The organism is Plantactinospora sp. CNZ320, assembly GCF_002846275.1.
The window spans coordinates 2,355,771-2,413,441 of the sequence record NZ_PJMP01000001.1 but is presented as its reverse complement, the minus strand read 5'-3'; the positions used below and the strand labels follow the sequence as shown (position 1 = coordinate 2,413,441).

Annotated in this window: 48 protein-coding genes (2 of these 48 cut by a window edge); 29 read left to right on the top strand and 19 right to left on the bottom strand. The window is 71.7% G+C overall.

Going from position 1 to position 57,671, the window contains the following annotated elements:
- Positions 1-209 carry the 5' end (the start) of a response regulator transcription factor gene (locus tag CLT71_RS10475; RefSeq protein ID WP_101366946.1) on the bottom strand. It extends 457 nt beyond the left edge of the window, so the window shows 209 of its 666 coding nt (coding positions 1-209); the start codon lies at positions 207-209; its stop codon lies off the left edge, out of view.
- The gene (locus CLT71_RS10470; protein WP_101366945.1) at positions 206-1,507 is read right to left on the bottom strand and encodes a sensor histidine kinase; all 1,302 of its coding nucleotides are present in this window, start codon (positions 1,505-1,507) and stop codon (positions 206-208) included. Before CLT71_RS10470 ends, CLT71_RS10475 begins: the two co-directional genes overlap by 4 nt.
- A 158-nt stretch (positions 1,508-1,665) precedes the next feature.
- Between CLT71_RS10470 and fabG the strand changes: the two genes are divergently transcribed.
- From fabG to CLT71_RS10450, 4 genes are all read left to right on the top strand, one after another.
- Complete coding sequence (gene fabG / locus CLT71_RS10465) at positions 1,666-2,370, top strand: 3-oxoacyl-ACP reductase FabG (protein WP_101366944.1); 705 nt, start codon at positions 1,666-1,668, stop codon at positions 2,368-2,370.
- A gap of 115 nt (positions 2,371-2,485) precedes the next feature.
- Positions 2,486-3,259 carry an enoyl-ACP reductase FabI gene (gene fabI, locus CLT71_RS10460; protein ID WP_101366943.1) on the top strand — a complete coding sequence of 258 codons (774 nt, stop codon included), beginning with the start codon at positions 2,486-2,488 and terminating at the stop codon, positions 3,257-3,259.
- A gap of 106 nt (positions 3,260-3,365) precedes the next feature.
- Positions 3,366-4,394: a ferrochelatase gene (locus tag CLT71_RS10455; RefSeq protein WP_101366942.1), complete on the top strand. Its 1,029-nt coding sequence runs from the start codon at positions 3,366-3,368 to the stop codon at positions 4,392-4,394.
- A gap of 64 nt (positions 4,395-4,458) precedes the next feature.
- Positions 4,459-5,238, top strand: coding sequence for an HAD-IIA family hydrolase (locus CLT71_RS10450; protein ID WP_101366941.1), 780 nt, complete (start codon positions 4,459-4,461; stop codon positions 5,236-5,238).
- Positions 5,239-5,313: 75 nt separating this feature from the next.
- On the opposite strand, the gene CLT71_RS10445 is transcribed toward CLT71_RS10450, so the two are convergent.
- Both CLT71_RS10445 and CLT71_RS10440 read right to left on the bottom strand, forming a co-directional pair.
- On the bottom strand, positions 5,314-6,594 hold the full coding sequence (locus CLT71_RS10445; RefSeq protein ID WP_143743429.1) for a glycosyltransferase family protein: 1,281 nt from the start codon (positions 6,592-6,594) through the stop codon (positions 5,314-5,316).
- A gap of 333 nt (positions 6,595-6,927) precedes the next feature.
- Complete coding sequence (locus CLT71_RS10440) at positions 6,928-7,719, bottom strand: hypothetical protein (protein WP_101366939.1); 792 nt, start codon at positions 7,717-7,719, stop codon at positions 6,928-6,930.
- A gap of 99 nt (positions 7,720-7,818) precedes the next feature.
- Here CLT71_RS10440 and CLT71_RS10435 point away from each other — a divergent pair, with 99 nt between their 5' ends.
- The gene (locus CLT71_RS10435) at positions 7,819-8,637 is read left to right on the top strand and encodes a DUF3097 domain-containing protein (RefSeq protein ID WP_101366938.1); all 819 of its coding nucleotides are present in this window, start codon (positions 7,819-7,821) and stop codon (positions 8,635-8,637) included.
- A 62-nt stretch (positions 8,638-8,699) separates the two neighbouring features.
- On the opposite strand, the gene CLT71_RS10430 is transcribed toward CLT71_RS10435, so the two are convergent.
- Positions 8,700-10,067 (bottom strand): serine hydrolase domain-containing protein, encoded by a 1,368-nt coding sequence (locus tag CLT71_RS10430; RefSeq protein ID WP_101366937.1) that lies wholly within the window; start codon positions 10,065-10,067, stop codon positions 8,700-8,702.
- 181 nt (positions 10,068-10,248) lie between these two features.
- On the opposite strand from CLT71_RS10430, the gene CLT71_RS10425 reads away from it, so the two are divergent.
- The 3 genes from CLT71_RS10425 to CLT71_RS36425 all read left to right on the top strand — a co-directional run bounded on the left by CLT71_RS10425 (position 10,249) and on the right by CLT71_RS36425 (position 12,939).
- A complete protein-coding gene (locus CLT71_RS10425) occupies positions 10,249-10,710 on the top strand; it encodes an NfeD family protein (RefSeq protein ID WP_101366936.1) in 462 nt (153 codons plus the stop codon).
- 16 nt (positions 10,711-10,726) lie between these two features.
- On the top strand, positions 10,727-11,833 hold the full coding sequence (locus CLT71_RS10420) for an SPFH domain-containing protein (RefSeq protein WP_101366935.1): 1,107 nt from the start codon (positions 10,727-10,729) through the stop codon (positions 11,831-11,833).
- A gap of 251 nt (positions 11,834-12,084) precedes the next feature.
- Entirely contained in the window at positions 12,085-12,939 is an 855-nt protein-coding gene (locus CLT71_RS36425) for a hypothetical protein (RefSeq protein ID WP_143743428.1), read from the top strand.
- Positions 12,940-13,033: 94 nt separating this feature from the next.
- Here CLT71_RS36425 and CLT71_RS10415 read toward each other — a convergent pair whose 3' ends face one another.
- On the bottom strand, positions 13,034-13,492 hold the full coding sequence (locus CLT71_RS10415; RefSeq protein ID WP_101366934.1) for an SRPBCC family protein: 459 nt from the start codon (positions 13,490-13,492) through the stop codon (positions 13,034-13,036).
- Positions 13,489-13,893, bottom strand: coding sequence for a metalloregulator ArsR/SmtB family transcription factor (locus CLT71_RS10410; protein ID WP_199187570.1), 405 nt, complete (start codon positions 13,891-13,893; stop codon positions 13,489-13,491). Before CLT71_RS10410 ends, CLT71_RS10415 begins: the two co-directional genes overlap by 4 nt.
- Before the next feature lie 67 nt (positions 13,894-13,960).
- Here CLT71_RS10410 and CLT71_RS10405 point away from each other — a divergent pair, with 67 nt between their 5' ends.
- Together CLT71_RS10405 and CLT71_RS10400 are read left to right on the top strand one after the other, a co-directional pair.
- Positions 13,961-14,851 (top strand): TrmH family RNA methyltransferase, encoded by an 891-nt coding sequence (locus CLT71_RS10405; RefSeq protein ID WP_486483664.1) that lies wholly within the window; start codon positions 13,961-13,963, stop codon positions 14,849-14,851.
- A gap of 98 nt (positions 14,852-14,949) precedes the next feature.
- Positions 14,950-16,683 carry a PucR family transcriptional regulator ligand-binding domain-containing protein gene (locus CLT71_RS10400; protein ID WP_101366932.1) on the top strand — a complete coding sequence of 578 codons (1,734 nt, stop codon included), beginning with the start codon at positions 14,950-14,952 and terminating at the stop codon, positions 16,681-16,683.
- 24 nt (positions 16,684-16,707) lie between these two features.
- On the opposite strand, the gene CLT71_RS10395 is transcribed toward CLT71_RS10400, so the two are convergent.
- The gene (locus CLT71_RS10395; RefSeq protein ID WP_101366931.1) at positions 16,708-18,057 is read right to left on the bottom strand and encodes a MurL-like N-terminal domain-containing; all 1,350 of its coding nucleotides are present in this window, start codon (positions 18,055-18,057) and stop codon (positions 16,708-16,710) included.
- Between the two features lie 136 nt (positions 18,058-18,193).
- Complete coding sequence (locus CLT71_RS10390) at positions 18,194-19,561, bottom strand: acyltransferase family protein (RefSeq protein WP_101366930.1); 1,368 nt, start codon at positions 19,559-19,561, stop codon at positions 18,194-18,196.
- A 318-nt stretch (positions 19,562-19,879) separates the two neighbouring features.
- On the opposite strand from CLT71_RS10390, the gene ngcE (CLT71_RS10385) reads away from it, so the two are divergent.
- The 3 genes from ngcE (CLT71_RS10385) (at position 19,880) to CLT71_RS10375 (ending at position 23,218) form a co-directional block, all read left to right on the top strand.
- The gene (gene ngcE, locus CLT71_RS10385; RefSeq protein WP_101366929.1) at positions 19,880-21,292 is read left to right on the top strand and encodes an N-acetylglucosamine/diacetylchitobiose ABC transporter substrate-binding protein; all 1,413 of its coding nucleotides are present in this window, start codon (positions 19,880-19,882) and stop codon (positions 21,290-21,292) included.
- A gap of 106 nt (positions 21,293-21,398) precedes the next feature.
- The gene (locus CLT71_RS10380; RefSeq protein ID WP_101366928.1) at positions 21,399-22,307 is read left to right on the top strand and encodes a carbohydrate ABC transporter permease; all 909 of its coding nucleotides are present in this window, start codon (positions 21,399-21,401) and stop codon (positions 22,305-22,307) included.
- Entirely contained in the window at positions 22,304-23,218 is a 915-nt protein-coding gene (locus tag CLT71_RS10375) for a carbohydrate ABC transporter permease (protein WP_101366927.1), read from the top strand. Before CLT71_RS10380 ends, CLT71_RS10375 begins: the two co-directional genes overlap by 4 nt.
- A 216-nt stretch (positions 23,219-23,434) precedes the next feature.
- On the opposite strand, the gene CLT71_RS10370 is transcribed toward CLT71_RS10375, so the two are convergent.
- Positions 23,435-24,427, bottom strand: coding sequence for a BadF/BadG/BcrA/BcrD ATPase family protein (locus CLT71_RS10370; RefSeq protein ID WP_101371321.1), 993 nt, complete (start codon positions 24,425-24,427; stop codon positions 23,435-23,437).
- 201 nt (positions 24,428-24,628) lie between these two features.
- On the opposite strand from CLT71_RS10370, the gene CLT71_RS10365 reads away from it, so the two are divergent.
- The 4 genes from CLT71_RS10365 (at position 24,629) to CLT71_RS10350 (ending at position 29,114) form a co-directional block, all read left to right on the top strand.
- Complete coding sequence (locus CLT71_RS10365; RefSeq protein WP_101366926.1) at positions 24,629-25,591, top strand: MurR/RpiR family transcriptional regulator; 963 nt, start codon at positions 24,629-24,631, stop codon at positions 25,589-25,591.
- 157 nt (positions 25,592-25,748) lie between these two features.
- Complete coding sequence (ngcE, locus tag CLT71_RS10360; protein WP_486483187.1) at positions 25,749-27,251, top strand: type 2 periplasmic-binding domain-containing protein; 1,503 nt, start codon at positions 25,749-25,751, stop codon at positions 27,249-27,251.
- A 20-nt stretch (positions 27,252-27,271) separates the two neighbouring features.
- A complete protein-coding gene (locus CLT71_RS10355; protein WP_101371320.1) occupies positions 27,272-28,180 on the top strand; it encodes a carbohydrate ABC transporter permease in 909 nt (302 codons plus the stop codon).
- A 13-nt stretch (positions 28,181-28,193) separates the two neighbouring features.
- Positions 28,194-29,114 carry a carbohydrate ABC transporter permease gene (locus CLT71_RS10350; RefSeq protein WP_101371319.1) on the top strand — a complete coding sequence of 307 codons (921 nt, stop codon included), beginning with the start codon at positions 28,194-28,196 and terminating at the stop codon, positions 29,112-29,114.
- Between the two features lie 66 nt (positions 29,115-29,180).
- On the opposite strand, the gene CLT71_RS10345 is transcribed toward CLT71_RS10350, so the two are convergent.
- On the bottom strand, positions 29,181-29,849 hold the full coding sequence (locus CLT71_RS10345) for a suppressor of fused domain protein (RefSeq protein ID WP_101366924.1): 669 nt from the start codon (positions 29,847-29,849) through the stop codon (positions 29,181-29,183).
- Positions 29,850-29,958: 109 nt separating this feature from the next.
- Here CLT71_RS10345 and CLT71_RS10340 point away from each other — a divergent pair, with 109 nt between their 5' ends.
- The 7 genes from CLT71_RS10340 (at position 29,959) to fxsT (ending at position 40,012) form a co-directional block, all read left to right on the top strand.
- Complete coding sequence (locus CLT71_RS10340) at positions 29,959-30,465, top strand: DUF2199 domain-containing protein (RefSeq protein ID WP_486483186.1); 507 nt, start codon at positions 29,959-29,961, stop codon at positions 30,463-30,465.
- A gap of 192 nt (positions 30,466-30,657) precedes the next feature.
- Positions 30,658-30,834, top strand: a complete 177-nt coding sequence (locus CLT71_RS36935; RefSeq protein ID WP_158242207.1) for a hypothetical protein — start codon at positions 30,658-30,660, stop codon at positions 30,832-30,834.
- Between the two features lie 34 nt (positions 30,835-30,868).
- A complete protein-coding gene (locus CLT71_RS10335) occupies positions 30,869-33,274 on the top strand; it encodes an FxsB family cyclophane-forming radical SAM/SPASM peptide maturase (RefSeq protein WP_101371318.1) in 2,406 nt (801 codons plus the stop codon).
- On the top strand, positions 33,264-34,145 hold the full coding sequence (locus CLT71_RS10330) for an AAC(3) family N-acetyltransferase (protein WP_101366922.1): 882 nt from the start codon (positions 33,264-33,266) through the stop codon (positions 34,143-34,145). The genes CLT71_RS10335 and CLT71_RS10330 overlap by 11 nt, the downstream gene beginning before the upstream one ends.
- 83 nt (positions 34,146-34,228) lie before the next feature.
- Positions 34,229-34,885 carry a TIR-like protein FxsC gene (locus tag CLT71_RS10325; protein ID WP_101366921.1) on the top strand — a complete coding sequence of 219 codons (657 nt, stop codon included), beginning with the start codon at positions 34,229-34,231 and terminating at the stop codon, positions 34,883-34,885.
- Positions 34,882-36,123 (top strand): TIR-like protein FxsC, encoded by a 1,242-nt coding sequence (locus tag CLT71_RS10320; RefSeq protein WP_101366920.1) that lies wholly within the window; start codon positions 34,882-34,884, stop codon positions 36,121-36,123. Before CLT71_RS10325 ends, CLT71_RS10320 begins: the two co-directional genes overlap by 4 nt.
- Positions 36,116-40,012, top strand: coding sequence for an FxSxx-COOH system tetratricopeptide repeat protein (fxsT, locus tag CLT71_RS10315; protein ID WP_101366919.1), 3,897 nt, complete (start codon positions 36,116-36,118; stop codon positions 40,010-40,012). The genes CLT71_RS10320 and fxsT overlap by 8 nt, the downstream gene beginning before the upstream one ends.
- Positions 40,013-40,183: 171 nt before the next feature.
- Here the strand turns inward: fxsT and CLT71_RS10310 are convergent, their stop codons facing one another.
- The 3 genes from CLT71_RS10310 to CLT71_RS10300 all read right to left on the bottom strand — a co-directional run bounded on the left by CLT71_RS10310 (position 40,184) and on the right by CLT71_RS10300 (position 42,777).
- Positions 40,184-41,110, bottom strand: coding sequence for an alpha/beta fold hydrolase (locus CLT71_RS10310; protein ID WP_486483185.1), 927 nt, complete (start codon positions 41,108-41,110; stop codon positions 40,184-40,186).
- A gap of 450 nt (positions 41,111-41,560) precedes the next feature.
- Positions 41,561-41,977: a MerR family transcriptional regulator gene (locus tag CLT71_RS10305; RefSeq protein ID WP_486483184.1), complete on the bottom strand. Its 417-nt coding sequence runs from the start codon at positions 41,975-41,977 to the stop codon at positions 41,561-41,563.
- The gene (locus CLT71_RS10300) at positions 41,974-42,777 is read right to left on the bottom strand and encodes an SDR family oxidoreductase (protein ID WP_101366918.1); all 804 of its coding nucleotides are present in this window, start codon (positions 42,775-42,777) and stop codon (positions 41,974-41,976) included. Before CLT71_RS10300 ends, CLT71_RS10305 begins: the two co-directional genes overlap by 4 nt.
- Before the next feature lie 130 nt (positions 42,778-42,907).
- Here CLT71_RS10300 and CLT71_RS10295 point away from each other — a divergent pair, with 130 nt between their 5' ends.
- A complete protein-coding gene (locus CLT71_RS10295; protein WP_101366917.1) occupies positions 42,908-43,537 on the top strand; it encodes a GNAT family N-acetyltransferase in 630 nt (209 codons plus the stop codon).
- Here the strand turns inward: CLT71_RS10295 and CLT71_RS10290 are convergent.
- Positions 43,523-44,191, bottom strand: coding sequence for a hypothetical protein (locus tag CLT71_RS10290; RefSeq protein ID WP_486483183.1), 669 nt, complete (start codon positions 44,189-44,191; stop codon positions 43,523-43,525). The two genes, CLT71_RS10295 and CLT71_RS10290, sit on opposite strands and share 15 nt — an antisense overlap.
- A 322-nt stretch (positions 44,192-44,513) precedes the next feature.
- On the opposite strand from CLT71_RS10290, the gene CLT71_RS10285 reads away from it, so the two are divergent.
- Together CLT71_RS10285 and CLT71_RS10280 are read left to right on the top strand one after the other, a co-directional pair.
- Entirely contained in the window at positions 44,514-46,256 is a 1,743-nt protein-coding gene (locus tag CLT71_RS10285; RefSeq protein ID WP_101366916.1) for a bifunctional 3'-5' exonuclease/DNA polymerase, read from the top strand.
- A gap of 119 nt (positions 46,257-46,375) precedes the next feature.
- Positions 46,376-46,975 (top strand): NTP transferase domain-containing protein, encoded by a 600-nt coding sequence (locus CLT71_RS10280; RefSeq protein ID WP_101366915.1) that lies wholly within the window; start codon positions 46,376-46,378, stop codon positions 46,973-46,975.
- Between the two features lie 68 nt (positions 46,976-47,043).
- On the opposite strand, the gene CLT71_RS10275 is transcribed toward CLT71_RS10280, so the two are convergent.
- The 4 genes from CLT71_RS10275 to CLT71_RS10260 all read right to left on the bottom strand — a co-directional run bounded on the left by CLT71_RS10275 (position 47,044) and on the right by CLT71_RS10260 (position 53,642).
- Positions 47,044-47,853, bottom strand: coding sequence for a metal-dependent hydrolase (locus CLT71_RS10275; protein ID WP_101366914.1), 810 nt, complete (start codon positions 47,851-47,853; stop codon positions 47,044-47,046).
- Positions 47,854-48,187: 334 nt separating this feature from the next.
- On the bottom strand, positions 48,188-50,125 hold the full coding sequence (locus tag CLT71_RS10270; protein WP_486483182.1) for a serine/threonine-protein kinase: 1,938 nt from the start codon (positions 50,123-50,125) through the stop codon (positions 48,188-48,190).
- A 118-nt stretch (positions 50,126-50,243) separates the two neighbouring features.
- Positions 50,244-51,560, bottom strand: coding sequence for a glycosyltransferase family 4 protein (locus tag CLT71_RS10265; protein ID WP_101366912.1), 1,317 nt, complete (start codon positions 51,558-51,560; stop codon positions 50,244-50,246).
- Between the two features lie 147 nt (positions 51,561-51,707).
- Positions 51,708-53,642 (bottom strand): glycogen debranching enzyme family protein, encoded by a 1,935-nt coding sequence (locus CLT71_RS10260; protein WP_101371314.1) that lies wholly within the window; start codon positions 53,640-53,642, stop codon positions 51,708-51,710.
- A 125-nt stretch (positions 53,643-53,767) separates the two neighbouring features.
- Here CLT71_RS10260 and CLT71_RS10255 point away from each other — a divergent pair, with 125 nt between their 5' ends.
- Positions 53,768-56,446: a trehalase domain-containing protein gene (locus CLT71_RS10255; RefSeq protein WP_486483181.1), complete on the top strand. Its 2,679-nt coding sequence runs from the start codon at positions 53,768-53,770 to the stop codon at positions 56,444-56,446.
- A gap of 177 nt (positions 56,447-56,623) precedes the next feature.
- On the top strand, positions 56,624-57,671 hold the 5' portion of the coding sequence (locus CLT71_RS10250) for a S8 family serine peptidase (RefSeq protein ID WP_101371312.1). 1,211 nt of this gene lie beyond the right edge of the window; 1,048 of the gene's 2,259 nt are visible here — the first part of the coding sequence; the start codon lies at positions 56,624-56,626; the stop codon falls past the right edge of the window.

Genomic DNA, 57,671 nt, shown 5'->3' with positions numbered 1-57,671 from the left:
AGCAGTTGCCGGGTCGCGGCCAGACCGTCCAGCACCGGCATCCGGACGTCCATCAGCACTACGTCCGGGTCGAGCCGGCGGGTCGCGGTGACCGCCTCGGCGCCGTTCGCCGCGTCGCCGACCACCAGCAGGTCGGGCTGGGCCGCCAGCAGCGCCCCGAAACCCTGCCGGACCATCGCCTGGTCGTCGGCGATCAGTACCCGGATCATCGGGTGGTACCTCCGTCGTGCTCCGCGGCCGACTCCGGAGCGTAGGGCAGGTGCGCGGTGACGGCGTACCCCTGATCGTCGGTCGGTCCGGCCCGCAGCCGGCCGCCGAGCAGCCGGGCCCGCTCCCGCATCCCGGTCAGCCCGTGCCCGGCGGGGGCGGCGGCGTTTCCCGGCCGGCCGGCGCCGGGTCCGGCCGGGTCGTTCCAGACGCCGATGACCAGCGCGGTGTCGTCCGCGTCCACCGAGACCCGCACGGCCGTCCCGGGCGCGTGCCGGGCCGCGTTCGCCAGGGCCTCCTGGATGATCCGGTACCCGGCCAGCCCGACCGCCTCCGGTACCGCCCGGTGCTGCTCCGGCTCGGGACCGTTGGCGACCGTGACCGACATCCCGGCCCGGCGGGCCGCCTCGACCAGCTCCGGTACGTCGGCCAGCCCCGGCTGCGGCGCGGTCTCCGGTGCCGCCGACTCGCTGCGGAGTACCCCGAGCAGCCGGCGCATGTCGGTCAGCGCCTCCCGGGCCGACCCGGCGATCGCGGTGAACTCGGCCCGGGCCGGCTCGGGCAGCCCGGCCAGCCGGTACGGCGCGGTCTCCGCCTGTACCGCGATCATCGACATGTGGTGCGCGACGACGTCGTGCATCTCCCGGGCGATCCGGGTCCGTTCCTCCAGCACCGCCCGCCTGGCCTGCTCCAGCTCGCTGCGTTCGGCCTGCTCGGCCAGGGCCCGCTGACTCTGCCGGCGCCGCCGCACCTGGTCGCCGACGAGCAGGATCGCCAGGAAGAGGATCGTCACCCCGTGTGCGTTGGCCCGGGTCGGCACGAACAGGTACGCCGGCAGCACGCTGAGCAGCCCCGCCCAGGCGGCGACCCCCAGGCTGGTCCGGGCGGCCAGCAGCAGCAGGACGAAGAGGAAGGCGATGATCTGCACCGGGTTCCACGGCCACGTCTCGCCGGGCAGCGCGTCGATCACGCCGAGGTAGAGCACGGGATAGCCGATCCGCCAGCCGAGCAGCGGGCGGAACGGGGCCAGCACCGCGGGCAGGGTCCCGGCGGCGGCGAAGAGCAGCGCCAGCCCGTCCGGCATGCCCCGGGTGTCGCTCAGGTGCTGCGCGCCGGCGATGGTCAGGCCGACCAGGGCGAAGACGAGTACCGGGGTCAGGAAGGGCCGGAGGCGGTGCCAGCGTTGCCGCCACCTGCCGGGCGGCCCGGTCGGTGGGGTCAGCGGATAGTCCGCCCCGACGAGCAGTCGGCGCAGGTCGTCCCAGCCGGCGCGCAGCGCCCCGGCGGTGCCGTTCTCCATCAACCGCAGGGTACGGGTGTCCGAAGCTCACCGTCGTCACCCCGTGGCACGATCCCGCCGGTAGTACCCGGGTAGCACCCCACCCGGGTTACGACTTACCTGCCGGTAGCGCCTAGTCTCCAACCCGCACGTCCGTACCGTCCGTGAGGAGGACACCCGTGGCCCGAACCGTGCTGGTGACCGGAGGAAACCGGGGGATCGGCCTGGCCATCGCGCAGGCCTTCGCCAAGCAGGGGGACCGGGTGGCGGTCACCCACCGCGGCAGCAACCCGCCGGCCGACCTCTTCGGCGTGCGTTGCGACGTCACCGACAGCGCCCAGGTCGACGAGGCCTTCTCGGCCGTCGAGGCGGAGCTGGGGCCGGTCGAGGTGCTGGTCTGCAACGCCGGGATCACCGACGACACGCTGCTGCTGCGGATGTCCGAGGAGCAGTTCACCCGGGTCGTCGACGCCAACCTGACCGGCGCGTTCCGGTGCGCCAAGCGGGCCTCGACGAAGATGCTCCGGGCCCGGTGGGGGCGGATGGTCTTCGTCTCCTCGGTGGTCGGCCTCTCCGGCGGCGCGGGTCAGGTGAACTACGCGGCGAGCAAGGCCGGGCTGGTCGGGGTGGCCCGGTCGATCACCCGTGAGCTGGGCGGCCGGAACATCACCGCGAACGTCGTCGCGCCCGGCTTCATCGACACCGACATGACGGCGGGGCTCTCCGACGAGCGCAAGGCGGAGATCCGCAAGTCGATCCCGGCCGGCCGGATGGCCAGCCCGGACGAGGTGGCCGGGGTGGTGGCCTGGCTCGCCTCCGACGCCGCCGGCTATGTCTCCGGGGCGGTCATCCCGGTCGACGGCGGCCTCGGCATGGGGCACTGACCGGCCCGGACCCGGGGCAATCACTGGCACAATCGCCCAGGCGCCGTGATCGGCCGGGACCGACCCGGACCGGCCACGGGACGCGGGGGACCACGACGGTTTGGAGGATCTTCACGTGTCTGGACTGCTGGCCGGCAAGCGGCTGCTCGTCACCGGTGTCATCACCGACCAGTCGATCGCGTTCTCGGTGGCGAAGCTCGCCCAGGAGAACGGGGCGCAGGTGGTGCTCACCGGATTCGGCCGGATGTCCCTGGTCGAGCGGATCGCGAAGCGGCTGCCCGAGCCGGCACCGGTGATCGAGCTGGACGTCACCGACGCCGAGCAGTTGGCCAGCCTGGCCGACCGGGTCCGCGAGCACGTCGACGGGCTCGACGGGGTGGTGCACTCGATCGGCTTCGCGCCGCAGAGCTGCCTCGGCGGCGGTTTCCTGGACGCGCCGTGGGAAGACGTGGCGACCGCGGTGCACGTCTCGACGTACTCCTACAAGGCGCTCGCGGTGGCCGCGCTGCCGCTGATGAGCCCGGGCGGCGCTGTGGTCGGGCTCACCTTCGACGCCACCAAGGCCTGGCCGGTGTACGACTGGATGGGCGTGGCCAAGGCCGGGCTGGAGTCCGCCTCCCGCTATCTGGCACTGCACCTCGGCCCGAAGGGGATCCGCAGCAACCTGGTCTCGGCCGGCCCGCTGCGCACCATGGCCGCGAAGTCGATCCCGGGTTTCGAGCAGTTCGAGCAGGCCTGGGCCGATCGGGCCCCGCTGGGCTGGGCGCTCACCGACCAGGAGCCGGCCGCCCGGGCCTGCCTGGCCCTGCTCTCCGACTGGTTCCCGGCCACCACGGGCGAGATCGTGCACGTCGACGGCGGTTACCACGCGCTCGGCGCCGCCATGTGAGCGCCGCTACGTGAGCGTCGCTGTGTGAGCAAGGTCCCGCCGGTCTGACCCGGCGGACGGGCCGCCCCGGCCCGGTCCACCCGGCCGGGGCGGGAACAATGGTGGCATGTCGTACGACGCCGTTGTGCTGATCTCGTTCGGTGGCCCGGAACGGCCGGAGGACGTCCTGCCGTTCCTGACCAACGTCACCCGGGGGCGGAACGTGCCACCGGACCGGCTGGCCGAGGTCGCCGAGCACTACCAGCACTTCGGCGGCGTGTCGCCGATCAACCAGCAGTGCCGGGACCTGCTCGCCGCGATCCGGGCCGACTTCGCCGCGCACGGGCTCGACCTGCCGGTCTACTGGGGCAACCGCAACTGGCACCCGATGCTCGCCGACACCGTGTCCGAGCTGCACCGCGACGGGATCCGTTCCGCGCTGGGCTTCGTGACCAGCGCCTACGGCGGCTACTCCTCCTGCCGGCAATACCTGGAGGACATCGCGGCGGCCCGGGCGGCGGTGGGACCGGACGCGCCGAGGATCGACAAGCTGCGGCAGTACTGGGACCATCCCGGATTCGTCGAGCCGCACGCCGACGCGGTGGCCACCGCGCTGGCCACCCTCGACCCGGCGCGCCGGGAGAGCACCCGGCTGGTCTTCACCGCCCACTCGATCCCGGTCTCGATGGCCGCCTCCGCCGGCCCGCAGGGCGGCCGGTACGAGGCGCAGCTGCGCGAGACCGCCGCGCTGGTGGCCGAGCGGGCCGCCCCCGGCCTGGCGTACGACCTGGTCTGGCAGAGCCGCTCCGGGCCGCCCCAGGTGCCGTGGCTGGAGCCGGACGTCAACGACCATCTGCGGGCGCTGGCGGCCGAGGGCGTCACCTCGGTGGTGGTCAGCCCGATCGGTTTCGTCTCCGACCATCTGGAGGTGGTCTGGGACCTGGACACCGAGGCGGCGGCGACCGCCAAGCAGCTCGGCCTCGACTTCGTCCGGGCCGCCACCCCGGGCACCGACCAGCGGTTCGTGGCGATGGTCCGGGAGTTGGTGACCGAGCGGCTTAACCCGGCCGACACGGCGGCGCGACGCCGGCTGGGTACGCTGCCCGCCTGGGACACCTGCCCGGCCGGTTGCTGCCAGCCGGCCCGGCGCCCGTGACCCCGCCCCATAGGAGAGTCATGAAAGAGCAGAGCCTGCCCGCCTTCCCCTGCCGGGTGCCGGCATGATCGATCGCAAGCCGGTGGAGTGCTGGCTCACCGACATGGACGGTGTGCTGGTGCACGAGGGGCAGCCGGTGCCCGGTGCGCCGGAGTTCGTCCGGGCGCTGCGTGCCTCCGGCAAGCCGTTCCTGATCCTCACCAACAATTCGATCTACACCGCCCGGGACCTCCAGGCCCGGCTGAACCGGATGGGCTTCGAGGTACCCGAGCACGCCATCTGGACCGCCGCGCTGGCCACCGCGCAGTTCCTGGCCGACCAGCGCCCGGGCGGTACGGCGTACGTGATCGGGGAGGCCGGGCTGACCACCGCGATGCACGCCGTCGGGTACGTGTTGACCGACTTCGCGCCCGACTACGTGGTGCTGGGCGAGACCCGGACGTACAGCTTCGAGGCAATCACCAAGGCGGTCCGGTTGATCGACGGCGGGGCGAGGTTCATCTGCACCAACCCGGATCCGACCGGCCCGTCCACCGAGGGCGCTCTGCCGGCAGCCGGATCGGTGGCGGCGATGATCTCGAAGGCGACCGGGGTGGAGCCGTACTTCGTCGGCAAGCCGAACCCGATGATGATGCGGTCGGCGCTGAACACCATCGACGCGCACTCCGAGACGACCGCGATGATCGGTGACCGGATGGACACCGACATCCTCTGCGGGCTGGAGGCCGGGTTGCAGACCGTACTTGTGCTGACCGGGATCAGCACCCGGGCCGAGGCCGAACGCTATCCGTACCTGCCGTCCCGGATCGTCTCCTCGGTCGCGGACCTGATCGACGAGATCTGAGCCGCTCCGGTTGCCCTGACGAACAACCGGCACCGACCGCCGAGTGGCGGTCGGTGCCGGTGAACCAAACCGTGCTCAGCCGGCCGCGCCGACCCCGGCACTGGTGCGGGTGGTGGGCGGCGCGTCGCTTGCTCCGCCGGCAGTTCCGCCGCCGGAGGTGGCTGACCCGTCTCCGGCCGGTGAACCGTCTCCGGCCGGGCGAGCGGAGCCGTCCGTCCGCGGCGGGGGCGGCGCGGGGCGCTCGCTAGGCACCGCCGCACCCTCGGCCGCCGGCCGGCCGGACCAGCGGGCCGGAAGCGCCGCCACGATGGCGTACCCGAGCGCGGCGGCGACCAGGAACCAGACCGGGAGCATCAGCCGCTCGTACTCGGTGTCGACCGGCTTCGCGGCCAGCATGGCCAGCCCGGTCAGCCCGGTACCCAGCCACAGGAAGGTGAGGTGCCGGGTCCGGGTGGCGAAGATCAGGGTGGCCAGCACCACCGCGATCACCGGGAACGGCGAGACCATCCAGTGCTGGAGGGTGCCCGGCCACCATTCGAGGTTCTTCTCCCACAGCCAGGTGTACGGCTCCGGGGTGTCCGGCCTGGTGAAGTGGGTGGTGGCGTAGTCCTGGATCGCCTCGGTCAGCGACGGCAGCTTGAGGGCCGCGCTGACCGCGAACCAGCCGAACAGGGTGGCCAGGCCGAGCCCGCCGGTGAACAGCGCGCCGCGCCGGTTCGGGTATTTCGTCACCAGTGCACAGACGCTCGCGGCGATCAGCACCAGGGCCATCGCCACCCCGTTCGCCGACTTGGTGACGAAGGTCCAGCCGAAGCCGGCGAGCGCGATCGGCAATCCGCTGAACCGGTTGCGCCAGAGCAGCATCGCGCCGATCAGCACGGCGAGGCAGCCGGCCAGCATGGCGCCGTCGGCGAGCATCCGGGTTATCCAGTACCCGGTGGGCAGCAGGTAGACCAGGGCAGCCGCGGCGACGCCCACCAGGCGTATTCCAAAGGCGAGCCAGACGGCCAGATATGTGAGCAGGCCGACACCGACGGCTATGAGGAGCGTCGCCATTGCCATACCGGGCCAGACACCGAAGACCTTCACGAAAGGCGCCGCGAACAGCGGATATCCGGGGCGGCTGTCGAAAATTGCGATGTACCGGGGAGAAATGCCCTGCTGGGGATAGCCGTTGCGGCAGGCCGGGCGCATGTTCTGGTCTCTGGCCGCACGGTTGATGTCGCGACACACCTGAGCGGACGCTCGGGCGGAGGCGGTCGCCGGATCGGTGCCAGCAAAAATCTGCGCCTGCCGCATGTACCAGTAACTGTCGCCGGAGGAGGCGATCCGGCGCGGATCCTCGTAGCGGCCCATGCAGAGAGCCCCGGCAATGGCTATCACCAACAGAACCCAGCTCAGCTCGGTCAGGGTTCGACGGTTGAACCACTGGCGCCGAGATGTGGGGGGACTCGCGGGAGAGGTGTTCGCGAGATCAGTCGTATTCGGGGTACCGCCCATGAAACGAGCACCCTACCGTACCTTTGTGACCGGAATTTTTCCCCTGCCGTCCGGCGGCCGGACCGCCTGACGCATTGGTCACGCCGATTCCATGATCAGGCCTGTTACCAGCGCATTCGCCGACCTGCGGGTCGCCTCACCGGGCGACGCGTGGTGTCCGGAGCAGCGCCAGCGGCGCGGTGGCGCGGGTCAGGCGGAGAGCGGCGCGTTGCAGGCGGCCACGACCGCCCGTCGGCAGGCGGCAGTGAGCGGGCGGAGCGCGGCGTCGCGCTGCTGGGCCTCGTAACCGTTCACCGAACCGCCCGGAGCGGCGTGCTCGGCCAGCGCGAGCACCTGGTCCAGCACACTGGCCCGGGCGAAGAGTCGGCGCGAGCGTGGATCGAAGCCGGGCGGCAGGTCCATCCCGTTGTCGGGGCGGCGCAGCGCGGCGAGCGCACCGGCCAGCTCGGGGCGCCACTGCGCGACGTCGAGCCTGGTCAGAGCGGCGGTCGCCTCGGCGAGGGTCACCGCCAGTTCGGCCTCGGCCTCGGCCGCGCCGGGACTGCCCAGCGAGGCGGCCGGCGCGGTCTCCGGCAGCGGATAGACCCGCCACAACACCGTCTCGAACGTCACTCCGGACCCGCTGGTGTGGGTGCGCACCTCGGGAATCACCCCCAGGCCCCGGGCCACCACCGCCTCGCCGGCCAGCAGGGCCGCCGAGGCGAACGGGCCGGGACCGGGCAGCCCGCGCGGATCGCCCGGGGCGGGCAGCACCAGCCGGATCTCGTCGGGCGAGAGCTTGGAGAAGGCGCAGAGCCCGTCGCGCAGTGGTATGTCGGTCCAGGCGCCGGGGGCGTCGGCGACGAGATGCTCCTCGCCACCGGCGATCTCGTCGGCGATCTCGTCGTAGGGCACCAGCCCGGCACGCCATGCGCGCACCCAGGCCACGAAGCGGCTGGACCGGCGCGCCACGAGAGTCGCCGCGCCCGTTGCGGGGGACATGCGGCTAGGGTACGTGCTTTCCGCGCCGGCTGTCTCGGGTGCCGGCCCGGCGGCGCGTCAACGCCGATCGGCGGCCGGCGGCGGCTAGCGTCGCCTCCCATGGGGAGGATGTACGGCGACGACGTGCTCGCCGGGGACTGGCGGCGGCGCAAGGTGACACCAGAGGTGCCGGCCGAGGTCGATCTGGTGGTGGAAGACGCCGATTCGGGGTTCTGTGGCGCCGTGGTGGGTTTCGAGTCCGGTGCGGTGGTGTTGGAGGACCGGCACGGCCGGCGCCGGAACTTCCCGTTGCTGCCGGCGGCGTTCCTGCTCGACGGTAAGCCGGTGACGCTGCGCCGCCCGGCACCGTCGGCCGCACCGGCCCCGCGCAGCCGGACCGCATCCGGGTCGGTGGCGGTGGCCGGGGTACGCGCCCAGGTGGCCAAGGCCAGCCGGATCTGGGTGGAGGGCGTGCACGACGCGGCACTTGTGGAGCGGATCTGGGGCGACGACCTGCGCATCGAGGGCGTGGTGGTGGAGCCGCTGGACGGCATCGACGCGCTCGCGGAGCGGGTCCGCGAGTTCGGTCCGGGGCCGGGACGGCGGTTGGGCGTACTCGTCGACCATCTGGTGCCCGGCTCCAAGGAGAGCCGGATCGTCGCGGCGGTCACCTCGCCGGACGTGCTGGTCACCGGTCACCCGTACGTCGACGTGTGGCAGGCGGTGAAGCCGTCGGCGCTCGGCATCCGGGCGTGGCCGGTGGTGCCGCCGGGACGGCCGTGGAAGGAGGGCGTCTGTGCCGCCCTCGGGGTCGCCGAGCCGGCCGAGATGTGGCGGCGCATCCTGGCCCGGGTCGACAGTTTCCACGACGTGGAGACGCCCCTGATCAACGCGATGGAACGACTCATCGACTTCGTCACGGTCCCGTCCGAGCCCTGACCCCCCGTCCTGGTTTTGTCGTTGCCCCCAACCGGGACAGCCGGCCAGACCGGGAGAGCCGGTCAGCCGAGGTCGTCGGGGTCGCGGGTGAAGACGAAGGTGGCGATGTCCAGGGCCGTGGCGGCGCCGGTCGGGTCGCGCCGGACGGTGAGGATCTCCCCGTCGTTCATGCCGGAACGGCCCCGCCAGCGGCCTGTCGCGTCCCGGCCGAACCGCCATCGCGGGGTGGCGCCGGCCGGCATCTGGGTGACAAGCAGTTCCTCGGTGCCCGGGTCCCAGGCCACCTCGAACTCGCGCCCCATCCACCACCACCGGCCGGTCAACTCGGCGATCGGCGCCTCCGGCAGCGCGGTTGCCGGCCGCCAGGGCCGAACCGGCACGGGTACGGCGTCGAGCACCGTACCGAGCACCTGCCGGCCGAGCATCGGCAGCGAACCGGCGCGCAGCCCGTACGCGTTGGCGAAGCCGACCACGCCGATGCCGGACGGCCGGTGTACCGAGAGCGTGGCGACGTAGCCGGGCATCGAACCGCCGTGCCCGGCGTACACCCGGTCGCCGGCCCGGTGCAGTTCCAGGCCGAGCCCGTAGCCGGCGGTCCAGGAGTCCGGGTCGGCGATCGCCACCGGTACGCACATCTCGGCAAGGGTGTCCGGGGCGAGGATCTCCGGATCCGGGGCGGCGAGGAAGCCCGCCCAGCGGGCCAGGTCCGCCAGGCTGGCCCAGAGCTGCCCGGCCGGTGCCATCGCGCCGGTGTCGGTACGCGGCTCCTCGCGCAGCGTGTCGTGCCAGGGATGTACGACGTAGCCGCGGGCGTACGGCTCGACCGGCTGGTACGAGGTGCGGACCATCCCCAGTGGATCGAGCAGCCGGGACCGGACGAGTTTCCACCACGACTGGCTGGTGACCCGTTCCAGCACCGCCCCGAGCAGCCCGTATGCGAGGTTGGAGTAGTGGAAGGTGCGATGTGCCGGAAAGGCTAGTTTGTCGGGGGTCAGCCCGGCCAGCAGGGTGTCCAGGCCGGCACCGGCGGTGCGCTCCCACCACTCGCCGTCCGGTTCGCGTTGCAGCCCGGCGGCGTGGCCGAGGAGTTGACGCAGCCGGACGGTGCCGAGCGGAGTGCCGGGCAGGTGCCGGTCCAGTGGATCGTCCAGGTCGAGCAGTCCGTCGTCGCGTTGGCGCAGCAGCAGTACCGCGGTCATCGTCTTGGTGATCGAGCCGATCCGGTACTGGATGTCAGGATCCGGCGACGGGGTCTCCCCGGTCGTGGCGACGTGCACCAGCCCGCCTGGGGCGGTGCCGGCGGCGACCGGTGCCCGGAGCACCCCGACGATCAGCGAGGGCGCCCGGCCGGTGGCCTGGGTCTGGGCGACGAGCGCGTCGATCCGGCGGGCGGTCTCCGGCGGCAGGCCGGTCTCCGGCAGGGTGGCCATGGGCTGCCTCCTCGGCTCAGGAATGGGGAGCGGACTGAAATTATCCGAACCGGACGCCAGAGGTGAAACCAGGCCGGATTGGCGCGCCGTGGTGGCGGATTCGCCGGTTCTCGGCCGGCAAGATCTTATGCCCGTCGATCGTGGGTCGCCGTTACGTCCCTGCTCGTGCCAGGATCGATAGGTGGAGCCGCTCCTGTGGATCGTATTGGGCGTCGTGCTGGTGGTCGCGGAGATCTTTACGACGACGCTCTTCCTCGTCATGTTCGGGGTCGGGGCGTTCGCCGCGGCCGGTGCGGCAGCTTTTGGTGCCCCGTTCGCGGTTCAGGCGGTGATCTTCGCCGCCGTCTCGGCGCTTACCGTCGCCGTGGCCCGTCCCATCATCCAGCGGCACCGCGCGCAGGACCTGGCCGGCGAGGAGCAGTCGTTCGGCGTACGGGCGATCACCGGAAGCAGCGCGCTGGTGCTGGAGCAGGTGGACGCGAACGGTGGCGTGGTCAAGATCGACGGGGAGATCTGGACCGCCCGGTCCTACGACGCCACCCAGGTGATAGACGCCGGGACCCGGGTGCGGGTCATCGAGGTCAAGGGCGTGACCGCCCTGGTCTGGCGGGATGAGTTCACAATTGATGAGAAACCGGAATAAATGAGGTGAGCACAACGTGGATACGGTTATCGGCCTGTTGTTGGCCGCCGTGGCACTTATCACGGTGGTGACCCTGATCCGGGCGGTACGGATCGTGCCGCAACAGCGCGAGGACGTGGTCGAGCGGCTGGGCCGGTACAAGCGCACGCTCCACCCCGGCCTGAACCTGCTGGTCCCCTTCGTCGACGCGGTGCGCACCAAGGTCGACATGCGGGAGCAGGTGGTCAGCTTCCCGCCCCAGCCCGTGATCACGTCGGACAACCTGGTCGTCTCGATCGACACCGTGCTCTACTTCAAGGTCGTCGACTCGGTGAAGGCCACCTACGAGATCTCGAACTTCCTCCAGGCCATCGAGCAGTTGACGGTGACCACCCTGCGTAACGTCATCGGCTCGCTCGACCTCGAGCGGGCGCTCACCAGCCGCGAGGAGATCAACAGGCACCTCTCCGGCGTACTGGACGAGACGACCGGACGGTGGGGCATCAAGGTGACCCGGGTGGAGATCAAGGCCATCGAGCCGCCGCCGAGCATCCGTGACTCGATGGAGAAGCAGATGCGCGCCGAGCGGGACCGCCGGGCCGCGATCCTCAACGCCGAGGGGCACAAGCAGTCGCAGATCCTCTCCGCCGAGGGTGAGAAGCAGGCCGCGGTGCTCCGCGCCGACGGTGACCGGCAGGCCCGGATCCTCCAGGCGGAGGGGCAGGCCAAGGCGATCCGTACCGTCTTCGACGCGATCCACCAGGCCAACCCGAGCCAGAAGGTGCTGGCGTACCAGTACCTCCAGGCGCTGCCGCAGATCGCCAACGGCACGGCCAACAAGGTCTGGATCGTGCCCGCCGAGTTGAACAAGGCGCTCGAGGGGCTCGGCGGCGCGCTGGGCGGACTCGGCCAGATGGTCGGCGACGAGCCCCGGGCGAACGTCGACGCGGGTGCGGTCGAGCGCGAGGCCGCGGCGGCGGCCCAGGCCGCAGCGGCGGCGGCCCAGCAGGTGGACGCCGAGGTACGTGCCGCGGAGGCGCAGGTGACCTCCCGGCCCACGCAGGGGCTGCCGGCGCCGGAGCCGGTCCCGCCGGCCAGCCTGCTCGGCGACTCCGATGTGGACAAGCAGCCCGAACGCGGCTGACCCGACCGCCGCCGGGCACCTGCCCGGCGGCGGCCCGGCCTATTCCAGCAAAGCGTCCGCGCGGCGCCCCGGCACCTGACACGATCGGTCTAACGACGGGCGGTGTGTAGCAGCGGGGGGCGTCGAGCGGATCCCCCCGCGCCCGCCCGCCGGCACGTGGAGCGAGGTGACGGCGCGTGATCCACCCCTCGAAACCGGAAAACCACCCCTCGAACCCCAAGCGTGATCCCGCGCCCCGCGAAGCCCCGACCGTGCCTAAGCGGACGGCGGGCACCGGACCGGGCACCGGCGGCGGCGCGGTGGATCCGGCATCCGGGCGCTGGCCGTACGGCGGCCTCAGCTTCCTGCCCTTCGTTGCCGAACGCGGTACCGGCGAACCGGCCAGCGACGCGAGCTGGGCCTGGTCGTTGCGCCGGCTGGCCCGGTTCGCCGTCTGGTCCCTGCCCGGATACGCCATTGTGTACGGTTCGGTGACCCTGGTCGGCGCCGGTGACGCGCCGTTCCTCACCCAGCAGCGTCCGGCCCATCTGCTCGGCTGGATCGGTGCGCTCTGGCTCGGCCTGCTCGCGCTGATGGCGCTGGCCAGCCTGCTGGTGAGCACCCGGACCCGGGGCCTCGGCATCGCGGGCCTGCTGGTCGCGGTCGCCGGCACGATGCTGGTACTCCCGTTCGGTGGGCTGCCGGACTCCACGGCGGCGTTCGGCAGGGCGGGCCAGGTCATCGCGGTCTGCGGCGGGGTGCTCTACTCCCTCGGCTGGTGGCTGACCGGCCTGGCGCTGTACCGCTCCGGGGTGTTCAGCCAGTCCGACGGCGTACTGCTGATGATCGCGGCGCCACTGCTCGGTGTCGGCGGGATGCTGGCCTCGGCCCTGCACGCCCTCGGCGCGATGTTGGTGCTGGCCGCCGGGATCGGGGTCGCCTGGCGGGCCCGGCGGCTGGTACCGGCGGTGGGCCGGGCGGCGCTGACCCGCCCGGGTACGGCCGGCGCGGTGGCGGCGCGGGTCTCCGGCGGCGGTCTCGGCGTCACACCGGCCGGCGGTGGTCTCGGCGTCACACCGGCCGGCGGTGGGCTCGGCCCCGCCACGACCGGCCCCGCGCCGTCCTGACCGACCCATCCGCCCCGGTGCCCGGGCCGGGTTCGCTCCGGTGCCGATCGTCGGTCCGGTCCCTGGTCGACTGTCCGCTATGTCCTAGCTGGAGTTACCGGGCCGGCTCGCCTTCCGGGGTGCCGTCCGGCTCGGCCAGCAGGTCCGTCAGGCGGCGGAAGACCATGCCGCGCCAACCACCGTCCATGATGGTGAAGGCGCGCTGCTGGATCGGGTCGTCCGGATCGAACCCGGCGTGTTCGACGAGAAGCCGGGTGCCCCGCCCCTCGGCGGCCAGCGTCCAGGTGACGGTGGTGTCCAGGTGTCCGCCGGTCCAGGAGAACCGGAGCAGCGACTCCGGCTCGACATCCAGCACCTCGCAGTGCACCACCCCGTCGAAGTCCTGGTCCGGCCGGGCCATGGTCTGGAATGTGAACCGGTGTCCCGGCACCGCCTTGAAGTCGCCGGGCATGAACCACCGGGCCAGCAGTTCGGGTTCGGTGAGCGCGCGCCAGACCCGGCCGGGTGGATGCGCGAGGTACTGGTCGGCCCGGATCACGCCGAGTTCGGTCATGGTCGTTTCCCCTCCTGCTCGCCGGAAGCCCGGCTCTGTTCGGATGTGCCGGCCCCGGCCGGTCGTCGGTCGTCGGCGCCCTCGTCGACGCCCATCGCGTCGAGGAGATCACGCAGCCCGGTGAGCCTCTCCCGCCAGAACCGCTCGTACGGGGTCAGCCACTCGGCCACGTCCCGCAGCGGCTCCGGCCGGAGCGAGTAGAGCCGTTGCCGGCCCGCCCGACGCTCGACCACCAGGCCGGCGTCCCTGAGCACCCGCAGGTGCTCCGACAGGCTCGGCCGGCGCATGTCGAAGTGGTCGGCCAGCTCCTGCACCGGCCGCTCGCCCCGGTCCAGCAACAGGCCGAGCAGTTGCCGCCGGGTCGGGTTGGCGACCGCGGTGAAGACGTCGACCTCAGCCACGGTGGACCTGCCTGACACTCATACGGAAACAATAGGTAGGCAATGTCCTACCAGTCAAGGGTAGGAAATCTCCTACCTGTCGGGGTCGGCCGAACGGCGGCCCGGGGACGGGGGAAGAATCGGCGCCGTGTCCGACGCGCCGACGACCGTGCCTGCCGAAGTGATCACCGATCCGGAGGATCCCCGGATCGCCGACTACCGGGCGCTCACCGACGTCGAGCTGCGTACCCGGTGGGAGCCGCCGAACGGGCTCTTCATCGCCGAGGGTGAACTCGTACTCCGCCGGGCGCTCCGGGCCGGCTACCGGGCGCGTTCCTTCCTGGTCGACGCGAAACGGGTCGACCAGCTCGACGACCTGGGCACCGGCGACGCGCCCGTCTACGGGGCCAGCCCGGCCGTGCTGGAACGGGCCACCGGCTTCCACGTGCACCGGGGCGTACTCGGCTCGTTCCACCGCCGCGAGCTGCCGACCGTGCCGGAGGTGCTCCGGGACGCCCGCCGGGTGGTGGTGCTGGAGGACGTCAACAACCACACGAACGTCGGGGCGATCTTCCGGGGTGCCGCCGCGCTCGGCATCGACGCGGTGCTCCTCTCGCCCACCTGCGCCGACCCGCTCTACCGGCGCAGCGTACGGGTCAGCATGGGTGAGGTCTTCGCGGTGCCGTACGCGAAGTTCGACAGCTGGCCGGACGGGCTCGCCGAGGTGCGGGCGGCGGGCTTCGCCGTACTCGCCATGACCCCGGCCCCGGACGCGGTGCCGATCCAGCGGCTCACCCCGGCCCAGCGGCGCCGGGCCGCGCTGCTGCTCGGCGCCGAGGGTGCCGGCCTCACCCCGGCGGCCCAGGCCGGCAGCGACGCCCGGGTGGTCATCCCGATGCGCCGCGGCGTGGACTCGCTCAACGTCGCGGCCGCCGCAGCCGTCGCCTTCTGGGAACTCGGCCGGGACGACCTGCCGTAGCCGCTGGCCCGCCGGCTACGGCAGGTCAGCGCAGCCGGCCGGCGGACCGGGCCGGCGCGGGCGACGGGCGGACACCCGCCGACGGTACCGTCGAGCCCGTGTTTCCTACCGTGCGTGAGGTGCTGGCCCTGGACCCGGTCCGGCACGGCGGCCCCCGGGTGGTCGCCGGCACGGCCGGGCTGGACCGGCCGGTACGGTGGGTGCACGCCGCCGAGGTGCCGGACATCGCCGCCCTGCTCAGTGGCGGGGAACTCGTGCTCACCACCGGCATCGGCCTGCCCGCCGACGACCCCGGCCTGCGCGCCTTCATCGGCGAACTGGCCGACGTCGGGGTCTCCGGACTCGTGGTCGAACTCGGCCGGCGCTATCCGGCGGCGGTACCCCGGGTGATGGTCTCCGCCGCCGAGCGCCGCAACCTGCCACTTGTCGAACTGCGCCGGGTGACGCCGTTCGTCCGGATCACCGAGGCGGTACACGGGTTGATCGTCGACGCCCAGCTCACCGAGTTGCGGGCAGCCGAGGAGATCCACCAGCGCTTCACCGAGCTCTCCGTCGAGGGCGCCGAGCCGGCCGAGGTGCTCCGGCAGGCCGCCGTACTGTCCGGCTGTCCGGTGATCCTGGAGAACCTCTCCCGGCAGGTGCTGGCGTACGACCCGGCGGGGGAGAGCGCCGAACTGCTGCTGCGGGGCTGGGAACAGCACTCCCGGCGGATCCGCCCGACCGGCCGTACCGGCTACGACCCGGACGCCGGCTGGCTCTGCACCACAGTCGGCGCCCGGGGGCAGGACTGGGGGCGGCTGCTGCTGCGCTGGCCGAGCGGCGAACTGCCGGCCGCCGCGCCGAGCGGTGAACCGCCCGCCGCGCCGGGCGACGAACCACTTGCCACGCCGACCGCTCCGCCGACCCGGTTGACGATCCTGATCGAGCGGGCCGCCTCCACCCTGGCGCTGGGCCGGCTGATCCGGCGGGACGCCGAGGGACTGGAACGGCAGATCCACCGCACCCTGATCACCGCGCTGCTCGACCACACCCGGACGGTCGACGAGGTGGCGCTGCGGGCGCGCGCCCTCGGGGTACCCCTGGACCGGCGGCACCTGGTCGGGGTCGTCGTCAGGTACCGCGTCGACGAGGGGACGGGCACGGCGGCGGCCGGCCAGGCCGGCCAGGCCCGGCTGCGGGACCTGGCCGAGGCGGTCAGCCAGGCGCTGCGGGACGCCGAACTGAGCGGGCTGGCCAGCACCCTGGACGACCAGGCGGTCGGAGCCGTGCTGGCACTGCGGGACGCCGGGGACGAGGAGCCCGCCCTGGCCGCCTTCGCGGCGGCGCTGGAGCGGGTACGCCTGGACGCCGCCCCGGCCGCCGGGCGGGCTTCCGGGACGCCGGGCACGGTGATCGTGGCGGCCGGCTCCGGTGTCGGCACCCTGCGGGAGGCCCGGCGCTCGCTGATCGAGGCCCGTCAGGTGGCCGACGCCGCCCGCCGGGGTCGACGGGACCTGCCGGTCTACCGGTTGCCCCAGGTCGGGCTGGCCGCGCTGCTGCACCTGCTCCGGGACGAGCCGAGGTTGCAGACCTTCGTCGAACGCGAACTCGGGCCGCTGCTGGCCCACGACGCCGAGCATCCCCGTGAGCAGTTGCTCGGCACCTTGCGCGGCTATCTGGCAAGCGGGCGGAACAAGTCCGCCGCCGCCGCGGCGGCGCACCTGTCCCGGCCGGCCTTCTACGAGCGGCTGGCCCGGATCTCCCGGATCCTCCGGGTGGACCTGGACTCGGTGGACGACTGCCTGTCGCTGCACGTCGCCCTGCTCGCCCTGGACGCCGTCCGGGACGGCTGACCGGTCACCCCACCACCCGGCGCCTCACGAGATCGCGGTGAGTGCCTTGGCGTACGTCGGTGGGACGAAGTGCGGTCCGGCCGGGGTGAAGACGTCGGTGGCGTTCGCGGCGGTCCACGCCTGTGCCGGTACGGCGTCGAGCAGGGTGCGCACCACTGCCGCGTCCCGCCAGTCCGGGTGCTCGGCGACCAGCCCGAGCGCCACCACCGACTCCTCGACCTCGCCGACGCACTCGAAGGGCTTGTGCGCGTCGATGCCGAGCAGTTCGAGGTAACCGGGCGCCTGGGCCGGGTCGGCGAGCAGGTCGGTTCCGAAGATCCGCACCAGTCGCTCCCGGGGCATGAACGGGGCCAGGGCCAGGAAGATGAACCGGCACTTCGGGCAGTTGCCGCACCACCTGTCGCTCGGGTCGCGGAGCTTGAACGCGGCGTTGCAGCTGGTCACCACGTCGTCGTAACGGGTGAACTGGGCGAAGAGCCGGGCGATGTGCAGCTCGGAGAGTTGCCGCAGCAGCGAGAAGTACGGCTCGGCCAGCCCGGCGTGCCCGGCCAGGGCCGCCCGGAGCAGCCCTTCCGCCTCGACCCCCTTGGACCACTGGTGGTTGACCTCGACGCCGTGCCAGACCAGGTTCGGGTCGGAGGCGGAGCGCTCGTTCGACATCACCACCGGACCGAGCCCGTGCAGTACGGCGGTGCCGACCGCGATCAGCGAGTTGATCGCGGTGACCGGAATGTGCCCGTTGCGGGCGCCGGCCGCGTTCAGCTCGATCAGCGCCGGGTCGAGCCGTCGCCGGGCGGCCAGCGGGGTGAGCCCGGACGCCTCGTTGACGCTGACGATGATGTGGTTCGGGTTGACCGAGAAGGGGACGGGGTCGAAGCCGGCCGTGCGCAGCGCCTCCAGGCTGACGATGGAGTCCTTGCCGCCACCCACCGTCGAGAGCGGCCGGCGGTCCGAGTTGTCCCACCGGGCCGGCTCGGTGACCTGGCCCGGCGGCAGTTCGGGGGTCAGCTCCAGCACGTGCGGCAGGTCGTTGCGGTAGGCGTACTCGGCGAGACCCGCGGTGTAGACGGCGGTGACCAGCGCGACGGCCTGCTCGCCCAGCGGCGCCGGCAGGACCAGCCGGGGCGGTGCGGCGGCCTTGTAGTAGCTCACCCCGGCGACCAGGTGCAGCAGCTCCAGCACCCGGCCGAAGGTGGCCAGGGTCGCCGGCGACGGCGGCGTCGCGGGTTGCGGGAAGGTGATCAGCTCGGTGAACCGCAGCTCGCCGTCCGGGCCGGTCAGCGCGTATTCGAGGGCGGCCTGTCCGGTGGCCGGATCGAAGGAGTGGGCCGGGAAGGCGAAGGCGTCCATCCGCCGGAGCTGTCCGTTGGGCACAGGCAATAGTAGTCCGCCCGGGTTGACGGCATGTCAATCTCCGGCTCCCGCTGCCCGACAGGGTGGCAGTTGCCGGGTCTCCCCGCACGGTGCGAGCGTGCAGGCCGAGGCCGAGGCGGCCCGGGGGCCGGGCGGGTCAGCCGGAGTGCCGGTCGGCCGAGGCGGCGGCGGGCACCGAGCGGAGCAGCCGGAGCAGGCCGGCGCCGACCAGGTACGCCGCGAGCGCGCCGGTCGGCAGGCCGAGCAGGTACTCGCCGCTCTTCGGGGCGACGTTGTTGCTGAACAGCCCGACCACGGTCGCGGCGAAGCCGAGTACGACGAGGAGCAGCCGGGGCAGCGGACGGGCGAGCGTACGGCACAGCGCGGCCGGCATCGCCCGGGGCCGCCTCGACGGGCGGCGGGAGCCGCGCAGCTCGATCCGGCCGAAGATGGCGACCAGCACCGCGAGCACCCCGGTCAGCATGATCAGCCAGGGGATCCGCCAGAGCCACCAGGTGACGCTGCCGACCGGTGGACTGGGCAGCGCGCCCAGCGCGTCAAGCGCTCCGGCCAGCAGGATCACGGCGGTGAGGTGCCAGAGGAAGATCGTCAGCACCACCGAGTTCACCGCGACGACGAGCATCCACGGGCGGGTCCGGTGCAGCCAGCGCTCGGCCCGGTCCCGGAGCAGCATGATCAGTCCGAGCTGTGCGGTGGCCAGGGCGAGCAGGGCGAGGCTCGGCGGCGACATGTTCTGGATCCGCTGGTCCGGTTGGTTGATCATGCTGGTCGGGTACGGGCCGACCAGGGTGAGCAGCAGCAGCGCGGTCAGTCCGACCACCAGCAGCGGCCAGCCCACCCGGGGACGCATCGGCAGGGTTCCGGTCCGCCAGGCGAACCCGACCTGGTGCATGGCGAGCCAGCCGAAGAGGAAGTTGCCGTACCCCAACCGCTCCTCACCGAGCAGCCTCGCCAGGTCCCCGAGGGCGAGCAGCCCGAGCAGCACCGCCGGCACGAGCAGGCCGTACCGCTGGTGCAGGGCGAACGTCACCGGGGTCAGCAGCACCACGAAGACGTAGGCGGAGAGGAACCAGAGCGGCACCGTGGCGTACCAGACGACCTCGCGGACCTGGCTCGGGTCGGCGCCGAGCAGCCGGGCGCCGAGCGCGGCGAGCGGGAGCAGCACCAGCAGTACGGTGGTGGGCCGGATCAGCCGTCCGCTCCGGGCGGTCAGCCAGCCGCCCGCGTCGCCGCCCCGCCGCCGGTGACCGGTGAGCGAGGCGGCGTTGGCGTAGCCGCCGACCAGGAAGAACAGCGGCATGACCTGGAAGAGCCAGGTGCCCGGGCGACCCCAGGTGATCTCCTCCAGCGCGTTGTGGCCGCGCAGCCGTCCCGCGTCGTCCTCGAGCGCGGCGATCAGCCAGTGCCCGATCACCACCAGGACGATCGCCACCGCGCGGAGCAGGTCGACGTAGCGCTCCCGTTCGGCGGGCGTGCGGCCGACAAGCTCCCGCAGGCGGCGCATGTGGTCAGGCTATCCACTCCGTCGGGCCGCCGACGCGGGATGCGGCAAGCCGGGTGGATTGCCGGTCCGTAACGGTTCGGCCGCCGGGACTTGCTGCCGGCACCCTCTTCCGTAAGAATCCTTCAGTAACTTAGCGTTAAGTGAAGACAAGCAACGTTAGGCGAAGACGAGCAACAGTGTCGCCTGAAGCAGTACCAGTGTTGAAGTGGTCCCCACCTGTCGAAGCAACCCCACCCGACCCGATGACCCCGAGCCTCGTTGGCGGGCGCCGCCTTCACCGGCTGCGGCGTCCACCTGGACCGGATCCGAGGAGAAGCTATGAAGAGGCGTGACATCCTCCGTCGTACCGCCGCGGCCGGCCTGCTGGCCGTCCCCGCCACCGGCCTGCTGACCGGTTGTGCTCTCGGCGGCGACGACGACAACAGCGGCGGCGAGTCGCTCGAAGGCACGAAGAGTGAGCAGAACCCACTCGGCGTCAAGGAGGACGCGCCGCTCGAGGTGGTCATCTTCAATGGTGGCTTTGGCGAAGAGTATGCCAAAGCCCACCAGGCGATGTACACCGAGAAATATCCAAAGGCGACGATCAAGCACTCCGCCACGCAGGAGATCAACAAGACCCTCCAGCCCCGGTTCGTCGACGGCAGCCCGCCCGACGTGGTGAACAACTCCGGCGGCGGACAGATCGACTTCAACGGCCTGGTCTCGCAGAACGCCCTGACCGACCTCGGGGAGCTGCTCGACGCGCCCAGCCTCGACATCCCCGGCAAGAAGGTCCGGGACACCCTGCTGCCCGGCGTGGTGGACGTCGGGTCGTACGACGGCAAGTTCCTGGTGCTCAGCTACGCGTACACCGCGTACGGCATCTGGTACTCCACCAAGCTCTTCACGGACCGGGGCTGGCAGTACCCGAAGACCTGGGACGACCACATCGCGCTCTGCAAGCAGATCAAGGCCGCCGGCATCGCCCCCTGGACGTACGCCGGCAAGCACCCCCGCTACATGAGCTGGCCGGTCATCTCGACGGCGATCAAGTTCGGCGGCCCGGACGTGGCGAAGGCGATCGACAACCTGGAGCCGAACGCCTGGAAGTCCGAGGCGATGAAGGCGGCGGCGGACGCCTGGTACCAGATCGTCAAGGACGGCTACATCATGCCCGGCTCGCCCGGCCTCGACCACGTGCAGTCGCAGACCGAGTGGTGCCGGGGCAAGGCCGCCTTCATCTCCTGCGGCTCCTGGCTGGAGAGCGAGCAGTCCAAGGTCACCCCGGCCGGCTTCAACATGTCGATCGCGCCGACCCCCAGCCTCGGCACCGGCGACAAGCTGCCGTTCGAGGCGATGCGCGGCACCGCCGGTGAGCCGTTCATGGTCCCGGCCAAGGCCAAGAACCGGGCCGGCGGCCTGGAATACCTGCGCACCATGCTCTCGATGAAGGGCGCCCAGGACTTCACCCGCAAGGTCTCCAGCCTGACCGTGGTGGCCGGCTCCACCGAGGGCATCGACCTGCCGTTCGGGTTGGGCACCGTGGTCAAGGCGCTTGACGCCTCCGGCAGCAACGGCTTCAACTGGGTCTACAACAACTTCTACCGCAAGCTGGAGCGCGAGCTGGTGGACGCGGCCTGCGGCGAGTTCTTCAGCGGCCGGAGCACCCCGGCGGAGTTCCTGGACGCGTGCCAGAAGGGCGCCGACCAGATCGCCGGGGACAGCAGCATCAAGAAGTACAAGCGCCAGTAGGGGCGTCCGGTTGACGTCGTGGGGTCGGCCGGTGCGCGGCCGGCCCTCCGGCGCGGTTGTCGCGGGGACAGGTCTTCCCGCGTGGAGTGGGCAGGATGTCGTTCCCGTGAAACATGGCAAGTACCCGCTGATCATCACCTTCCTGGTGCCGCCGCTGCTGCTGTACGGCGTCTTCGTGCTCTCGCCGTACCTCCAGGCGTTCCAGATCTCCACCACCAACTGGCTGGGCTACTCGGCCAGCGCCGACTACGTGGGCCTGGAGAACTTCGCCACCCTGCTGCGCGACGGCAAGATGTGGAACGCGGTGAAGAACAACGCGATCCTGCTGGCGCTGCTCCCGGTCCTGACCATCGGGCTGGGGCTCTTCTTCGCCAGCATGCTCAACATGGGCGGCCGGCGCGGCACCGCCGGGGTGGTCGGGGTACACGGCTCCGGCGCCTACAAGCTGGTCTACTTCTTCCCGCAGGTGCTCTCCGTGGTGATCATCGCGCTGCTCTGGAAGGAGGTCTACCACCCCAACAACGGGCTGCTCAACGCCACGCTGCGCGGCATCGGGCTGCCCGCGCCGACCTGGCTCGGTGATCCGCGTACCGCGTTCTGGGCGGTACTCGCGGTGATGGTCTGGGCCAACGTCGGCTTCTACGTGGTGCTCTTCGGCGCGGCGATGCAGGCCATTCCGAAGGACATCTACGAGGCGGTGATGCTCGACGGCGCATCCCGGTGGACCACGCTCACCAAGGTCACCATCCCGCTGCTCTGGGACACCGTGCAGGTCGCCTGGATCTATCTGGCCATCGCCGCGCTGGACGGGTTCATCCTGATCCAGCAGATGACCGACGGCGGCCCCAACCACTCGTCGGACGTGATCGGCCTGCGGATGTACAACACGGCGTTCGGCAGCGAGACCAAATTCGGGTACGCCTCGGCGATCGGCGTGGTGATGTTCTTCCTGACCCTGTCGGTGGCGGTACTGGCGCTGCGGGCCAGCCGTCGGGACCGAATCGAGTACTCGTGACGACCCTCGAAACCCCCGCCTCGGCTCCGCCGAGCACCGGTTCCGACCGCCGGTCCGGCACCGGCGACCGGCCACCCCGCCGCGAGCTGGGCGTGGTGAACTTCTTCTCGCACGGCTTCCTGCTGATCTGGGCGCTGCTCACCACCCTGCCGCTGATCTGGGTCTTCATCAGCTCGTTCAAGAGCGACGGCGAGATCCTCAGCGATCCGTGGGGGCTGCCCGGCGCGCTGCGCTTCGAGAACTGGGCGCGGGCCTGGACCGAGGCCCGGATCGGGCAGTACTTCCTCAACAGCGCGATCGTGGTGGCCGGCTCGCTGACCCTGACCATGCTCTTCGGCGCCGCCGCCGCGTACGTCTTCGCCCGCTACGAGTTCCGCTACCGGCAGGTGTTCTACTACCTGTTCGTCGGCGGGATGATGTTCCCGGTCTTCCTGGCCCTGGTGCCGCTCTTCTTCGTGGTCCGCAACGCCGGCCTCTTCAACAGCTGGACCGGGCTGATCCTGGTCTATGCCGCGTACTCGTTGCCGTTCACGGTCTTCTTCATGACCGCGTTCTTCCGGACCCTGCCGACATCCGTCGCCGAGGCGGCCCTGATCGACGGCTGCGGGCACTTCCGGCTCTTCTTCCGGGTGATGCTGCCGATGGCCAAACCGGGCCTGGTCAGCGTGGCGATCTTCAACTTCCTCAGCCAGTGGAACCAGTTCATCCTGCCGCAGGTGCTGATGCAGGGGGACGAGTCGAAATGGGTGCTCGCGCAGGGGCTCGCGGCGTTGGCGGTCAGCCAGGGATACCAGGGCGACTTCAGTGGATTGTTCGCCGGGCTCACCCTCGGAATGCTGCCGGTGCTGGCGGTCTACGTGCTGTTCCAGCGCCAGATCCAGTCCGGGCTGACCGCCGGCCAGTTGAAATAGCGGCCGGCGGGCGCAGGGCGGTCGGGCGACGACGTGCCGGGCTCAGGACGGTTCCGGGGCGACGTGCCGGGCTCGGGGTGGCCCGGGGCGACGTGCCGGGCTCAGGACGGTCTCGGGGCGACGTGCCGGGCTCAGGTGGTCCGGGGGCGAGGTGCCGGGCCCGGGACTGTCCGGGGACGGCGTGCCGGGCTCGGGGCGGGCCGGGGTGCGGCCGGGTCAGCCGGTGGCCGGGCCGAGCAGTCGACGGTGCAGTTCGGCCGGGTCGGTCAGCTCGGGCAGTGGCCGGGCGGCCAGCCAGGCGGCGCCGAGCGCCCCGTCCCCGGCGGTCCGCAGCGGCGCGTCCGGCCAGCGCTCGGCCAGGGCCGGGCGGACCGCCTCGGCCAGCGGGGTGTCGCCGGTGAGCAGCCCGCCGCCGAGCACGATCGGGGTCTCCGCACCGGCGGGCCGGATCCGTTCCACGTTGCCGGCGAGCAGCCGGGCGGCCTCGGCGAGCAGTGCCGTCGCCGTCGGATCGCCGTCCCGGTCGGCCCGGATCACCAGCGGGGCGAGGGCGGCCAGTTCGACGGCGGGGCGCCGGGTCACCGCCTGGACCAGGACGTCCACGGTGTCCCGGGGGCGGGCGGCCACCTCTGCCGAGCCGAGCAGGTCGGCGAGCACGAGGGTGCCGAGCGGGCCGGGCCGGCGGTGCCGGTCGAGGTCGGCAAGTGTCCGCCGGACGGCTTCCCGGCCGAGCCAGAAGCCGCCGCCGGCGTCGCCGAGGAGCCAGCCGTGGCCGTCGGCGATCCGGTCCAGCGCCATGCCGCGTACGTCGGCGGCGATCGCCCCGGTGCCGGCGATAAGTACCGTGCCGTCCGGCTCGGCGGCGCCCGAGGCGTACGCGACGAGGGCGTCGCCGAAGATGTCGTACCGGCAGCGCAGTCCGACCTCCTGCCAGACCCGGTCGAAGGCCAGCCGGCCGGCCGGATCGGCGAGCAGCCGGGGCGCTCCGGCCAGCCCCATCGCGCCGGCCCGGACCAGCCCGGGATCGATCTCGGCGAGGGCGTCGGTGAGCGCCACCCGGAGCTGTTCGGCGGCCCGCTCGGCGCCGTGGCTGGTCGGGTTGCCGCCGCCGGCCAAGCCGGTGCCGAGACGCTCTCCGGAGAGCGAGACCACGGTGGCCCGGGTCGAGGTCCCCCCGACGTCGAGTCCCACCACCATGCCGTCGGAGATCACCGGCAACCACCTTCCGCCCGGGGAGTTGATCGGCGTCCATGCTGGTCGGTGCGGCTGCCCGGGGCAAGCCTCGGCGATCGGCCGTCAGGGCCGGCCAGGTAACAGTTTGAAAACTTCACCCATCACCTTGACAAGGAGGGGGGCTTAGTAAGAACTTTTACCACTAACAGTTAACTTCCTTTTCGGAAAGGCGTGCCCATGGTCGAGCAGGAGGCGGACACCACCGCGGGGACCGCGGTGGCCGACGCCGAGCCCGACCGCCGGGCCGCCGCCGGGCTCTCACCGGCGGACAGCGTGCTGCTCCGGGTCCGTTCCCGGCTCACCGAGTTCACCGGCGCCCTGCAACGGGTGGCCGAGCAGGTGCTCAGCGACCCGTCGGCCGCCGCCCGGGCCACCATCGTCGAGCTCGCGGAGCGCAGCGGCACCTCCCCGGCCACCGTCACCCGGTTCTGCCGGGCACTCGGTTTCGAGGGCTACGCCGACCTGCGGCTCGGGATCGCCGCCGAAACCGGCCGGGCGCACACCGCCGGCTGGACCGTCGACATCGGACGGGAGATCCAACCGAACGACCCGCTGGAGCGGGTGCTCGGCCAGATCATCGCGGCGGACACCCAGGCCATGCACGACACGGCGGCGCTGCTGGACCTGGCCGAGGTCGAGCGGGCCGCCGAGGCGATCGCCGGAGCCGCCCGGGTGAACATCTTCGGCGCCAGCGGCAGCGCGCTGGTCGGCGAGGAGATGCAGTTCAGCCTGCACCGCATCGGCGTCGCGGCGTGGGCTTGGAACGACGTACACGAGGGGTTGGCCGGGGCCGCGCTGCTCCGCAAGGGTGACGTCGCCCTGGGCATCTCGCACACCGGCCAGACCCGCGAGACCATCGAGACCCTCGCCGAGGCCGGCAGCCACGGCGCGACCACGGTGGCGCTGACCGGGTTCCCCCGGTCCCCGCTTGCCGAACTCGCCGACATCGTGCTGCTCACCGCCAGCCAGGCGACAAGCTTCCGGCCGGACGCGCTCTCCGCCCGGCACCCGCAACTCGTCGTGCTCGACCTGCTCTACATCGCCGTCGCCCAGCGCACCCACGACCGGGCCCACGCCGCCTTCCAGCGGACCGCCCGGGCGGTGGGCGGGCACAAGGCGATCAAGGAGGCACGGCCGTGACACCCGTCCGACACCGACCCCTCGGGGTGGAGGTGGTCGCCTACCACCTCCGGCCCGATCGCTCCTGCGGGGGAGCGAGCAACCGCACCGCTGGCAGGTCCCGGTCATCCGGAGTCGTCCGGCTGGCCCGACCCGATTCTCAACTGAGGAGATGAAGATGTCCGCAACCTCCGACCACTCGTCGGACCGCGTTGATCTGTCGACAATGACCGGACCGGACCTGCCGGCGGCGCTGGGCAGCAGCCGCCGTACGGTGCTGCGCCGGGCCGCCGCAGCCGGGCTGCTCACCATCCCGGCCGCCGGACTGCTCGGCGCCTGCGCCACCGGCGGTGACGACGGGGGCAGCACCGAGCAGCAGACCGGGGAGAAGAGCGCCACCAACCCGCTCGGCGTCAAGGAGGACGCCGCGCTCGAGGTGATCATCTTCAACGGCGGCTACGGCGAGAAGTACGCCACCGACGTGCACCAGAAGCTCTACAAGACGGCGTTCCCGAAGGCGGAGATCAAGCACCAGGCGACCCAGGCGGTCTCCACGGTGCTCCAGCCCCGGTTCACCGCCGGTGACCCGCCGGAGTTCGTCAACAACTCGGGCGAGAAGTTCCTCGACTTCGGCGCCCTGGTCAACGACAACCAGCTCCAGGACCTGACCGAGCTGTGGGACGCGCCGTCGGTGGACGACCCGAACAAGAAGGTACGGGACACCGTCATCCCCGGCGTGGTCGAGCAGGGCATGTTCAACACCAAGGACGGGGCGCGCAAGCCCTTCGTCCTCTACTACGTCTCGACCGTCTACGGCATCTGGTACTCCGGCAAGCTCTTCAAGGACAACGGCTGGACCGTACCCACCACCTGGGAGCAGTTCACCGCGCTCTGCGACCAGATCAAGGCCAAGGGCATCACCCCGTTCGGCTACGCCGGGGCGAACGCCGCCTACTACATGTGGAACGTGATCCTGACCCAGGCCGCCAAGGTCGGTGGTCCGGACGTGCTGAAGAACATCGACAACCTGGAGCCGAACGCCTGGAAGGCCGAGCCGGTGATCCAGTCCGCCAAGGCCTGGGCCGAGATCGGCGCCAAGTACGGCGACAAGAGCTTCGAGGGGCTCAAGCACACCGACGTGCAGCTCCGGCAGAACCAGTACAAGCTCGCCTTCTACCCCAGCGGTGACTGGCTGGAGAACGAGCAGAAGAAGGACACGCCGGCCGGCTTCGAGTACCAGCTGATGCCGGTGCCGAGCCTGACGGCCGGGGACAAGCTGCCGGCCGGTGCGATCCGGGCCGCCGGTGGCGAGGGGTACTTCGTCTCGGCCAAGAGCAAGAACCCGCGCGGCGGCATGGAGTACATGCGGCAGATGCTCTCCAAGGCGGGCGCCCGGGGCTTCACCGAGACCGTCGGGGCGGCCACCGTCGTGCCGGCCGGCAGCGAGGGCTACTCGTTCCCGCCGGGCGTGGCCAGCTCGCAGGCGGCGCTGAAGGCGGCCGGGGCGAACGTATTCAACATGATGTTCGACAACTGGTACAAGGAACTGGACACTGAGGCCCGGACGGCGACCAACGAGCTGATGTTCGGCCGCGCCTCCGCCGAGCAGTGGGCCGACCGGATCCAGAAGCGCGCGGACGCCATCAAGGGCGACAGCAGCGTCGCCAAGTTCACGCGCTGACCGACCGGAATGGAGTGATCATGCGGCAGGGCAAGTACCCGTTCGTGATCGGCTTTCTCTTCCTGCCGGTCACGATCTACTCGGTCTTCGTGATCGCGCCGTACGCCCAGGCGTTCCAGCTCGCGATGACGAACTGGCGGGGGATCGGCGCGCCGGAGTGGATCGGGTTCGAGAACTTCCAGCGGCTCTTCAACGACACGGCCTTCTGGAAGGCGGTCCAGCACCACGGGGTACTGCTGCTTGCCCTGCCGCTGATCACCATCGCCATCGCGCTCTTCTTCGCGTTCCTGCTCAACGTCGGGGGCGGCAGCAAGGGCGGGCAGCGGGTCGGGGTACGGGGATCCGCCTTCTACCGGGTGGTGTTCTTCTTTCCCCAGGTCCTGGCGGTGGCGATCATCGCCGTACTGTTCCAGATGGTGTACCGGCCGGACGAGTCCGGCCTGATCAACGGCGTACTGACGAAGATCGGGCTCGATCCGGTCTTCTTCCTGATCAACCCGAACCTCGCCCTCTGGTCGATCATCGGGGTGCTGGTCTGGCAGGCGGTCGGCTTCTACGTGGTGCTCTTCTCGGCCGGGATGGCGTCGATCCCGACCGAGATCTACGAGGCCGCCGAGATCGACGGGGCCAGCAGGATCACGCTGTTCTTCCGGGTGACCCTGCCACTGCTCTGGGACACCCTCCAGGTGGCCTGGGTCTACCTCGGCATCGCCGCGTTCGACGCCTTCGCCATCGTCGCGGTGCTCTCCGTGGACAGCGGCGGCCCGGACGGCGCCACCACCGTGCTCGCGATGGAGATCTACCGCAACGCCTTCGTCTACGGCCGGGCCGGTTATGCCTCGGCGATGGGAGTGGCGCTGTTCTTCCTGACCATCACCTTCGCGGCGCTCGCGCTGCGGGTGACCAAGCGGGAAAGCGTCGAGTACTGAGATGGGACCCCAGATGACGACACAGACCGAGCGCCCGGTGACCGGGCCGGTGCAGGGCGAGCCGGCCGCCGGGGCCGGCAGCGGCCGCGACCGTCGGGTCAGGTCCGAGGTACGGCTGCTCTCCAGCCTGGGTCACGTGGCCCTGGTGGTCTGGGCGGTGATCGTGATCGTCCCGATCCTCTGGACCTTCCTGGCCTCCTTCAAGAACACCGCGGAGATCTTCAGCAGCCCGTGGACCCTTCCGGCCGAGCTGCGCTGGGAGAACTGGGGCCGGGCCTGGACACAGGCCAGGGTCGGCAAGTTCTTCGTCAACAGCGTGATCGTGGTTTCCTGCGGTGTCTTCGGCACCATGCTGCTGGGCTCGATGGCCGCCTACGTGCTGGCCCGCTACAAGTTCGTCGGCAACCGGGTGATCTACTACCTCTTCGTCTCCGGGCTGGCCTTCCCGGTCTTCCTCGCCCTGGTGCCGCTCTTCTTCGTGGTGGACAACCTCGGACTGCTCAACACGCACACCGGGCTGGTCCTGGTCTACATCGCCTACTCGCTGCCGTTCACGGTCTTCTTCCTGGCCGCGTTCTTCAAGACGCTGCCGACCTCGGTGGCCGAGGCGGGGATGATCGACGGCTGCTCGCACACCCGGCTCTTCTTCCAGGTGATGATGCCGATGGCCAAGCCCGGCCTGATCAGCGTCGGGATCTTCAACATCATCGGGCAGTGGTCGCAGTACCAGTTGCCGCTGGTGCTGCTCTCCAACGCCGAGGACAAGTGGGTGCTCACCCAGGGCATCGCCGACATCTCGGTCAACGCCGGCTACGAGGCGGACTGGTCCGGGCTGTTCGCCGCGCTGACCATGGCGATCCTGCCGATGATCCTGGTCTACGCGATCTTCCAGCGGCAGATCCAGTCCGGCCTCACCGCCGGCGCGATCAAGTAACCCGTCGACTGTCGCCGGCCGGCCCGCCAGGACCGGCCGGCCCTGGCCGGTGTGGTGGTGCCGGGGCTACGAGTCGTCGCGCGCCCGCGCCGCCTCGATCTCGGCCCGTACCGCTGGATCGTCCGTCAGCGACGGCCGGTCCAGGTCGGTGAGCAGCAGTGGCTGCCGTTGCGCGAGCAGGCCCAGCACACCGGAGGCGTTCCACTGCCGAGCCGCCGTGTACTCGTCGCCGGTCAGGCCCACCACCTGGAGGAACTGGAGCCGCCCGTGCGGGGTGGCGATCGTGCCCAGCTCGGGGTCCTCGGCGAAGGCCAGCGCTGTCATCGCGGTCTTGTAACCCTGCCGGATCGGTCCGTTCGCGTTCATCTGATGGCCCGGCGCGAACCAGTTACCGCTGGAGAAGACGTATCGGGCGAGGTTCTGCAACAGGTTCGCCGCCCAGATCGGTGGGTCGGCGTCACCGGCGTCCCGGGTGACCCGGAAGGTGAACTCGAAACCCCAGCCCGACTCGTCGGGGTTCTCGCTCTCCTTGGCGTACAGCTCGCTCATTCCGTAGCCGACGATGTGCCAGTGCGGCACCGGCTCGTCGCGTGGATAGAAGCTGATGCCGTCGAGCGGGTCGGGTCCACCCAGAGCGAATCGGTGCAGCGTGCCGTAGTGCTCCGGTTTGACATCGGGGTACAGCTGGCTGAGGCGGGCGTCGATGGCGTCCCAGCCGGGGGCATCGGAGGTCATTTCAAGATCAGAACATGCCTGCCGGGAGCGGCGCACCGGACCCCGCCCGGATGGATGTTCGGAGATGCCTCACCCCGGGCGTGGACGACGACAGCTGTACTGTCGCCCGGTGAATGATCAGAGCTACCAGTGCCGATGCTGCGGGCAGCAGCACGAGGGCCTGCCCTTCTCGTACGCATCGGACGCACCCGCCTACTGGCGGGACGAACTCGCCGGTGACGAGCGGAGCCTGCTCGACGACGAGCTGTGCATCATCCAGGCGCAGCACTTCTTCGTGCGGGCGCGGATCGTCATCCCCGTCCTGGACGTGACGGCCGAGTTCGACTGGACCGTCTGGGTGTCGCTGAGCAGGGCCAACTTCGAGCGGATGACCAACCTGTGGACCACGCCGGGGCGGGAGCAGGAGCCGTCGTACTTCGGCTGGTTGTCGACCGAACTTCCGGTGTACGAGCCGACGACGCTGAACCTCAAGACCCGGGTCCACACCAGACCGGTCGGTACCCGGCCGCTCGTCGAACTCGAACCCACCGACCACCCACTCGCGGTCGACCAGCGAACCGGCATCACCCTGGATCGGGTCCGACGGTTCGCCGAAAGCCTCCTGCACGGCACGTGACCCTTGGGGATCCCTGCACGCTCACCTCCGCGCCGGCCGGCGTGCGGACCAACGCCGACACCGTACTGGTGCGGGTCGGTGGGCAAGGGCCGGTGACATGACGGCGGGTGGCCCCTATGCTACTGAGTGGAGCAGGTTCGTGACTCTGCCGAGCGAACCGTCCGCCTGACCGGCATTGAGGGGGAATCCGTCGTGGCCCATGCCGCACCCGTCGAGGCCCAGCAGACGTCCACCGACCTGACCGCGATCCTGCGTACGCCGCTGCGCCAGCTCTCCGCCGACCAGGTCCGCCCCGTCGTACGGCGGATCGTCGAAGACCGTGACCGCGCCGAGGCGGTCGACGTGGCGGCGTTCAACTCGTCGATCTGACCGGGTGACCTCCAGCGGCCGCAGCCTCTCCGTGGTGCGGCCGCGCGCGCTCAACCAGTATGTCCTGAAGGTACACAGTCGGTGTGACCTGGCCTGCGACCACTGCTACGTCTACGAGCACGCGGACCAGAGCTGGCGGTCGCGTCCCCGGGAGATCGCCCCGGAGACCGTGGCCGTCGCCGCGACCCGGATCGCCGAGCACGCCCGGGACCACGGGCTGCGTCGGGTCCGTGTGGTGCTGCACGGCGGCGAACCGCTGCTGCTCGGGCCGGTCAGGTTGGCGGCGGTGCTGACCCGGCTGGCCGCCACCATCGAACCGGTGGCCGAACTCGACCTGCGGATGCAGTCCAACGGGGTGCTACTGACCCCGCGACTCTGCGACCTCCTCGTGGCACACGGCGTACGCGTCGGCATCTCGCTCGACGGCGACGCCTCCGCCAACGACCGGCACCGGCGCTTCGCCGACGGGGCGAGCAGCCACGCGGCGGTGCGCCGGGCGTTGGCCCTGCTGCGCCGCCCGGAATACCGGCGCAGCTACGCCGGAATCCTCTGCACCGTCGACGTGCGCAATGACCCGATCCGGGTGTACGAGGCACTGCTGGCCGAGGAACCGCCCCGGATCGACCTCCTGCTTCCGCACGCCACCTGGAACACTCCGCCGTCTCGTCCCGACGGCACAACGACCCCGTACGCCGACTGGCTGCTGCGCATCTACCGGCGGTGGGTCCGGGACGGGAAGCCGGTCGGGATCCGGCTCTTCGACTCGCTGCTGGCGACCGGGGCGGGCGGCCGGAGCGGTACCGAGTCGGTTGGTCTCGACCCCGCGGACCTCGTGGTGGTCGAGACGGACGGTGCCTGGGAGTTGGCCGACTCGATGAAGACCGCATACGACGGTGCGGCCGGAATCGGCCTGGACGTCTTTCGCCACCCGGCGGATGCCGTTGTCTCCCATCCGGAGTTCGCCGGCAGCCGACGATGCCTGGCCGGGCTCTGCCCGACATGTCGGCAGTGCCCTGTGGTCGCGCAGTGCGGTGGTGGGCTACGCGCCCACCGCTACTCCGACACCGGCGGATTCGACAACCCGTCCGTCTACTGTGCCGACCTCAAGGAGCTGATCATTTCGATCAACCGGGAAACGCTGCCCGGCGCAGCACCGGCCGGAACGCCCGCCGCCGCAGTAGGTCCCGGCGTCGCGGCGGGTCCCGGCGACCACCTGTCGTCCGCCGGTGACCTGCCACTCGGCGAGGCACCCGCGGCTGACCCGCTGCTCGACGGTCTGCCCGAGGGCGGCCTGCTCGACGATCTCGGCGCCGGTCACGGCTCGGTGGCCAGCCTGCGGCGGCTCGCCGCCGCCCAGCTCGGGTACGTCCGTAGCCTGATGATCGCGCTGGCCGACCAGGTCGCCGGCACCCCGACCGCCGAGGCCTGGGAGCTGCTCGCCCGGCTCGACGAGGAGGCGGCCGAGGCGGTGTCGGCCACTTTCGCCCACCCCTACCTGCGGCGGTGGGCCCGGCAGTGCCTCGCCCCGCGGCCCGGCCAGACCCCCGACCCGGAACAGCTGGCCGGACTGGCGGCGACCGTGGCGATCCGGGCCGGCGTCGACGCTGACCTCGAGGTACCGGTCCGGTCCGGCCTGGTCCAGCTGCCGGGTGTCGGCGCACTCGCCGTCGATGGTCCGGGCGAGCGCCTGGCACGCCTGTCCGCCGCCGGTGGCGGCTTCATCGTCCGCACCGGCCGGTCCGCCGTCACCGTGCCACCGCCCGGACACGCCCCGCCGCCGGCCGCCTGGCGACCGGTACGCCGGGCCGAGCTGGACGGTGCGGAGATCCTCGTCGAGGACCTCGATCCGTACCGGGACTGCTACGACCAACCGGCGGCGGCTCGGCTGGACCCGGCGGCGCTGGCGTACTGGCGGCGGTCGCTGGCCGCCGCGTGGGCCCGGATCCAGGCGGAGGTACCCGGCCAGGTGCCGGGCCTGCGGGCCGGGTTACGCGCCGTCACCCCGTTGCGCGCCGATCCGACCGGTCGGTTGCACAGTGCCACGTCCCGGGACGCCTTCGGGGCGGTCGGCTCCGTCGCGGCCGATCCGGATTCGCTGGCCGTGCTGCTGGTGCACGAGTTCCAACACCTGAAGCTCGGTGCCCTGCTGGAGTTGACAGTCCTGTTCGACCCGGCCCACCGGGCGCGGTTGGAGGTGCCGTGGCGGGACGAGCCACGACCGGTGGAGGGTGCGCTCCAGGGCACCTATGCCCATCTGGCCGTCGCCGACATCTGGCGGAACCGGCCGGGCGCCGAGGCCGGAGGACACTACCGCCGGTACCGCGGGTGGACGGCGCGCGCGATCGACAAGCTCGTCGCCACCGGGGCACTCACCGGGCACGGGGAACGGTTCGTCCGGCGGATGGCGGAGACCCTGCACTCCTGGCCCGATGAGCGCTGACCAGGCGGCGACGCCGATCGAGGAGCACCCGGCCCGGCCGGAGCGCTCGACCGGCACCGATCCCGCCGATCCCCGCCAGACCGCGCAGCTCGCCGCCGACCTGGCCGCCGTAGGCGTCCGCGCCGGTCAGGACCTGCTGGTGCACTGTTCGATGCGGCGGATCGGGCCGGTGGCCGGTGGCCCGGCGACGCTGCTGGCCGCGTTGCGGCGGGTGGCCGGGCCGGAAGCGACGGTGGTCGTACCCGCGCAGACGGCCGGCAACTCGACGACCAGTCCCGCGTTCCGGGCCGCCACCGAGCGGCTCGACGCGGCCGGGCGGGCGGCATACGAGGCGACGCTGCCGGGGTTCGACCCGGCGTCCACCCCGTCGGAGGGGATGGGGATCTTCGCCGAGTACCTGCGCAGGCAGCCCGGGGCGGCCCGCAGTGCCCATCCGATAACCTCCTTCGCAGCTCTCGGCCGGCGCGCGGTGGCATTCACCGAGGTGCACGACCTCGACTGTCACCTCGGGGAACGCTCCCCGCTCGGCCGCCTCTACGCCGCCGGCGCCGCCGTACTGCTGCTCGGCGTCGGGTACGCCAGGTGCACCGCGCTGCACCTGGCGGAGTACCGGCCCGATGCCCGCCGGCCGCCGGGTCCGCCACCGCAGCGGGCGTACCGCTGCTACGTGCTGGCGGACGGCCGGCGGGAGCGGCGCGACTTCCGCGCGCCGGTGCTCGACATGAGCGACTTTTCCGAGGTCGGCGCGGCGATCGATCGCAGTCTGCCGGTCGGTCACGGCCCGGTCGGGGCCGGAACCGCGCGGCTTGTCGATCTTCGCAGTGCGGTTGATTTCGCAACAACCTGGATGGCCGAGCATCGCCGGCCGTAAAGCGGGATGGACCGGCCGGTGCCCGTGTGCTTACCTTGGGCGACGGTGTGGGTGACGCGTGGTCTACGGCGGGAGAGCGGCAGTTGGACGACGGCAGGGTGGTGGACGATCCACTCGCTCCACTCTTCTTTGTCAGCTATGCCATCATCAAACCGCCCCGACGCACTCCCGGCGGTCGGCGCGAGGCCAACATCAACGCCCTGCGGCTCTTCTCCGAGCTGTCGATACACGTGAACGCCCTGGTGAGCCGGCCGCCCGGTGCGGATCCCGGATTCATCGACCGGAACATGCGTGGCGGCGAGCGATGGACCCCGGACCTGCTGGAGGCCGCAGGGACCTGCCAGGTCTTCGTCGCGCTGCTCTCGCCGGCCTATCTGGACAGTGAGTGGTGCGCGATGGAGTGGAACCTCTTCGCCAGCCGCACCGTCGTTCGCCGCGACGGCCGGCCCAGCAACGAAACCTGCATCCTGCCGGTGAGTTGGACCCCGGCGGACTCCTGCGAGCCGCCCAACTACGTCCAGCGGTTCTCCCCGGACGGCACCCCGGACGAGGACCTGGTGCCGACCTACCATCAGGAGGGCCTCTACGGACTACTGTCGATGAAGGACCCGTCGAGCGACGTGGTGCTCTGGAAACTCGCGCAGCGCATCGTCGAACTGTCCCGATCGCATTGGGTCGAGCCGCGGATCCTGACCGAACCCGGCGGACTCGCCCGGAACTTCTCCAGGAGCGGCAGATGACGGGGGTCGGCGCGGCGGCACCGGTGGCGATCGACAACGGCACCTACTTCTTCCTCAGCTACGCCCACTCCGCACCGATGCTGGAGGATCCCCGACTGGATCCCGACAAGTGGGTCAGGGTCTTCTTCGACGACCTGTCGGCGGAGATCCGCAGCCGGATCTCCGCCCCGGACGACCGGCGGGTCGGCTTCTTCGACGCACAGCTGCACTCCGGCGCGGACTGGGAGGAGGCGCTGACCGCGGCGCTCGGCAGCACGCAGGTCTTCGTACCCCTCTACTCGCCCGCCTATCTCAGCAACTCCTGGCCGCTGGGCGAACTGGAGTCGTTCCGCCGCCGGTTGAAGGCGTCCCCGATCGCCGAGAAGTACCGGCACATCGTTCCGGTGCTCTGGATCCCGCTGCCGTCCTGGGCGCAGAGTGCCGAGACCCGCGAAGCACTCGAACTCGCCGGTGACGTCCCCGAATACGCCGAGAACGGGCTGCGGGCGCTCTGCATGCTCGCCAGCTACCGCCCGGCGTACGAGCAGATCCTGTACCGGCTCGCGACGGAGGTCACGCAGATCGCGCAGCGGTACCCGCTGCCGCCCTCCCTGGTGCCCAGGGTCGCCGAGGCGCAACACACCTCGCTGGCGGAGGCGCAGTTCGTGGTCGTCGTCGCCGCGCCGACCCTGGCCGAGGCGCCGGCCGGCCAGGAGTCCGGGGTCTACACCGAGCGGAGCGAGCAGTGGCGCCCGTTCGGGCGGGAGCAGGCGCTACCCGCCGCGAAGTACGTGGCCAGCACGGCCGAGCGGCTGGGGCTGGCCACCTACATAACCAGCTTCGCGGACGCTGGTGACGCGATGGTCCGCTGCCCCTCGGTCCTGCTCATCGACCCGTGGGTGGTCGGCGACAGTGCCGGTGAACACGACCTGGCGCTCGTCCTCAAGCGCCTGCCCCGGTGGGTGATCCCGCTGGTGGTGCTGAACGAGGAGGATCAGCACAACGTGACCGCCGGCGCCCGGTTCGCCGATCGGGTCGCCCGGATGCTCGGCGTGGCGAACCGGCCCGCGGCGAAGCAGGTCGGCCAGCTCTCGGAGTTCGTGGAGATCATGCCGGAGCTGGTGACCGAGGCACGCCGGCAGTACCTCAAGAACGCCCCCGTCCTCCCGCCGGACCGGCCGCGGGTCCGGCGGCCGCAGCTCGGTCGCCCCGAACCGTCGGGCGATGTCCCGCAGGCACAGATGAGGAACGATGACTGACGAACGCAACGGCCAGGTGGTCACGTTCTACTCGTTCAAGGGCGGCACCGGCCGGACGATGGCGCTGGCCAACGTGGCCTGGATCCTCGCCGCGAACGGCAAGAAGGTTCTGGTCGCGGACTGGGATCTCGAATCTCCCGGCCTGCACCGGTTCTACCACCCGTTCATCGACCAGAGCGTGCTGGGCGGCACCGGCGGGGTCATCGACATGATCCGCGGCTTCGAGACCCAGGCCTCGGCGAAGGACCCCGACGGCGTGCCGGTGACCCGTTCCCTGCCGGCGGGCTGGGAGGCGGAGTTCGCCCAGGTACGGCACTTCGCCTTCTCGCTGAACTACACCTTCCCGGGTGGCGGCAGCCTGGACTTCCTCTCCTCGGGCCGGCAGAACCAGGACTACGTCCCCGGTATCACGGGACTGGACTGGGACGTCTTCTACGACCGGCTGGGTGGGGCGGCGTTCATCGACGCGCTCCGCGAGGACATGCGGCGCAACTACGACTACACGCTTATCGACAGCCGGACCGGGCTGAGCGACGTGGCGAGCATCTGCACCATTCACCTGCCGGATGTGCTGGTCGACTGCTTCACCCTGAGTGACCAGGGCATCGAGGGTGCGGCACGGGTCGCCCGGGACGTCACCGAGCGGTACGTCAACCGGCGGCGGATCCGGGTGCTGCCGGCTCCGATGCGAGTCGACCCGGCCGAGCAGGACAAGGCGAACGCCGGACGTGCGCTCGCCATGCACCGGTTCGCCGGCCTGCCCGCCGGGCTCAGCGAGGGCGACCGACGGGACTACTGGGCCGAGGTCGAGGTGCCCTACGTCGCCTACTACGCGTACGAGGAGACGCTGGCGACCTTCGGCACCGACCGGGTGATGCTCTCGGCGTACGAGCGGCTCAGTTCGGCGATCACGGAGGGCGCGGTCCGGTCGCTGCCTCGGATGGACGACGTGCTGCGGGACCGGCTGCGCTCCCAGTTCGAGCGCAAGAGGTTCCTGCCGAAGGGCGAGATCCTGCTGCGGTACTCCCCGAGGGACAAGGTCTGGGCAGAGTGGATCGAGCGGATCCTCGGGCCGGCCGGGATCCGGGTCGCCGACGTCTGGCCACGAACGGCGGGGCTGGGACGGGACGCCACGCCGACCCGTACCCTGACCATCGTCTCGAACGCCTACACGGAGAGCGCGCCGGACTCCCTGCCGCCGGCGGAGGTCCCCGGTTCGGGTGCCCCGCTTGCGGTGTACATCGACGACGTCAGACCGCTGCCCGAGTTCCTGCCGGAGACGTCGGTCTACCTGGCCGGGGTGACGCGGCCGAGTGACGCCGTGGCGAGCGTGCTGCGGCTGGTCGGCCGGGTGGCGTCGGCCGGCGAAGACGCCGGTGCGGTCTCCGGGGCCCGCTACCCGGGCACCGGACCGGAGCTGCAGAAGACTCCGATCGCCAACCGGCAGTTCACCGGGCGGGACGACAATCTACGCACGCTGCGGCAAATGCTCAGCTCCGGCACCAGCCGCGGATATTCGCTGGTCGCGCTCCGCGGCCTGGGCGGTGTCGGCAAGAGCCAGATCGCCCTGGAGTACACCCACCGGTTCCGGACGGCGTACGACCTGGTGTTCTGGATCGAGGCCGATCCGCAGATCTTCATCGACGCCCAGCTCATCGAACTCGGCGAGCGAATGGGCCTGCCCGAACAGGCCAATGTCTCGGCCGCCATCCGCCAGGTGCTCGACACGCTGGTCCGCGGCGACCGGTACCCGCGCTGGCTGCTGGTCTTCGACAACGTCGCCGACTACCGGGAGATCGAGCACTTCCTGCCGCAGGGCGGGCGCGGCCACATCATCCTCACCGCCCGGGAGAAGACCTGGGAGGAGGGCGCGGAGACGATCGAGATCAACCCGTTCAGCCGGGCCGAGAGCATCGAGCAGCTTCAGCGCCGGGCGCGCCGCATCTCCCACCGGGACGCCGACCGGGTGGCCGAGGCGCTCGGCGACCTGCCGATCGCGCTGGCCCCCGCCGGTGCCTACCTGGACGACAGCGGCATCAGCGTGGACGACTACCTGGTGCAGTTGGCCGAGCAGGGTCCCGGGCTGGACATCTGGGGCCCGTCCCTGGACCGGCTCAGGCAGGACTCGCCGGGCGCCTACCGGCTGCTGGAAATCTGTTCGGTGCTGTCGGCGAAGGTCTCCATCGAACTGATCAACAGCCAGGGAATCGGTAGGCTGTTGCGACAGGCGGACCCGTCGGTGCAGAGCCGGGCCGGCGGCGCGGCACGGCTGATCCAGCGGAACAACAAGCTGGCCCTGCTGCGGCTCGACAACCGTTCCGATCAGATCGAACTCCACCGTCTGCTGCGGGACGCCGTCCAGCGGCGGATGACCAGCCAGGAACAGCAGACCATCCGGCAGCAGGTGATCAGTGCCCTGGCTGCGGCCCGGCCGGAGACCGAGGTGGACGCTGCGGAGAACTGGGACCGTTTCCAGTTGCTCTGGCCGCACCTGGAGGAGTCCGAGGAAGCCATGCGGGCGGCGCTCGACTCCGACGACCCGGCCGTGCTGGACCTGCTGGTCGAGCGGGTCCGCTACATCTGGCTACGGGGCGTCCTCGGCCAGGCACGCGAGATGGCAGAACGGATCCTCAAGGCGTGGACCGACCGGGTCGAGGCCAGCACGGACCCGGCCGAGCGGGAGATGCTGCGCCCGCCGCTGTTGCGGTTGCGGTTCAACTTCGGCAACATCCTCCGCTCGCAGGGCCACTTCGAGCGGGCACACGAGTACGACGAGGCGACCCTCGCAGAGCAGCGGGAACTGCTCGGCGATACCGACGAAGACACGTTGATGACCGCCGGCAGTCTCGCCGCCGACCTGCGTGGTCTGGGCCGGTACGGCGAGGCGCTGGCCCGGGACCAGCAGACGTACCGGCTGTGGTTGCGGGAGTTCGGCGAGGAGTACCAGCGCACGCTCGCGGCCCTGAACAACCTCGCCGTCTCGATGCGGCTGACCGGCAACATCCGGGAGGCGCAGCGGCTCGACGATCAGGTCTACGAGCGCCGCCGCAGGGCGCTGGGCCGCAACAACCAGTGGACGCTCGCCTCCGCCGTCAATCTCGCCCGCGACCTGCGGGAGTCCGGGGACTACCAGCGGTCGCTGAACGAGTCGGAAAGGGCGCTGGAGGACTACCAGAAGCTCTCCGGGCCAAACGCTTTGGCCACGCTGAACGCCCAGGTGAACCTGGCGGTGGCGCTGCGTACCGTCGGCCGGGCGGTCGAGGCGGGCCGGCTGCTCGACGCCGCGTACGACATGCTGCGGACGACGTTCGGCGACGACAGCCCGCACACGCTGGCGGCCCAGCTGAGCCGGGCGACGAACCGGCTGTCGTTGCACCAGGCCGCCGAGGCCGAGAAGGAACTGCGGGCGGTGCAGGCGGCCTACCGGAAGCTGCTCGACAGCCGCCACCCGCACATCCTGATCTGCGAGAACAACCTGTCGGCGGCGGCCCGGGCGAGAGACGACCGGAAGTCCGCCCTCAGGTCAGCACAGCTGGCCGTGACCGGGCTGGGCGGGACGCTGCAGCCGGAGCACCCGTTCCTGCTCGCCGCGCAGATGAACCTGGCGGTGGCCAGGGCCGAGACCGGTGATCTCACCGGGGCGCAGGAGCTGATGGAGAACCTGCACAAGCTGATGCGCACAGCGCTCACCCCGGACCACCCGGACACCCTGCGTGCTGCGGCCAACCTGGCCCTGGTGCGGAACATGCGCGAGCCGGACTCCGGCTCCGAGGAGTTCGAGGTGGTACTGGCGGAGCTGAGCGGGCGGCTCGGTGACAGTCACCTGGATGTGCACGCCCTCGGTCGGCGCAAGTTGCTTGGCCGGGTGCTCGACCCGCACCCATTCTGACCGGCGACGAATGCCGTCCCCGTGCGTCCGGACCCGTCCCGTGCGTCGGACCCGTCCCCGCCCGACCGTGGTCCGGCCGACTGTGAGCCGGTCGCAGGTGAGCGGGTCGGGCGTGGCCTGGTCGGGCGTGCGTGGGCGGGCGGGCGCGGGTCGGCGGGTGGACCGGCCGGGTCAGGACGGACCGGCCGGTCGGACGTCGACCAGTGCCGGCTGGGGAGCGGCGAGCCAGGCGAGGATGTCCGGCAGGATCTGCACGGCGGCGAAGTGCCCCACCCCGGGCTGCACGTCGACCTCCGCGTGCCGGATCTGCGATTGGAGCCACCGGGTGTGCGCCACCGGCGAGAAGGTGTCCTCGGCGCCGTGCCAGAGCCGGACCGGCACCTCGATCGACGAGAGGTCGAAGCCCCAGTCCCGGCTGAGTGCCAGCGCGTCGTCGATCCATCCACCGGCGCCGAACCGGACCGCCTCCGCGTAGCTCTCGGTCAGTAGGCGGCGCAGTGCGACATCCTCGACCACGCTGCGGTCGGCGGCGCTCAACTCGCCGTCGATGAAGCTGACGACGCTCGACGGGTCCCGCCTGGTGCGATCGGCCCGAATGGTCAGCGACTCGACAAGCCTGCGCCGGTCGGCCATCGCCTCCCGGTACGCCTGGACGTTGGAGGGGGCCATGCCGTCGTACCAGTCCAGGCCGGCGGCGTCGGAGGGAGCCGGGGAGACCAGGACCGCGACCCGGGCCAGCCGGCCGGTGAACAGCGGGCTCGCGGCGCAGGCGAGGGCGTGTGGTCCGCCACCGGACCGGCCCACGACGGCGAACTCGTCCAGTTCCAGATGATCGGCGATCGCTTGCACGTCCAGTGCGGCATCGATGACGCGGCGGCCGGGGTGGCGGGTGGACCTGCCGTAACCGGGCCGGTCGTAGCAGATCAACCGGATGCCGAGGAGGTGGAGGATCATACCCCGGGGCTTCGGGCCGCTGCGGCTGCCGGGCATGCCGTGCATCAGGAAGACGGGGAATCCGTTCGTGTCACCCGAGGTCTCGACAGCGAGGATGCGGTCGTCCAGTGCGACGTCCCACTCAGTCGGCCGCTCCTGTGACACTCTGTGCCCTCCTGTCGAACCTCCTGGAGGGCGGCGTGGAGGGGCACCAGCACACACCGCCCCGGCTGAGGCTCCCCTCGCCCCACCATCATGGGACTGATTTCTGAAGAGAATCAGCGTACCGCTTTATGAGGTATGTCACCAGCAGCCGGGAGGGAACCCCCGGCGGGCTCGACTCGGCCGGCGGTGCCGTCGGTCGTTGCTGACCAGCGGAGTCGTGCCGGTCGGCGCATCACCCGGTGGGCCTGCCACACCGCCTCCACGCCGCCCTCACACCGCGTCCGCGCCCCCGCGACGCAGCGGACCGGCATGAAGGGCAGGTTCCGGGACCGCACCCCACGTGTCTGGCGATGCGGTTGCTGGGTAATCGCGCACAACAGATCTATCTGGGTCAGTGCCGCTATCGCGGCCAATCTGCCATGCCCGCGCACGGACCGGTAGGTCGTCACGTCAGCAGGCGTCGTCTCCGCGCCGCCGGCATGAATCTGGTGCTGCTCTCCCTGCCAGGGCCGCCGCCAGCCGGTCCCGCGCCCGTACCTGTGCAGCGATCCGCTCGTCGAGCACCGCCAGCCGATCCAGCGCGATCTGGATACCCCGGTCGGACGGCGACGCGGCCGTCACATCGCCGTCCAGGCAGGGCAGGAACGCCTGTACGTCGTCGAGGGTGAGGCCGGCGAGGAGCAGGTGGCGGATGTTGCGTACCCGGGTCACCGCGTCTGCGGAATAGACGCGGTAGCCGTTGTGCGCCCGCTCCGAGGTGATCAGCCCTGCCCGCTCGTAGTGCCGCAACGCGCGCGGCGTCACACCCGTGGCCTGCGCCAACTCGCCGATCCGCATCTGGCCCACCTCCAGACGCAGTCCTATCACGCGACCACAGCACCACCGTCGACCGGCAGCACGACCCCGGTGACGAACGACGCCTGCGGCGCGGCGAGCTGGGTGATCATCCACGCCACTTCGTCCGGGCGGCCGATCCGTCCGAGCGGTGTGTGGGCGCGCTGCCACGCGCGTACCTCCGCTATCTGTTCGGCCGACAATCCCTGGTGCTCGCCGATCGGGGTGTCGATCGCACCCGGGGCCACCGCGACCACGCGTACGCCCCGAGGGGCAAGTTCGACCGCCCAACTGCGGGTGAGTACCTCCAGGCCGGCCTTTGTCGCCGCGTACACCGAGTTGCCGGGCCAGGCCCGTTGACCGACCGACGTGCTCACGTTCACGATCACGCCGCCCTCGGCGGGCAACGCCTGCAGCGCCGCCTGCGCCAGCATCGTCGGCGCGACCAGGTTCGTCGCGACCAGTCGCGCGATGTCCTCGGGGGTGAGGGCGCCCAACGTGCCGCTGCGGACTATCGCCGCGTTGTTGACGAGTACGTCCAACCGGCCGTACCGATCCCGGACCGCCCGTACGATCTCCTCCGCCGCGCCCTCGGTGGTGACGTCGGCGACCAGTGGGCGGATGCCGTCGTGGCCGGCGGCGGTCTCCGCCAGCGGCGCCGCGCGACGGCCGACGGCCAGCACCCGTGCCCCCTGGTCGGCGAAGCGGCGCGCGGTGGCTCGACCGATGCCCGTGCCGGCGCCGGTGACGACGACCACCTGCTCCCGAACCGGCCTCCGGTCCTGGCCCGGCTTCTGGTCCTGGGGTGGGTGGTCCTGGGTGGAAATGTTCATGCGGGGATCCTGAAACCCTGTCGCCAACGGCAAGGTCAAGTCGCCCCGGTCGCCGGCCGCTCCGCCGAACCTGCCCGGGGCTCCGGCCGGCGCCACGCGGTCGCAGCCGCTGCTCGGTCATCATGAACGCATGCCTCTGTTGGTCGCACCGGCCCTGCCCGCCGACTCGCTGCGCGCGATGCGCCAGCCCCGGCTCGCCGCCGACGGCGGGCTGACCCTGCGGCCGTGGCGCGCGGACGACGCCGCCATCGTGCGGGCCGCCTTCGACTGCCCGGAGATCCAGCGGTGGCACCTGCGCCGGATGGACAGCGACGCCGAGGCGCGGGACTGGACGGCCCAGTGGCCGGCCCGCTGGGCGGCGGAGTCGGACGCGAGCTGGGCCGTCGTCGAGGGGTCCGCCGACCGGCCGGTCGGTCAGGTCGGGCTCCGCAGCGTCTCGCTGGTCGAGGCGACCGCCGAACTGTCGTACTGGGTGCTGCCCGGTGTGCGGGGCGGCGGTGTGGCCGGGCGGGCGGTCTCGGCGCTGACCCGGTGGAGCTTCGACGTGCTGGGCCTGAACCGTCTCGTACTGCTGCACTCCGCGCTGAACCTCGCCTCCTGCCGGGTGGCCGGCAAGGCGGGTTACCACACCGAGGGGGTGCTGCGGCGGGCCATGCTGCACACGGACGGGTGGCACGACGTACACCTGCACGCCCGGCTGCGCGACGAGGGTGACGACGCGGTCACCTCGGCGGCCCGTACCCGGTCAGCGCGGCGGTGACTCGAAGAGGCCGGCCGAGCATCCCATCTCACCCGGTTGCAACGAGTTGCGGTTGTATCCGGGCGACACGATGGCACCGGCGGGCGACCTGACCAGGAGCAGACACTCCCGCTCGGCGGGTACGCCCACGGCGGCGACGAACCAGCCGTCGCGCCGGGCAACGTCGATGGAGACGTACTCCTCGGGGAAGGCCGCCCGCACCGCGCTGTCCAGCGTGGCCGGCGTGGCCGCGCGCAGCGCCGTGGAGAGCCGGTCGTGCGCGTCGTTCGGCAGCCGCTGGATCGGCGAGGCGCTCGGCTTCGGTAGGACCGTTGCCGTCGGGCAGTCGACCTCCTGGTGGGCGGTGTAGCTGTACATCTGGAGTTGGTAGCGGTAGCAGTGGGTGGCCTGGCCGGCCGGGTGGCCGTCGTCGGCGAAGCCGGTGGGCAGCCTCTCCTCCACTGCCACCTCGATGCGTACGTCGATGGTGGCCCGCTCGCTGCCGCTGACCCGTCCGGACCATCGCAGCGGCGCGAGCCGGGCGGTCCAGCTCTCACCCTGCGTCTGGGTGGAGATCTCGGTCGCGGCGATGTGTTCGGCGCCTCGAACCCGATCGCGGTACCCGAGGCGCTCGCTCAGAAGTTGCGCCTGCTGCTCCGCGACGATCTGGGGCAACGGGCGGTCGTCACCGCGTTCGGCGCAGCCGGTCGACGCCACGACGACTGGTAGCACCGCGAGGCCCAGACCCAGGCCGCCGTACCACGCACGCCGTCGCCGCGGGCCGCGGTTGCCGCTCGGTGCCGGCGCGGGGACCGGAGACCGGCGTTCGATCACCTGCGTCACGACTCTGATGCCTCCCCGTCTCGTTGCCGGGAATTCTCGCGCTCCCGCCCCGCTGGGGCATCGGTATGCGTACTCAGCGTCGCGTGCCGGCCGCGAGACTCCGCCGACACGGCGTACCCCGCCGATGCCCGGCTGGAGTGGCGGCCGTCGGGAGATGTCGGTAGGTGCGGGCAGAATCGTCTTCGTGCTGGTGGCGGTGGTCCGGGACGAGGACGGCGACGGAGGTCTCCTCCGACCGCTGCACCCGGACGGCCGTCCCGCCGGCCCGGCCGAGCGGGTCGCCGACCTCGGCGCGGCGGTCGCCGCCCGGGAACGGGCCGACCGGCCCCGCTGGGTCTGGGCCTCCACCGCAGCGATCTATCCGCGGCTGCTGCGTCAGGGGCACCGGGTGGAGCGCTGCCACGACATCGAGCTGACCGAGGCACTGTTGCTCGGCCACGACGGCCGTTGGGGAGAACCGCGTGGCTTGGCCGCCGCGTGGGCCCGGCTTACCGGCGCACCGGTGCCGGCGGATCCGCCGCCCCGGGCCGCCGCGCCGCCCGGGGCGACCCAGGCCGCGCTCTTCGAGGTGGTCGCCGGGCCGCCACCGCTGGGCATCGACGCGCTGGTCCGGGTCTACGCCGACCAGCAGGCCCGGGTCGCGGCGACGCCGCATCCCGGGCGGTTCCGGCTGCTGGTCGCGGCCGAGTCGGCGGGTGCGCTGATCGCCGCCGAGATGAGCGCGGCGGGGCTGCCGTGGCGGGCCGACGTGCACGACGCGCTGCTGGTCGAGTTGCTCGGCGAGCCGTCGCCGGTGGGCGGACCGCCGCGCCGGCTGGCGGAGCTCTCCGCGCGGATCGCCGCCGCATTCGGGGTACGCCAACTGCACGCCGAGTCGCCCGCCGAGCTGCTCCGCGCCTTCGCTCGGGCCGGTCACGACCTGTCGAGCACCCGTGCCTGGGTGCTGCGCGGTGTCGACCACCCGGCTGTTCCGCTGCTGCTCGAATACAAGGAGCTCTACCGGATCTGGACGGCGCACGGCTGGGCCTGGCGGGACGCCTGGGTCCGGGACGGCCGGTTCCGCCCGGAGTACGTTCCGGCCGGGGTGGTCTCCGGGCGGTGGGCGACCCGGGGCGGCGGCGCGTTGCAGATCCCGAAGGTGGTCCGGCGGGCGGTGCTGGCCGATCCGGGCTGGCGGTTCGTGGTCGCCGACGCCGGTCAGTTGGAGCCGAGGGTGCTGGCGGCGGTCTCCGGTGATGGCCGGCTCGCCGCCGCCGGTGGCGCGGGTGACCTCTACACCGCGCTGGCCCGGGACAGTTTCGGTGGTGACCGGGCGCGGGCCAAGCTGGCCCTGCTCGGCGCGATGTACGGCCAGACCGGCGGCGAGGCGATTCCCGCACTGGCGGTACTGCGCCGCAGTTATCCGACCGCCTTCGAGTACGTCGAAGCGGCGGCCCGGACCGGCGAGGGCGGCGGGCTGGTCCGGTCGTGGTTGGGGCGTACCTGCCCACCCGCCTCGATTTCGGTACGGGAGTCGGAGGAGGGGGAGGGGGCGGTGGTGGAGTCGGCCGACGTCGACCCGTTCGGGCCGCGCGCCCGGGCCGCCGCTCGGGCCCGGGGCCGGTTCACCCGCAACTTCGTCATCCAGGCGACGGCGGCGGAGTGGGCGCTGACCCTGCTCGCCGGGCTGCGCAACGGGTTGGCCGGGCTCGGTGTCGAGCCGGGGGCGGGCCGCCCCGAACTCGTCTTCTTCCAGCACGACGAGGTGCTGGTGCACTGCCCCGCAGAGCAGGCCGAACAGGTGACGGCGCTGGTGCACGAGGCGGCGGCGCAGGCCGGGCGGCTGCTTTTCGGCGAGACGCCGGTGCGGTTCCCGCTGGACGTCTCGGTGGTGGACTGCTACGCAAATGCGGCATAGTTGCGAATTGGTCCGATTCGTGCCGATACCTGAGTGCCGTCCGCTCGTTGGGACCGTTGTGCGCGCGGCGGGGGTCGCGCGACCGGCGGAAGGTGACAGCGCTGAGTCGGATCGCAGGAATGATCATCGCCGCGGGCGGGGGACGCCGGATCGGCGGCCCGGAGGCGTTGCTGCACCAGGGGGAGCGACCCCTGGTGAACCAGGTACTCGACACGATGCGGGCGGCGGGCTGCGGGCCGCTGGTCGTGGTCCTCGGGGCCGCGGCCGAACAGGTACGGGCCACCGCCGACCTCACCGGGGCGACGGTGGTGGTGAACCGCTCCTGGGGTACCGGGATCGGCTCGTCGATCCGGCTCGGCCTGGACGCCGTACCGGACAAGCGGATCGAGGCGGTAGTGGTGGTACCGGTGGACATGCCGGGGCTGACCGAGGCGGCGGTACGCCGGGTGGCGGCGCTGCCGTATCCGGAGGCCCTGGTCTGCGCCACCTACGACGGGTTGCGCGGCTATCCCATGCTCTTCGGTCGCCGGCACTGGGCCGGGATCGCGGCGCTGGCCAACGCCGACGTCGGAGCCCGCCCGTACCTGATGGCCCACAAGGACGAGATCGTCGACATCGCCTGTGACACGGTGGCGGACGGCAGCCGGGCGAACACCCCGGAACTGCTCGCCGCCTGGGGGTTGAGCGTCCCGGTCCCGGCCCAACGGGTAGCCGTCTGATCCGGATGGTGCCGCCGCGACCGTCGTGGCGGCACCACCGGTTTCGGGCTCGGCGCCGCTGGTCGGGATCAGACCTCGATGTTGAAGCGCTCCAGGACGGAGGGCGCGACCAGGCCGACCGCCGAGAGGATCGAGATCACCGTGAAGGCGCCGCGCAGTACGACCGTCTCCACCTTGCCGCCCACCTTCACGGCGATCTTGTTCGGGATGCCGATCATCATCCACATTCGCCGCTTGATCGGTATCGGCCAGAGGATCGGCACGCCGTTGCTGGTGATGATGTCGCCCATGATGTGCACGAAGCAGCCGACCCCGACCGCCAGCCCCAGCATCGGATAGCCCCGGTCACCGGGCAGGTGCAGGAAGGTGAAGTAGGCCGCCGCCAGCGACACCAGGGTCACGATCACCCAGCCGGCCCGCTTGGCCCACTCGTCGAAGAGCCCGCGCAGCGCCAGGCCGATCATGAAGAAGAGGATGCCGATCACGGCCCACTTGCCGTACGCGGTGCAGAGTGCGGTGGTGCCCCAGCCGACCAGGAAGGTGAACGGCAGCGTGTGGGTCAGCGTACGGTGGCCGTTGTTGCGGTGCGGATCCTTGCTCAGCTTGGTCGCGTGGTAGACGCCGAGGGAGATCTTCTCCATCACCTCGGCGAAGAAGAGCGACACCACGCCGAAGGTACGGGCGACTGTCGCGCCGCCCTGGTTGCGGGTGACCTTGCCGGACATGTCGAGGTCGGGGAAGAGCGCCCCGCCCGCGCAGACCGCCGTGCCGACCGCGATCGCCAGCGGCGACTGCTCGTAGCCGGCGAAGTAGTCCAGTCCCCAGGACCCGGCCAACCAGACCGCGGCACCGGACAGCGCATGGGATGGCCCCATCATCGTCGTGCATCCTCCCCCTGGGTACATCCCGCACGGCTGGCGACACTGTGCCAAACCGGAGATCGCTAGGCAATCACCGTTTGATCCACAGTGCTGTCACCGACGTCACGGTCCACTTCACCGCCTCTCCGTGCCGTGGTCAAACGCGTGTTCGATTCGGAACGCCGGGCAGGTCAGCCGGGATGTCAGCAGGTGCGCGCAGGACTGCTCCCGGTGCCCGCGCCGACCCTCGGAAACCTTGTCGGCAACCGGACTCCGGCGTGTCGCGGCGGAGTCCGGTCGCCGACGACGCGGGGACGCCCTCAGCCGGGGACGCCCTCAGCCGGGGACCTTCTCAGCCGACCGACCGGAAGCTGGTCTGCACCATCCGCAGGTAGCTCCGGTTGACGCCCCAGTCGAACTCGCGGGTCAACCACGAGACGGTGTACGCCCGCTTCGTCGACGTGTTGATCAACATCCGGGCGGCGTGCACCCGGACGCCGTGCGGAGTGGTCCACCGGCACTCCCAGATCGCACCGCCGCCCCGGACGTCGAGTGGCCCGATGTCCACCTGCTCGTACCCGGTCAGCAGGCCGGCGCTGGTCAGCCGCCGTTCCTCCGCGCGCCAGTACAGCTCGCCGTCCCGGGTCACCGGGGTACTGGGATCGATGGTGATCATCCGTCCGGTCCCGGCCACCGGTTCGCGGAAGCAGACCACCCGGCCATCGGTGTAGTGGCGCCAGCCGACAGGTACGGCGATCTGGAATCCGGCCGCGTCGGTGTACCAGGTCCAGTGCTTGATGAGCCCGAGCCGTTCGTTCGACGGCGGGTCCGGTGCGGCGGTCACCGGCACGGTCCGGTCGGACGGCGGCGCACACGGGAAGGCGCGGGCCATCTTCGCCGTCGGTCGACTGCCCAACGCGGCCGGCGGGGTCTCGCCGACCCGCTTGGCCCGCAGCGTCAACGCGGTGCCCAGCGCGGCCAGCAGGGTCAGGGCCAGCGCGGTGGCTCCGATCCGCGAGATCCGCCCGCCGATACGCCGTCGGCGGCGGTCGCGGCCCGGCGGTTCCGGTCGGTCGGGATCCCGTCGCGGCTCCGGGCCGCGCCGCGCACCCCGGACCGGGTGCGGCAGCCGCCCCGCCCTCCGCCGCACTCGCGCCGGGCCGGCTGGACCGGTCGGTTCCGGCCGGCCGCCGGGGTCGATCGGCGGGCCGGAACCGGCCCCGGAGTTCGGCCCGGCCCGCCGGTCCGGCCGGCCGCGACCGTGCGGCTGCACCGGCCAGGCGGCACGCTGGTTCGACTGCGGGCGCCAGTCCGGCTGGGCCCGCCGGTTCGGCTGCGCACGCTGGTTCGGCGACCGTCGGCCGGTCGGTCGGCGACCGTCGGCCAGGGCCTCGTCCGGGGAGGGCTTGCCGGCGTCCGGCGGCCGGCGGGCCAGACCACGGGTCAGGGCGAGCGGGTACCGGCCGGCGCGGGGCGGCGGATCGGTGATCCGACGCAGCATCGGTTCCACCTGGTCGGCGGTCAGCCGCTGGGTGGGATCGCGCCGGAGCAGCCCGGCCAGCACCGGGCGGAGTGGACCGGCCAGCCGGGTCGGATCCGGCGGCGCGACCGCCAGCGCGGTGAGCGTGGCCATCGTGGTCGACCTGTGGTACGGCGACCGGCCCTCCACCGCCGCGTACAGGGTGGCGCCCAGCGACCAGAGGTCGGACTCGACCGTCGAGGAGCCGTCGGCAGCCCGCTCCGGCGAGACGTACTGCGGTGAACCGATCACCACGCCGTCCCGGGTCAGCGCGCCGTCTCCACCGTCCACAGTGGCCAGTCCGAAGTCGGTGAGCACCACCCGGCCGTCCCCGGCCATCAGCACGTTGTGTGGTTTGACGTCTCGGTGCAGCACCCCGCAGCCGTGCGCGGCGCGCAGCGCGGCCAGTACCGCCAACCCGACCTGCGCGGTACGCACCGGCGACAGCGGGCCGTCCGCCTCCAGCACCTGCTGGAGCGAGCGGGACGGGACGTACTCCATCACGATCCACGGGGAGTCGTCCTCGTTCACCACGTCGTAGATCTGCACCACGTTGGGGTGGTTGAGGCGGGCCGCGATCCGCGCCTCCCGTAGCGTCCGGCGGCGCACGTCAGCGCGCTCGTCCGGACTCATCCAGTCGGGCGGCACCACCTGCTTCACTGCGACCGGACGGCGCAGCATCTCATCGTGGGCCAGCCAGACCCACCCCATCCCGCCGATGCCGATGGTGCGCAACAGCAGGTAACGATCGGCGATCCGCTCCTGATACACCGTCCGCGTCCCCTCTGATACCCGCCGTACACGATAGCGAGCAGAGGGTGTTCCTCGCATCAACTCTCGCGCATGTACACCACCCGAAATCGGTGCTCGACGGGCATCCTGCCGCGGCTCAGCAGGCGGCGCCGTCGACGGCCAGCAGGTTCCCCTCGGGTACGACGATCCGCCCCGGCCCGCCTCCGGCCCGGGTACGCGGGGCCGGGCCGGCCTGCGCGGCGCTGGCGTAGACGGCGGCGGTCCGGGCGGCGATGCTCGCCCAGCCGTACCGCTCGGCGACCATGGTGCGGGCCCGGCGGGCCACCCGGCGGGCGAAGACCTCGTCGCCGAGGAGGGAGTCGACGGCGCCGGCCAGCGCGTCCGGGTCGCTGTGCGGGAAGGTCACCCCGGTCACCCCGGGCTCGACGATCTCGGCCAGCCCACCGGTGGCGGCGACCGCCAGCGGCGCCCCGGCGGCAGCCGCCTCCAGGGCCACCATCCCGAACGGCTCGTAGAGGCTCGGCACCACGGTGGCGTCGGTGGCGGCCAGTATCGCCGGCAACTGCCGCTCGGTCATGAACCCGGCGAAGCGTACGCTGCGCTCCAGTCCGAGCCGGTGCGCCTGGTCCTGCAACTCCTGCCGGTACGGCCCGTCCCCGGCGATCACCACCCGCAGTTCCGGGTGCCGCTCCCGCAGCCTCGGTACGGCGTGCACCAGGTGCTGTACGCCCTTCTCGTAGACCAGCCGGCCGGCGAAGCCGACCAGTGGCCCGTCCCCGGCGTACCGTTTGCGGGCGGCGGCGACCGCCCGGGGCCGGGCGGACCAGGCCCGGTCGTCGACCCCGTTCGGCACCACCTCGACGTGCCCCTCCGGCAGCCCGAACAGCGAATTCACCTGGTCGCGCATGTAGCCGGAGCAGGTGATCACCCGGTGCGACTCGTGGCCGAGCCAGTGCTCGACCGAGTGGATGGTCCGGTTCATCTCGTCCGGCAGCCAGCCCTGGTGCCGGCCGGCCTCGGTGGCGTGGATCGTGGTGACCAGCGGGATGTCCAGGTGGTCGGCGAGGGTGATCGCGGTGTGCGCGACCAGCCAGTCGTGCGCGTGGATCACGTCGTAGTCACCGTTGCGGGCGGCCCGCAGGGCGGTCCGGGTCAGCGTGTGGTTGAACGCCATCGTCCAGGCCAGCAGGCTCGGGGTGGCCAGCGGGAAGCCGACCGGATCCTCGGGGGCGCGCAGCACGTGCACGCCGTCGGCGTACGCCTCCATCGGGGCGCCCTCGCCGTGTCGGGTGACCACGGTGACCTGGTGCCCGGCGGTGGCGAGCGCGGTGGCCAGCGCGTGCACGTGCCGGCCGAGCCCGCCGACCAGCACCGGCGGGTACTCCCAGGAGAGGATGAGCACCTTCAGCGGGCGGGCAGCGGGGAAGTTGATGACCTCGGCGTTCGGTGACATGGCCCGGCCCCCTTTGAGTTGATAATCACGCAGACGCGTAGAGACACCTGTTACGGGTGCCTACGCGTCATTGGGTTGGGGCCAATACTGCCGGTGTCGGGAAAACCGGTGAAGACGTGCCCGTTGCCGGTATGTAACGCCGCCCGGTCAGTTCCGCCGTACCCGTAGAAGTTCCGCCACCGACCAGGCCTGGAACGGTGCTCCGGTGGCCCCGTGCGGCGCCGCCCCGTCGGCGGTCTCGCTCACCGAGCCGAGCCCGTACTCCGGCAGGTGCGCCTCCAGCCCGGCGAAGAGCTGGTCGACCGGCAGCCCGGCCCGGCGGCAGGCGTCGGCGTACGGGCCGATCAGCCAGGGCCAGACGGTGCCCTGGTGATAGCCGGAGTCCCGCTCGGCCGGGCCGCCCCGGTGCCGGGGCAGGTAGCCGGGGCTGTCCGGGGCCAGACTGCGCGGCCCGAGCGGGGTGAGCAGGGCCGCGCCGACCCGGCGCAGCGCCACCGGATCGGGGTCGAGCGGCGCGTGTGGCAGCGACCAGGCGAGCAGCTGGTTGGGGCGGAGCAGGTCGTCGTCGTGCCGCTCGTCGGCGCCCCGGGGATAGGCCGGCGCCGGGGCGTCGACGACGTCGTGGAGCCAGCCGCTCGGGGCCGGGAAGCGGCGCCGGAACGCCGCCCGGGCCCGCTGGTGCGCCGCCGGGGCGGCTCCGGCGTCCTCGCCGAGTAGTCCGGCCAGCTCGGCGATCGCCGCCAGCCCGTTGATCCAGAGCGCGTTCACCTCGACCGGCTTGCCGGCCCGCTGGGTCACCGGCTCGCCGTGCACCCGGGCGTCCATCCAGGTCAGCGCCTCCCCGGGGCTGCCCTGGGTGAGCAGCCCGTCGGCCGGGTCGGCCACGATGCCGTACCGGGTGCCCCGCAGGTGGCCGTCGACCACGCCGCGCAGTGCCGGCAGCAGCTCGGCGGCGAGGTCGGTGTCCCCGGTGACCGCCACGTGCCGGGCCACCGCGTGCAGGAACCACAGCGTCCCGTCCACGGTGTTGTACTCCACCCGCCCGGTGTCGGCGGTGTTCGCCAGCATCCCCTCCGAGAGCGTCCCCGCGTACGCCCGGAGCAGGTCCCGCCCCTCGTCCGCCCGGCCGGTGCCGAGAAAGAGCCCCTCGTACGCGATCATCGTGTCCCGGGACCAGGCGCCGAACCACGGGTAGCCGGCCACCACGTCCGGCCCGGTGTCGGTGTCGACCACGAAGGCGTCGGCGGCCAGGGTCAGCGTCGCCGCCACCGCGTCGGCCGGAGCGCCGGCCGCCACCACCCGGCGGTTGCGCCGCCGGGCCGCCTCGATCACCTCGTCGGCCGGCGGCGGCTCCTCGGCCAGGTCGCCGGCCCAGGCGAGCACCGAGACGCTGTCCCCGGGGCGGTCGAGCGCCCCGCTGAACCGGCCGGCACACCAGAGGTCCTCGTCCGGGGTGAGTCCCCGGGCCGACTCCTCCCGGTGGTGCACCCCGTGCCACCACCGACCCTCGACCACCCACTCCGGTCCGGCCAGCCGGAACGCGTCCTCGACCACCGCACCGCCGGCCACCGGCTCCACCTTCGGGGCCGGCCCGTCGGCGCGCCGCTCGGCGTGCCCGTCCCGCCAGGTGACCGCCGCGGCCAGGCTGAGCCGGGCCGGGCCGCCGGAGACCAACCGGTGCCGGACCGCCAGGCAGGACCTGCCGTACGCCATCGCCAGCTCGCGCTCCAGCACCAGGTCGCCGATCCGCCACCGCCAGCGCGGCAGGCCGTCGATCAGGTCGAAGCGTTCCAACAGCTCGAAGCCGCGCGGGTCGACGTCGCCGGAGCGCCACTCGTGCGCACCGAGCCGGACCACCGCGCCGGAGGGGAGCAGCAGTTCCGGGTCGAGGCTGACCAGCCCGAGCTGGCGGGCCGCCGGGGTCTGGCCGGCCACCATCAGCAGCCCGTGGTACCGCCGGGTACGCAGCCCGCTCACGGTGCCCATCGCGTACCCGCCGAGGCCGTCGGGGAGCAGCCACTCCCGGTCGACGCCGGCCTTTAGGTGACCGCAGACCCGCGGCCCGAACTCGATCGGCACCATGGCGCCCATGATGCCCGCTCGGCCGACCCGGCACACCGGCGGCGGTGACGGTCACCGCGATCGTTGGCCGGCTGCGCCGGGACCGATCACAATGATCGGAAGGATGACCGCAGGGAATCGGTCGGATGACGGACGGGAGTCGGATGGACGACGGGCAGGACGCGGAGCGTACCGGAATGGATCCGGAGCGTGCCCGGCTGGCCGAGGCCGATGCCGGCGGCGAGCCGTGGCGGGCCTGGGGACCCTACCTGGCCGAGCGGGCCTGGGGCACGGTCCGGGAGGACTACAGCGAGCACGGCACCGCCTGGGACTACTTCCCGCACGACCACGCCCGGTCCCGCACCTACCGGTGGAACGAGGACGGGATGGCCGGGGTCTGCGACGAGTGGCAGACCTTCTGCTTCGGCCTGGCGCTCTGGAACGGCGTGGATCCGATCCTGAAGGAGCGGATGTTCGGGCTCGGCGGTGACGGCGGCAACCACGGCGAGGACGTCAAGGACTACTGGTGGTACCTCGACTCCACCCCGACGCACTCGTTCATGCGCTGGCGCTACCACTACCCGCAGGCCGCGTTCCCCTACGACGAACTGGTCGCGGTCAACGGCGCGCGGGGCCGGGACGAGGTCGAGTACGAGCTGGTCGACACGGGGATCTTCGACGACGACAGGTACTGGGCGGTCACCGTCGACTACGCCAAGGCGTCCCCGACCGACATGTGCATCTCGATCACGGCGGCGAACCGGGGCGACGCGGCGGCCACCCTGCACGTGCTGCCCTCGCTCTGGTTCCGCAACACCTGGTCCTGGGGGCTGCCCGGCCGCGACCAGGTGCCGAGGCTGCACGGCACCCCAGGCCGGCTGGTCGGCGAGCACTGGGTACTCGGCCAGATCGTGCTACAGGGCGACGGCGAGCCGGCGGCGCTGGTCTGCGACAACGAGACGAACACCGAGCGGCTCTGGGGGCTGCCGGGTCGCAGCGCGTACCCGAAGGACGGCATCAACGACCACGTGGTCAACGGCGCCGACACGGTCAACCCGGCCGGGGTGGGCACCAAGGGGGCCTTGCACTACGTGCTGGAGGTACCGGCCCGGGGGGAGGCGACGATCAAGCTCCGGCTCACCCGGACCGCCCCGCCGCCGGCCAGCGAGCCGGCGCCCCCGCTCGACCTCGGCGCCGAGCACGACGCGGTGATGGCGACCCGGCGGGCCGAGGCGGACGAGTTCTTCGCCCGGCTGATCCCGGACGGCGCCTCCGCACAGGAGGCGCTGGTGGTCCGGCAGGCGATCGCCGGGCTGATGTGGGGCAAGCAGTTCTACCACTTCGACGTGCAGCAGTGGCTGACCGGTGATCCGGCCGCCGCGCCGCCGCCGGACGGGCACCGGTACGGCCGGAACAGCTCCTGGCGGCACATGAACAGCTTCGACATCATCTCGATGCCGGACCCCTGGGAGTATCCCTGGTACGCCGCCTGGGACCTGGCGTTCCACTGCGTCACCATCGCCCGGGTCGATCCGGGGTTCGCCAAGGCGCAACTGCTGTTGCTGCTCCGGGAGTGGTACCTGCACCCGAACGGGCAGATCCCGGCGTACGAGTGGGCGTTCGGCGACGTGAACCCGCCGGTGCACGCCTGGGCGGCGCTGAAGGTCTTCGAGATCGACGGTGGCCGGGACTTCGACTTCCTGGCCCGGATGATGCACAAGCTGCTGCTGAACTTCACCTGGTGGGTCAACCGCAAGGACATCGGCGGCAACAACGTCTTCGAGGGCGGCTTCCTCGGGCTGGACAACGTCGGCCCGTTCGACAGGTCGGCCGCGCTGCCGGTGGCCGGGGTGCTTGAGCAGTCCGACGGCACCGGCTGGATGGCCATGTACGCGCTGAACCTGCTCGACATGGCGTTGATCCTGGCGGTGCACGACCCGACGTACTCGGACATCGCGACGAAGTTCTTCGAGCACTTCGCGTACATCGCGGCGGCGGCCTACGACGCAGGGCTCTGGGACGAGGAGGACTGCTTCTTCTACGACGTGCTGCGGCTGCCGGACGGGACCAGCCGGCCGCTGAAGGTCCGCTCGGTGGTCGGACTGCTGCCGCTGGCCGCGATCACCCGGCTGACCACCGTGACGTTGAACCGGCTGCCGGAGTTGACCGCCCGGCTGCGCTGGTTCCTGGCGAACAAGCCGGAGTACGCCCGGGTGATCGGGGGCCGGCGGCTCGGCGGGGACGGGCGGCAGCAGCGGCTGCTCTCGATGGTCGGCCCGGACCAGGTGGTACGGCTGCTCGCCCGGATGCTTGACGAGGAGGAGTTCCTCTCCCCGTACGGGCTGCGTACGCTCTCCAAGCGGCACCTGGAGCGGCCGTTCACGGTGGAGTTGGGCGGGCAGGAGTTCACCGTCGGCTACGAGCCGGCCGAGTCGACATCGGGGCTCTTCGGTGGCAACTCCAACTGGCGCGGCCCGATCTGGATGCCCACCAACTTCATGCTGATCTCGGCGCTCCGGGACCACGCGGCCTTCTTCGGCGACGACCTGCTGGTCGAGTATCCGACCCGGTCCGGCAGCAAGCACACCCTGACCGAGATCGCCGACGACCTCTCCGCCCGGCTGATCGCGCTCTTCGTACCGGACGCCTGGGGGCGCCGGCCGATCTACGGCATCGCCGAACTCTTCCAGACCCATCCGGACTGGAAGGACCTGATCGCCTTTCCGGAGTACTTCCACGGCGACAACGGGGCCGGGCTCGGCGCCTGGCACCAGACCGGCTGGACGGCGCTGGTCGCCGACCTGATCCTGACCCTGCGCCGCTAGGCGGAACCGGGTCAGGTAACGGTCGGGTCCGGTCCAGATGCCGACTGACCTGCTGTCGGTTACTGTCCGCCAAGATTCAAACACCCCTCGTAGTGTCCCGTTCAGCCGTTTTCCGGGGCGGTGTCGCGGCACCGTCGCGCGGGCCCCGGGCACCGGCAGGAGGGGAGAAGAATGGCGATGAGAATTGCCAGCACATCAGGTCAGCGGCGGACGGGAAGACTCGCCGTCGGACTGGCCGTGGCGGTCAGTGCCGGGCTGCTCGGCACGACTGTCGCACCGGCTGCCGCGGCACCGGCCGAGGGGACGATCCGGCACGCAGGTGGCGCCACCGCCGTCGCCGGAAGCTATCTGGTGGTACTCGAGGAGGCGTCGGTGAGCGCCGACGCGGTGACCGGGCGGGCCGGCGTACTCGCCGCCCGGGCCGGCGGGAAGGTGGCCCGCACCTACCGGCACGCCCTGCGCGGCTTCGAGTTCACCGGCTCCGCCGAGGCGGCCCGGCGGCTCGCCACCGACCCGTCCGTGGCGTACGTCGAACAGAACCACCGGGTACGGCTCACCGGCACCCAGACCCCGACCCCCTCCTGGGGACTGGACCGGCTCGACCAGCGCCCGCTTGCCCTGGACAACAGCTACACCTACCCGAGCACCGGCAGCGGGGTACGGGCCTACATCATCGACACCGGGATCCGGCTCACCCACCAGACCTTCGGCGGTCGGGCGGTCTCCGGCTTCGACGCGATCGACGGCGGACCCGCCACCGACTGCCAGGGGCATGGCACCCACGTCGCCGGTACGGTCGGCGGCACCGAGTACGGCGTCGCGAAGGGCGTCACCCTGGTCGCGGTACGGGTGCTGGACTGCGCCGGCAGCGGCACCTACGCCCAGGTGATCGCGGGCGTCGACTGGGTCACCGGTGACCATGATCACGGCGAGCGCGCGGTGGCGAACATGAGCCTCGGCGGGCCGGCGAACAGCGCCGCCAACACGGCGGTGGCGAACTCGATCGCTGACGGGGTCAGTTACGCCGTCGCGGCCGGCAACGAGAGCACCGACGCCTGCGGCGGCTCACCGGCCAGCGTCCCGGCCGCGATCACCGTGGCGGCCACCGGCGGTTTCCCCGGCGGCCCCGGCCGCAGCGACGCCCGCGCCATCTTCTCCAACTACGGCACCTGCGTCGACCTCTTCGCCCCTGGGGTGGCGATCGTCTCGTCAACCATCGGCAGTG

Bases quoted from the DNA above. Each gene is read 5' to 3' on its own strand.
- CLT71_RS10470 (WP_101366945.1), bottom strand. From the start codon at position 1,507: ATGGAGAACGGCACCGCCGGGGCGCTGCGCGCCGGCTGGGACGACCTG.
- CLT71_RS10455 (WP_101366942.1), top strand. From the start codon at position 3,366: ATGTCGTACGACGCCGTTGTGCTGATCTCGTTCGGTGGCCCGGAACGG.
- CLT71_RS10450 (WP_101366941.1), top strand. From the start codon at position 4,459: ATGATCGATCGCAAGCCGGTGGAGTGCTGGCTCACCGACATGGACGGT.
- CLT71_RS10445 (WP_143743429.1), bottom strand. From the start codon at position 6,594: ATGGGCCGCTACGAGGATCCGCGCCGGATCGCCTCCTCCGGCGACAGT.
- CLT71_RS10440 (WP_101366939.1), bottom strand. From the start codon at position 7,719: ATGTCCCCCGCAACGGGCGCGGCGACTCTCGTGGCGCGCCGGTCCAGC.
- CLT71_RS10435 (WP_101366938.1), top strand. From the start codon at position 7,819: ATGGGGAGGATGTACGGCGACGACGTGCTCGCCGGGGACTGGCGGCGG.
- CLT71_RS10430 (WP_101366937.1), bottom strand. From the start codon at position 10,067: ATGGCCACCCTGCCGGAGACCGGCCTGCCGCCGGAGACCGCCCGCCGG.
- CLT71_RS10415 (WP_101366934.1), bottom strand. From the start codon at position 13,492: ATGACCGAACTCGGCGTGATCCGGGCCGACCAGTACCTCGCGCATCCA.
- CLT71_RS10390 (WP_101366930.1), bottom strand. From the start codon at position 19,561: ATGCGCCGCCTGCGGGAGCTTGTCGGCCGCACGCCCGCCGAACGGGAG.
- ngcE (WP_101366929.1), top strand. From the start codon at position 19,880: ATGAAGAGGCGTGACATCCTCCGTCGTACCGCCGCGGCCGGCCTGCTG.
- CLT71_RS10365 (WP_101366926.1), top strand. From the start codon at position 24,629: ATGGTCGAGCAGGAGGCGGACACCACCGCGGGGACCGCGGTGGCCGAC.
- ngcE (WP_486483187.1), top strand. From the start codon at position 25,749: ATGTCCGCAACCTCCGACCACTCGTCGGACCGCGTTGATCTGTCGACA.
- CLT71_RS10355 (WP_101371320.1), top strand. From the start codon at position 27,272: ATGCGGCAGGGCAAGTACCCGTTCGTGATCGGCTTTCTCTTCCTGCCG.
- CLT71_RS10350 (WP_101371319.1), top strand. From the start codon at position 28,194: ATGACGACACAGACCGAGCGCCCGGTGACCGGGCCGGTGCAGGGCGAG.
- CLT71_RS10345 (WP_101366924.1), bottom strand. From the start codon at position 29,849: ATGACCTCCGATGCCCCCGGCTGGGACGCCATCGACGCCCGCCTCAGC.
- CLT71_RS10330 (WP_101366922.1), top strand. From the start codon at position 33,264: ATGAGCGCTGACCAGGCGGCGACGCCGATCGAGGAGCACCCGGCCCGG.
- CLT71_RS10320 (WP_101366920.1), top strand. From the start codon at position 34,882: ATGACGGGGGTCGGCGCGGCGGCACCGGTGGCGATCGACAACGGCACC.
- fxsT (WP_101366919.1), top strand. From the start codon at position 36,116: ATGACTGACGAACGCAACGGCCAGGTGGTCACGTTCTACTCGTTCAAG.
- CLT71_RS10300 (WP_101366918.1), bottom strand. From the start codon at position 42,777: ATGAACATTTCCACCCAGGACCACCCACCCCAGGACCAGAAGCCGGGC.
- CLT71_RS10295 (WP_101366917.1), top strand. From the start codon at position 42,908: ATGCCTCTGTTGGTCGCACCGGCCCTGCCCGCCGACTCGCTGCGCGCG.
- CLT71_RS10285 (WP_101366916.1), top strand. From the start codon at position 44,514: ATGTCGGTAGGTGCGGGCAGAATCGTCTTCGTGCTGGTGGCGGTGGTC.
- CLT71_RS10280 (WP_101366915.1), top strand. From the start codon at position 46,376: ATGATCATCGCCGCGGGCGGGGGACGCCGGATCGGCGGCCCGGAGGCG.
- CLT71_RS10275 (WP_101366914.1), bottom strand. From the start codon at position 47,853: ATGATGGGGCCATCCCATGCGCTGTCCGGTGCCGCGGTCTGGTTGGCC.
- CLT71_RS10265 (WP_101366912.1), bottom strand. From the start codon at position 51,560: ATGTCACCGAACGCCGAGGTCATCAACTTCCCCGCTGCCCGCCCGCTG.
- CLT71_RS10260 (WP_101371314.1), bottom strand. From the start codon at position 53,642: ATGGTGCCGATCGAGTTCGGGCCGCGGGTCTGCGGTCACCTAAAGGCC.
- CLT71_RS10255 (WP_486483181.1), top strand. From the start codon at position 53,768: ATGACGGACGGGAGTCGGATGGACGACGGGCAGGACGCGGAGCGTACC.